Raw genomic sequence first — 48,535 nt, 5'->3', positions numbered from 1 at the left:
GGGGCTGACGCTTCGGCAGGATCGAGGTTGCGATGCTGTCGCTGCGTGAGGTGTCGGTGGCGTACGACGGGAAGGCCGCCGTCGAGGACGTCAGCCTGGAGCTGGCGGACGGGGAGGTGCTGGCGCTGCTGGGACCGTCGGGGTCGGGGAAGTCGACGCTGCTGCGGGCCGTGGCGGGGCTGGAGCCGGCGACGGGGGAGATCAGCTGGGACGGGCGGTCGCTGCGCGGGGTGCCGACGCACAAGCGCGGGTTCGCGCTGATGTTCCAGGACGGCCAGCTGTTCCCGCACCTCAGCGTCGCGAACAACGTCGCCTACTCGATGCGGCTGCGCCGCATCCCCGCCGCCGGCCGCGCGGAAAGGGTCGCCGACCTGCTGGAGCTGGTCGGTCTGGGCGGGTATCAGGACCGCCTTCCGGGCACGCTGAGCGGTGGCGAGCGGCAGCGGGTCGCGCTCGCGCGGGCGCTCGCGGTCGAGCCGCGGCTGCTGCTCCTCGACGAGCCGCTCTCCGCGCTCGACGCGGGGCTGCGGGAACGGCTCGCCGGCGACCTGCGACGGATCCTGCACGAGGCGGGCACCACCGCGCTGATGGTCACCCACGACCAGGAGGAGGCGTTCGCGGTCGCCGACCGGATCGCGCTCCTGCGCGACGGTCACCTGGTGCAGGAGGGGACCCTTCGCGAGGTGTGGGCGCACCCGACGGATGCCTGGGCCGCCCTGTTCCTGGGCTATGCCCGCGTGCTCGAGGGGACGGCGGCGTACCCGGTGCTGAAGGCCGCCGGGATGGACCCCGCCGATGCTGTCGCCCTCCGCCGCTCCGCCTTCGTCGCGGATCCGAAAGGCCCGCTCACCGGCACCGTGATCTCGGCCAGGGCCACTCCGGAGCAGCACCGTCTCGTCGTACGTCTCGACGACGTCGGCGAGGTCGACGCGGTCGCCGACTCCGCGCCGGCGCCGGGGGAGTCCGTCCGTCTGAGGGTCGAGCCGAACCGGCTGGCCATCCCCGGGCCGTACGCCCGCGAATCGGTGGAGTAACCACCGGCCGCTTAGAATCAGCGGCTATGTATCGCCGCGCTCAGATCTTCCTCGTCAGCAGCGCGCTGATCTTCGGTCTGATCGCAGTCGTGACCGCGCAGATCGTCGACAAGCGCATGCTCGACCCGGAGGGCTTCCTCGGACCGTCCTGGCTCCGGCTTCCCCTCCTCGTCGGAGCAGCGCTCCTGGTCGACCTCGTGCCGCGAACCCTGTGGAAGTCCAAGTTCAAGTGGGCGGACATGGGGCCGATCTTCAAGGAGCGGGTCCGCACCCACTGGACCCGCGAGCGGCTGACGCTCGTGGCGATGGGCATCGTCTGCTTCTACCTGGTCTACGTCTGCTACCGGAACCTCAAGTCGTTCCTGCCGTTCGTGGTGCCGGAGACCTACGAGTTCGACCACGAGCTGCACCTGATCGACAAGGCGGTGCTCTTCGGCTCCGACCCGGCGATCCTGCTCCACGACCTCCTCGGCACCGGCTGGGTGGCCTGGTTCCTCTCCTACATCTACATGTGGTTCCTGCCGCTGGTGCCGTTCGCCGTCGCCGGCTGGCTGGTGTGGTCGCGCAACCTCGCCTACGGCTACTGGTTCGTGAGCTCGCAGTGCATCGCCTGGATCCTCGGCACGGTCTCCTACTACTGCCTGCCGACCGTCGGCCCCGGCCTGAACTACCCCTACCTCTACGCCGACCTGCCGGACACGCCCGCGAGCAGCCTGATGCAGTCGCTGGTCTTCACCCGACAACACGTCCTCTTCGACGTCGACTCCAACGTGGTGCAGTCGGTCGGCGGCTTCGCCTCGCTCCACTGCGGCATCACCCTGCTGGTGGCGCTGATGATCCAGGCGACGATCAACAACAAGATCGCCCGCTGGGCCGGCTGGATCAACTTCGGCATCACCGTCGTCGCGACCATCTACTTCGGCTGGCACTACCTGGCCGACGACGTCGCCGGCTGCATGATCGCGCTCGTCGCCTATTACTTCGGCGGGCTGGCGGCCAACCAGAAGTTCCAGCGCAAGGGCGTACGCCGACTCGTCGCCGAGTCCGACGAGATCGCCGGACGCGAGGCGAAGGTCGCCCACGAGCTGACCTGATCCGGCCCCGTCGCGGCATAGGGTGGCGGCGTGAACGCCATCGATGCTGCAGCACTGACTTCACTTCTCGACGGTCGGTACGCCGGAGTCCGCCAGGACGTACGCACGGCGCTCGCCGAGCGCGCCGACTTCCTCGACGAGGTCGAGGAGCTGCCCCGGCCCGAGTATCGCGAGCGCGTCCGGGAGGTGCTCCTCGACGTCTCCGCGACCGGTCTGACCGGGCTCGGGTTCCCGAAGGAGTACGGCGGGGGCGGTGACGTCGGCGCCTCCATCGCCGCCTTCGAGGAGCTGGCCGGCGGTGACCTGTCGCTGCTGGTGAAGTCCGGCGTGCAGTTCGGGCTCTTCGGTGGCGCCATCCTCCAGCTCGGGACCGCCCGCCACCACGACCGCTACCTCGCCGACATCGTCTCCGGGCGCCTGCTCGGCTGCTTCGCGATGACCGAGCACGGCCACGGCTCCAACGTGGCCGCGGTGGCGACCGTGGCCACCTACGATCCCGCCACGGACGAGTTCGTCATCGAGACGACCCGCGAGGATGCGTACAAGGACTACATCGGCAACGCCGCGTGTCACGGTGAGCTGGCGGTCGTCTTCGCTCAGCTGGTCGTCGGGGGCGAGGAGCGTGGCGTCCACGCGCTCGTGGTGCCGATCCGGGTCTCCGGCGCGCCTGCTCCGGGGGTGCGGATCGCGGACGACGGGCCCAAGATGGGGCTCAACGGCGTCGACAACGGACGGCTGTGGTTCTCGGGCGTGCGGGTGCCGCGTACGTCTTTGCTGAACCGCTTCGCGGACGTCACCGAGTCGGGCGAGTACGTGTCCGAGATCGAGTCGTCCGGGCGGCGCTTCTTCACCATGCTCGGCACGCTCGTGCAGGGCCGGGTCTCGGTCGGTGGTGCCGGCATCCGGGCCTCGGAGGTCGCGCTGACGATCGCGGTCCGCTATGCCCTGCGCCGGCGCCAGTTCGAGGCGTCGTCGGACGCTGAGGAGTCGCTGCTCCTGGACTACGGCCAGCACCAGCGGCGGCTGCTCCCGCTGGTCGCGCGCACCTATGCGCTGCGCTTCGCGCAGGAGGTCGTACGCGACGACCTGCACGACGTCTTCTCCGGTGTCTCGACCTCGGAGCACGCCCGGCGCGAGCTCGAGACGCGAGCCGCCGGCACCAAGGCCCTGGCGACCTGGCACGCCACCCGCACCATCCAGGAGTGCCGCGAGGCGTGCGGTGGCGCGGGCTACCTCGCCGTCAACCGGTTCGCTGCTCTGAAGGCCGACACGGATGTCTTCACGACCTTCGAGGGCGACAACACCGTGCTGCTGCAGCTGGTCGCCAAGGGGCTGCTCACCGGCTACTCGAGCGAGTTCGAGGAGATGGACCAGCTCGACCTGGTCCGCTTCGTCGCCGGTCTCGCCGTCGAGACCGTCCTGGAGCGGACAGCCGTGCACAAGCTGCTCGAACGCGTCCGCGACGTCGTCCCGATCGCCGGCGAGCGGGAGCCGGACATCCTCGACGCCGACTACCACCTCGCCATGCTGCGCTTCCGGGAGGAGCACATGCTCGCCGGCGTCGCCCGGCGCCTGCAGTCGGGGGTGAAGGCCGGGCGCGAGCCCGGCGAGGTCTTCTCGACCGTGCAGGACCACGTCATCGGCGTAGCTCACGCGCACGTGGAGCGGCTGATCCACGAGGCGTTCCGGGAGAAGATCCGCGGGCTGCCCTCGGGGGCGGTGCGGGACCTGATGGACACCCTCTGCGACCTCAGCGCACTCTCGGTCATCGAGGCCGACCGGGCGTGGTTCATGGAGCACGGCCGGCTCTCCTCCGAGCGCTCCAAGGCCATCACCGCCGAGGTCAACCGCCTCTGCCGCGAGCTCCGTCCTCACGCTCGACTGCTCGTCGACGGCTTCGGGGTGCCCGACGAGCTGCTGCGGGCGAAGGATCTGATCGGCTGAGGGTGGGCCGGATGCTCACCGAGGTAACTCGGTTGGGTGTCATCTGGGATGACCTCTACAGCCCGCACCGCACGTTGGGTCGGTTCAAGTCCCGGATGCGGATCGCCGGCTGAAACCCCAGCGGGTGGTTGACTGACCACGTGGCCAGGCTGATCCTCATCAACGGAATGCCCGGAGTGGGAAAGTCGACGCTCGCCAGGCGTCTCGCGGCCGACCACCCCGGCACGCTGGTCTGTGACATCGACCTGCTCCGCACCTACATCAGCGGGTGGCGAGACGACTTCATCGGCGCCGGCGCACGGATCAGGCCGGCAGCGCTGGGGCTGATCCGGGGTTATCTCAGCCAGTCCGGCGACGTGGTCCTTCCCCAGCTGTTCGCCAGAATCAGCGAGCTCGAACGCTTCGAGCGGGCAGCGCACGACGTCGGCGCCGAGTTCGTGGAAGTCATGCTCGAGGCGGTCGATGACGACGCGCTACGCCGCTTCCACGGACGCGATGACGGCAGCGATCCCTGGCATCCGATCGTGAGAGAGATCGTGGCGGAGTCCGGTGGCGACGAGCACCTCCGTGCGTACGCAGCCAAGCTCGCCGAGCTGGTGGCGCGACGCCCCGCGACGAAGCTCGTCCCGAGCGTCGCGGGTGAGGTGGACGCGACGTACGACTCCTTGCGCGCCGCGCTGGGTGAATGCTGACCGAGTTACCTCGGTAAACAGACACTGCCCTCGTGGAACTCCACGAAGGCAGTGCGACCCAACCGAGTTACCTCGGTGAACATCCGCGCCGCGACCGAGCCCCCCGGCCGCAGGGCGGACTCAGTGAGCCGTGTTCTTGAACCGGTCGATGGAGGCGGCGATCTCCGACTCCGCAGCAGCCTTGCCGACCCAGTCGGAGCCCTTGACGGTCTTGCCGGGCTCGAGGTCCTTGTAGTGCTCGAAGAAGTGCTTGATCTCGTTGAGCGTCCACTCGTCGACGTCCGCGAGGTCCTGGATGTGGTCAAAGCGGGGGTCACAGGGAACGCAGAGGACCTTCTCGTCCTGGCCCTTCTCGTCCTCCATGACGTACATCGCGACCGGACGGGCCTCGACCAGCACACCCGGGAACAAGGGATACGGGGTCAGGACCAGCGCGTCGAGCGGGTCGCCATCCCCACCGAGGGTGTCTTCGATGTAGCCGTAGTCTGCGGGGTACATCATGGAGGTGAACAGCACGCGGTCGAGTCGAAGCCGGTTCGACTCGTGGTCCACCTCGTACTTGTTGCGGGATCCCTTGGGGACCTCGATCAGTACGTCGAACTCCTGCGTCACTTCTCTGCCTCCAGACAAACCCAAAAACGGAATGCCGGACAGTCTGACACCGATCGGCGTCAGACCCGGCATCGAGGAGGATATCCGTGGAGCCTGACACCCCGCCGAAGTGGCCGTCAGAGGAGACGGACGAGGCCCGCGGGAAGCTGGCGATCGTGCTGCCGCTGGTGCTCGCGCTCCTGGTCGGGGCGGCGGCAGGGGCGTACGCCCTGGGCTGGGTGCGCTACGCCCAGGGCAACGTTGCGCCGACCCCTCCGCCGGCCCCGCTGAACATCGCGGCCGTCAGTCCCGCGGCGGTCGCCGGCGAGCAGACGAGGACCCCCGGAAAACCCGATCAGGCCGCGCTGGAGCAGGTGATGCGGCGGATGGTCGCCGACAAGCGGCTGGGCAGGCACCTCAAGGCGGCGATCGCGCCGCTCGAGGGCGCGCCGCTGGTCACCCACGGCACCGGGTCCGCGACGCCGGCGAGCGTCACGAAGCTGCTGACGAGCGTGGCGGTGCTGGAGGCGTACGGCCCGGAGCGGCGGTTCGAGACCAGCACCACGCTCCAGGGCAGCACCGTCACCCTCGTCGGGGGAGGTGACGCATCTCTCACCACCAGCGACCTCGACACCCTCGCCGCGGAGACCGCTCGGGAGCTCGGCGCCACCAAGACGGTGACCCTGGCCTACGACGACAGCCTCTTCGCCGGCCCGATGATCAGCCCCGCCTGGCGACGTACCTATCTGGGGGGCGAGGTCGGTGGGATCACCGCGCTCTCGGTCGACCACGGCGGCTCCCAGGCAGCGGGCTACAGCCGGGACCCGTCCAGGCAGGCGGCCGAGCAGTTCAGGAAGTCCCTGGTCAAGCACGGGATCAAGGTCTCCGGCAAGCCCGTGCGCGGCACGAAGGCCGGCACCCAGCTCGCCGTACGCCACGGCGACACCCTGCGCGAGATCGTCGAATACACGCTGCAGCACAGCGACAACCAGCTCGCCGAGATCCTGGCCCGCCACGTCGGCGTCGCCGCGGGATCCCCGACGTTCGACGGCTCGACCGCGGCGATCACGGCCACGCTGAAGGAGCTCGGCATCGACACCACCGGGCTGGTCCTGCGTGACGGCTCCGGCCTGTCCCGGCAGGACCGGATCCCGCCGACGCTGCTGGTGAGCACGCTCCAGACCGCCGCCAGCGCCAAACGGCCCGAGCTCGCGCCCGCACTGACCGGCCTTCCGGTCGCCGGCTGGGTCGGCTCGCTCTCGCGCCGGTTCAACTTCGACGCCGAGCCGGGTCGCGGCCGTGTCCGGGCGAAGACCGGCACCCTCACCGGCGTCTCCGGGCTCTCCGGCATCGCGGTCGACTCCCGCGGAACGCCGTTCGTCGTCGTACTCATGGCCGACGGGTTCAAGCCCGAGGAGACGCTGGACGTACGCGACGCCCTCGATGACGCGATGACGTCGGTCGCGACGTGTCGATGCTCGACATAAGGACGGTTTGCGTAGGTCGGGTCGGCTACGGTCGTAGGCATGACCCATCGTGCTGAGGATCCCAGGCCGTCCGGAGCGACCATGGTCGACTGGGACCTGGCCGTACGCCTCGGCGCGAAGGTCGCCGGAGACGGCCCGATCGTCTCGCGTGACGAGGCCCAGCAAGCCGTCGAGGAGCTGCGCGCGGACGCGGCCAAGGCGACCGAGTTCGTCCGCGCCTTCACCGGTCTCGACGCGCCCCGCGACACCGCTCCGGTCCTGGTCGTCGACCGCCGGGGCTGGATCCAGGCCAACGCCGACACCTTCGCCAACGTGATCTCGCCGGTGGTCGACCGGATCACCGCGAAGCGCGCCCCCGGGGCCCTCTCCCTGGCGGTCGGTTCCAAGATCAGCGCCGCGGAGGTCGGCGGCCTGCTCGGCTTCATGTCCTCGAAGATCCTCGGCCAGTTCGACCCGTTCTACGGACCGTCGGGCCGGCTGCTCCTGGTCGCGCCCAACGCCGTCCACGTCGAGCGCGAGCTCGGCCTCGACCCGACCGACTTCCGGCTGTGGGTCTGCCTCCACGAGGAGACCCACCGGGTCCAGTTCACCGCGAGCCCGTGGATGCGCGACCACCTCTTCGCCCAGATCGAGGGCCTCTCCGAGGCGATGGACCCGGCCTCGATCTTCGACGGCGGGCTGCAGCGCGTCACCGAGGCGCTCAAGGGCAACGGCAGCATCGTGGACGCGTTCGCCAAGCCCGAGCAGAAGGAGATCATCGACCGGGTCACCGGGATGATGTCGCTGCTCGAGGGCCACGCCGACGTGGTCATGGACGACGTCGGCCCCGGCGTGATCCCCAGCGTCACCGCGATCCGCAAGGCGTTCAACAAGCGCCGCCAGGGCATCGGAGTGCTCGACCGCCTGCTGCGCCGCCTGCTCGGGCTGGAGGCGAAGATGGCGCAGTACCGCGACGGCGCGAAGTTCGTACGCCACGTGGTCGACCGCGTCGGCATGGAGGAGTTCAACGCCGTCTTCGCCGGCCCCGAGAACCTCCCGTCGAAGGCCGAGATCGTCGACCCGGACACCTGGGTCACCCGGGTCCTGTGAGCCTCCACCCCTCCGTAGCAGCCGTACGCCGCCCCGTCCGCGCCACGCTCGAGCGGCTCGAGCCGGGGGAGAAGGTGATCGTGGCCTGTTCCGGCGGAGCCGACTCGCTGGCGCTCGCCTCCGCGGCGGTCTTCGAGGGCCACAAGCTGGGCCTGCACATCATCGGCGCGACGGTCGACCACGGGCTGCAGGACGGCAGTCAGGAGCAGGCCGCGAAGGTCGTCGCCCAGCTCGGCGAGATCGGTGTCGACGAGACCGTCACCGCGACGATCGAGGTCAAGGCCGACGGTGAGGGGCCCGAGGCGGCCGCACGACAGGCCCGTTATGCGGTCCTGGACCAGCTCGCCGAGCGCCTCGGCGCGAGCGTGATCCTGCTCGGTCACACCCGCGACGACCAGGCCGAGACCGTGCTGCTGGGGCTGACCAGGGGCTCGGGCGCGCGCAGCCTCTCCGGGATGCGCGCCGCCTTCGACCGCTATCGCCGTCCGCTCCTCCAGACCGCCCGGATCGACACCGAGACCGCCTGCCAGGTCGAGGGGCTCGACGTCTGGCAGGACCCGCACAACCGCGACTTCGCCTACACCCGCGCGCGCATCCGCCACCGGGTCCTGCCCACGCTCGAGGAGGACCTCGGCCCCGGGGTCGCCGACGCGCTGGCCCGCACCGCCGAGCAGCTCCGCGAGGACGCCGACTTCATCGACGACATCGCCGAGGCGATGCACCGCGAGCTCGGCGGGACCCTCCCGGTCGAGACACTGGCGCAGTACCCGGCCGCCGTCCGCACCCGGGTCCTCCGGATCGCCGCCCTCGAGGCCGGCAGCCCGCCCGCGGAGCTCACCCGCGAGCACGTCAAGGCCGTCGAGGAGCTGGTCACCGGCTGGCGCGGCCAGCGCTGGATCGACCTGCCCGGACACCTGCGGGCGCGGCGTACGAACTCGTCGATCGTCTTCGAATCGGGACCGTTCACCACCAGCAATTAGAGTGACGCTCATGGACACCGAGTACGTCGGCGACGACCTCGTGAAGACCCTGTTCACCCACGACGAGATCCAGGCGAAGGTCGAAGAGCTGGCCCGCCGGATCGAGAAGGACTACGAGGGCGAGGAGCTCCTGATCGTCGGCGTCCTGCGTGGCGCGGTGATGATCATGGCCGACCTCGCGCGCGCCCTGAACCGCCACGTCGAGATGGACTGGATGGCGGTGTCCTCCTACGGCTCCGGCACGAAGTCGTCCGGCGTGGTGCGGATCCTGAAGGACCTCGACACCGACGTCACCGGCAAGCACGTGCTCGTCGTCGACGAGATCATCGACTCCGGCCTGACCCTGACCTGGCTGACCTCCAACCTCAACAGCCGTGGCCCGGCGAGCCTCGAGATCGTCACCCTGCTCCGCAAGCCCGAGGCGGTCAGCATGCCGGTCGACGTGAAGTACGTCGGCTGGGACATCCCCGACGAGTTCGTGGTCGGCTACGGCCTCGACTACAACGAGAAGTACCGCAACCTGCGCGACATCTCGACGCTCGCGCCGCACATCTACAGCTGAGCGGGGCCGATCGGTCCGTCAGCGCGCGGGCCGGATGCTGGCGATCACTCTCGCCAGGGTCGCGTCGCTGTCGGCGCCGTCGACATCACGGTCGGCGACCATCACGAAGAGCGCGGTCTTCCCGGCTGCCCGCGGCACCGATACCACGGTGACCTCGAGGGTCGGCACCGCGCACTCCGGGTCCACCGGGGTCGTCGTGGCGGTCACGGCCGTCGCGGTGGTCCTGCCGTCGTCGAGCTCGACCGGTCGGGGATCGCCCAGCGATCCGGTCGGGGTCTTGCCGTCCTCGCTCTGACCTGCCGAGACGGCCCAGTGGGTCGCGGTGGCCTCGATGGTCCCCTTGTCGGACCTCGACCCCGGCGTGACGAAGCCGACCAGCGTGTGCGAGCTGCCCGGACCGCACCAGTCGTCCCCGCCGAAGGCGACCCCGTGCATGATCGCCTGCACCTCGCCCTCGCTCGACTCGAACCCGGCGAGCGTCTCGGGGCCCGGCCTCCAGCTGCCGGGGACGTCGTACGCCATCGCGTCCTTGGCCGAGGTCACCGACTGCCACGGACCGGTGGGCTGGGCCATGCTCGGGGTGCCCGAGGGACCGGCGGGACTCGGCGTAGCGGCCGCGGAGGTGGCCGGCGCCGCCGACGTGCTGGGCGCCGTCGCCGGCGGTACGTCGCCTGCCGACTGCGCCACGAGCCGCCAGGCGACCACGCCGGCGGCCGCCACGAGGACGACCAGCAGCACGAGCAGAGCCACGACGATGACCACGGCGAGACGGCTCCCGGAGCCGCTGGTGGAGCCCGGCGCCGGGGCTTTACTTTCGACCATGTCGACACCCTAGGGCGGTTTCCGTCGGGTGCCTCGTCGGATCGCCGCTTTCGCCGACAGCGGAACGCACAGATGGGATCGGGCACGATTTGGCGTGTACCGTCGTTCTAAATGATGAGCACGCTGCCCTGCGTGCGTGTCTGACCCCGTAACGGTTGAAAGAAGCCTGTGAAGCGCATATTCAAAGGTCCCTGGCTGTGGATCATCCTGGCAGTGCTCGGTGTGATCCTGGCGCTGCAGTACCTGGCCCCTCGCAGCGGCGGCGACGAGATCACCACCAGCGAGCTGACTGAATACATTCAGAACGACCAGGTCAAGGAGATCACGTTCGTCGACGGCGACCAGGAGATCAAGGCGACCCTGACCAAGGATGCACGCAAGGGCAGCGCCGAGGTCACCACGTCGTGGGTCGACGGCGACCAGGAAGCGCTCATCGAGATGGTGCGCAAGACCGAGGCCGAGGGGGACAACCTCAAGGAGTTCAACTCCGAGGTCGCCAAGCCCTCCGTGCTCGGCTCGATCCTGAGCTTCCTGCTTCCGTTCGTGCTGATCATCGTGCTGTTCCTGTTCCTGATGAACTCGGTCCAGGGCGGTGGCGGTCGCGGGGTCATGCAGTTCGCCAAGTCCAAGGCGAAGCTGATCACCAAGGACATGCCGAAGACGACGTTCGCCGACGTCGCCGGTGCTGACGAGGCCGTCGAGGAGCTCCAGGAGATCAAGGAGTTCCTGCAGGAGCCGGCGAAGTTCCAGGCCGTCGGCGCCAAGATCCCCAAGGGCGTGCTGCTCTACGGCCAGCCGGGCACCGGTAAGACCCTGCTCGCGCGTGCCGTCGCGGGCGAGGCTGGCGTGCCGTTCTACTCGATCTCCGGTTCGGACTTCGTCGAGATGTTCGTCGGTGTCGGTGCGAGCCGTGTCCGCGACCTGTTCGAGCAGGCCAAGGAGAACGCTCCCGCCATCGTCTTCATCGACGAGATCGACGCGGTCGGTCGTCACCGTGGCGCCGGCATGGGCGGCGGCCACGACGAGCGCGAGCAGACGCTCAACCAGCTCCTCGTGGAGATGGACGGCTTCGACGTACGCGGCGGGGTCATCCTGATTGCGGCCACCAACCGTCCCGACGTGCTCGACCCGGCGCTGCTGCGCCCGGGCCGCTTCGACCGCCAGATCCAGGTGGACGCTCCCGACCTCGCCGGTCGCGAGAAGATCCTGCAGGTCCACGCCCGCGGCAAGCCGCTGGCCGGCGACATCGACCTCGACTCGGTCGCCCGACGGACCCCGGGGTTCTCCGGTGCCGACCTGGCCAACGTGCTCAACGAGGCTGCGCTGCTGACCGCTCGCAGCGACCAGAAGCTGATCACCAACAAGGCGCTCGACGAGGCCATCGACCGTGTGATCGCGGGCCCGCAGAAGCGTACGCGTCTGATGAGCGAGCAGGAGAAGCTCATCACCGCCTACCACGAGGGTGGCCACGCGCTGGTCGCCGCTGCCCTGCCAGGCCCGGACGTGGTCCAGAAGATCACGATCCTGCCGCGCGGCAAGGCGCTGGGCTACAACCTGGTGATGCCCGACGACGACCAATACAGCCAGACCCGCTCGTCGATGCTCAACAAGCTCTCCTACATGCTCGGCGGCCGTGCCGCGGAGGAGCTCATCTTCCACGACCCGACCACGGGTGCCGGCAACGACATCGAGAAGGCGACGAACCTCGCCCGCGCGATGGTCACCCAGTTCGGCATGACCGAGCGCCTGGGTGCGATCAAGCTGGGTGAGTCCAACGGTGAGCCGTTCCTGGGTCGCGACATCGGCCACCAGCGCAACTACTCCGAGGAGGTCGCGGCCATCGTCGATGACGAGACCAAGAAGCTCCTCGCCACCGCGCACCAGGAGGCGTTCGACATCCTCGAGGAGAACCGGGACGTCCTCGACAACCTGGTCCTGCAGCTCCTCGAGAAGGAGACGCTCTCCAAGCAGGAGGTCGCCGAGATCTTCGAGCCGCTGCGCCGCCGCGACCCGCGTCCGGCCTGGACCGGTTCCGACACCCGCCGCCCCTCCGACCGTCCTGCGGTCGAGATCCCGCAGTGGATCGTCGAGCGTGACAAGGCCGCGGTCGCCAAGGCGATCCGTTCTGCCGCCCAGAAGCCCGCCAACGGGGTCGACGTCACCAAGCCGACCGACGCCGGCTCGCCCGAGGCCACCCCGCCTGCCTGATCGACGGAACACATGTCTGACACCTTTGATGATGTAGCGCCCGTCCACGTCCCCGAGCGGGACGTGGCGGACGTTCCCGTGTTCGACCAGAAGCGGGCCGAGGCGGCCGTACGCGAGCTGCTCTACGCGATCGGGGAGGACCCCGACCGCGAAGGGCTGCTCGAGACTCCCGCCCGGGTCGCCCGTGCCTACCAAGAGGTGACCCGAGGGCTGCACCAGACGCCCGAGGAAGTGCTCACCACGACGTTCGACCTCGGCCACGACGAGATGGTCCTGGTCCGTGACATCGAGCTGTGGTCCATGTGCGAGCACCACCTGGTGCCGTTCACCGGCGTCGCCCATGTCGGCTACATCCCGGCCGAGTCCGGCAAGATCACCGGCCTGTCCAAGCTGGCCCGGCTGGTTGACGTCTACGCCAAGCGACCGCAGGTGCAGGAGCGGCTCACCACCCAGGTGGCCGACGCGCTCACCGAGATCCTCGAAGCGCGGGGCGTCATCGTGGTGATCGAGGCCGAGCACCTCTGCATGACCATGCGCGGCGTCAAGAAGGCCGGCGCCCGCACGATCACCAGTGCCGTACGCGGCTCGATGCGCTCCAACGCCACCACCCGGGCCGAGGCGATGGCGCTGATCAGGGGCGGGACCCGCTAGGCCGTGTCTCTCAAAGACACGGCGGCCGCGAGCGGCGTTTCGGGCCGATCTGGCAAAGGCCACTCCGTTCAGACCTCCGGAGGGAAGGCATCCTTGAGGCTGTCGAGCGGCGGCAACGCAGCCAGATCGGATGCGAAACGTCGCGCAGCGGGCGTGGATTTGGGAGACACGGCCTAGCGACCCAGCCGGCGGCGCACTCGTCGGACCATGCCGCGCAGACCTGCTCGTTCCTGGTGACGAGCGAGGTCTGCGCGCAGCTGTTTGATCAAGGCTCGCTGGCGGCCGAGGCGGCGGGCCTGCCGTTCGATCCGGGTCTGCTGCTTGCGCGTGGTCGCCTCCAGCGCGGCGATCCGCTTGCCGTGGCTCTTCAGTGACGCGGCGAGCGTCTTCTCCAGCTCCTTCTCGCGCCGCTTGGCGGCGGTGTCGGCGTGCTCGGAGGCGGTCTTGAGGGCGTGGATCCGATCCTCGATGCGTCGCAGGGCGTCGTCGCCGGACCCGCGGAGCGTGACGACAGGAGCCGCCGGCTCGAGCGCGGCGAGCTCGGCGTCGTACGCCGCAGCCGACCGACCGGGCTGTGCGACGTTCTCCAGGCCGGCGTCGTCGAGGAACGCGGTCAGCCGCTTCCAGCCCTCGCTGAGGCGGTTGTGGAAGGCGGTGTAGTCGGCTGCCTGGAACAGCTCGTCGACCGTGGTCCCGGCCCTGAACGAGTCGAGCATCGTGTAGGGGAGACCGTGGTAGTCGCACAGCTCCAGCACGCGGGAGTCATGGGCGATGACCATGGCCGGGGTGCCGGCCAGCACCGCGGCGACGTTGCCGTGGATGCGGGTGCCGAAGGCGAACCGCTGGGTCGCCAGGAACCGCATCCAGGACCCGGCGTCGAGGAACATCCGGGTCCGGTCCTCGGCATAGAGCCGGTGGTCGCGGTCGAACCCCATCTCGGGCTGACGGTGCCGGCCCCACTGGAGCATGGCGAAGTCGTGGTGGGTCTGACCGACGTACGTCATGTGCGGGTGGCGATCGGCGAAGGCATCGACGTACGTCTCGAACCAGGGCGAGGTGAGCGGGCTCATCGAGACGGCCACCGGGTCGTCGTCGGCGATGGGGGCGGAGCGCTCGTCGCGGACGGTGAGCTCGGGGCCGTTGAGGTAGATCGACGGGCAGCCGATGATCTCGACGTGCTCGTCGCCGTAGCCGAGCCGCCGCAGGTACTCGGCGGTGATCTCGCCGCGTACGCCGACCTTCGAGGAGCGTTCGAGCACGCTGTTCATGAACCGCCGATGCAGCGCCGCGAGCTCGTCGTCGGGACGGGTGTCGAGCTCCTCGAGCGAGAGCTGCGCACCGATGCCGACGATGGTGGTCGGGATGGAGATCTGCTCGATGAACGCGGTCAGGCGGGTCAACGGGCGGGTGAACTCCGGGCGCAGGGCGTTGGCCAGCGGCACCACGAAGTGGTCGTACTCGTCGTCGGTCGCGGCGACCTCGTCGGCGGTGAACGCGCGTCGCTCGTGGGCGAACCGGTTCGCGACGATCTCGGTGCCGGGCACGCTGAGCAGCCGGTGGGTGGAGTCGGCGAAGAGGAGGTTGCCGACGTTCGTGCCGTAGAAGCCGATGCCCCACGCGCGCGGGTCGTCCGCCTCGATCACGTCGAACGGGTCCCTCGCCGAGCGAAGCAGGATCTTGGCCACGATGTCTCCCGAGTCGGCCGCCATGGTCAGGTCTCACCCTCCGAGGCGGCCGGATAGGGTCGGAGTGTGCAGGTCATGGGGATCGTCAACGTTACGCCCGACTCGTTCAGCGACGGCGGGCGGTTCCTGGCGACCGATGACGCGGTCGCTCATGGCCATACTCTCCTGGACCAGGGCGCGGACCTGCTCGACATCGGCGGCGAGTCGACCCGGCCGGGGGCGACGAGGCCGCTGGTGGCCGACGAGCTCGCCCGGGTGGTGCCGGTCATCGAGACGCTGGCCCAGGAAGGGGCGACGCTCTCGGTCGACACGATGCGTCCCGAGGTCGCCGAGGCGGCGCTGAAGGCCGGGGCCAAGATCGTCAACGACGTCTCGGGCGGTCTGGCCGACCCGGGGATCCTGAAGGTCGCCGCCGATCATGGCGCGACGTACGTCATCATGCACTGGCGCGGGCACTCGACCGAGATGCAGAGCCAGGACCATCTCGTCTACGCCCACGGTGTGGTCGCCACGGTCAAGGAGGAGCTGGAGCAGCGGATCGAGGCGGCGCGAGCTGCGGGGATCTACGACGACAAGATCGTGATCGACCCGGGGCTCGGCTTCTCGAAGACGGCCGACGACAACTGGCGCCTGCTGGCGGGGGTGGAGGAGTTCCACAAGCTCGGCTTCCCGGTGCTCATCGGGGCCAGCCGCAAGACCTTCCTCGGCCGTCTGCTGGCGGCGCCCGACGGCACGCTGCGTCCGGTGACCGAGCGGGAGAACGCCCACGACGCGATCACCGTCTTTCTCGCGCAACGTGGTGTCTGGGCCACACGTGTACATGACGTCCGTGCCGCCAAGGACGCCCTCGCGGCGGCCATGAAATTGGAGACGATTCGGTGAACATCGCAGAACCTGCGGACGAAATTCAGATTCTCGGCCTGGAGTGCTTCGGCCACCACGGAGTGTTCGACTTCGAGCGCCGTGAGGGGCAGAAGTTCATCATCGACCTCGTCATCGGCACCGATTCCCGCAAGGCTGCGGCGACGGACGACTTGCAAGACACCGTGGATTACGGAAGTCTCGCGATGGCGGTCAAAACCAATGTTGAGCGCGACCCGGTGGACCTCATCGAAACGCTTGCCCAGCGGATCGCGGACATTTGCCTTGCAGACATCCGCGCACTTTGGGTACGTGTTACGGTTCACAAACCGGGGGCGCCTATCGAAGCGACGTTCAAAGACGTCACCCTGACGATCACCCGGAGGCAGAGCACGTGACAGAAGTACCCAACCCGCACATCATCGACGCCGACACGCTCACCGGGGAGATGCGGCCGATCCGGCGGGCGGTGCTGTCTCTGGGCTCCAATCTCGGGGACCGGTTGGCAAATCTGCAGGACGCGTTGAACACCCTCGCCGAGACCCCGGACGTCTGGGTGACCACGATCTCGCCGGTCTACGAGACCGAGCCGGTCGACTCTCCGGAGGATGCCGAGCTCTACCTCAACGCGATCGTCCTCGCCGACACCACCCTCACCCCGACGCGCCTGCTCGACCGTGCGCTCACCATCGAGGACGCCTACGGCCGCTCGCGCAGCGGCATCTTCAACGAGCCGCGCACGCTCGACATCGACGTCATCTCGATCGGCGACAAGATCATCGAGGAGGAGTCGCTGACGCTGCCGCACCCGCGGGCGCACCAGCGGGCCTTCGTGCTCAAGCCGTGGCTCGACCTGGAGCCGAGCGCGGACCTCCCGGGCGTCGGGCCGATCTCCGAGCTGCTGGAGAAGGCGGACCAGACCGGCATCACCCGTCGCGACGACCTCGTCCTCGAGCTCTGAGCCGGATCTGAGCACAGCACCCGAGGACCCCGACGAGGGTCCTGAGAAGGATCGCGCCGACGACGAGCGCCGGCTCCGCCCGATGTCGGGTGGAGCGATCACGGCGTGGGCCGTCATCGGGATCGTCGGCGGCTGGCTGGCCCACCCGGTGCTGGAGCGCTGGCGAGGGGTGGCTCCGGTGATCACCTGGGCACAGCCGCTGGTGCTGCTGCTGATCGCCGGGGCGCTGGGCGTCACCGCCTGGATCACCCACCGTCAACTGCAGGTACGCCGCGAGCGCATCGAGGCTCATCAGGCGGTCAACCGGCTGGTGCTCGCCCGTGCCTGCACCCTGGTCGGCGCCCTCCTCGCCGGCGGCTATCTGGGCTACGCGGTGAGCTGGCTGGGCTACGACGCCAACACCGCTGCGGGTGAGCGCATGGTGCGTTCGGCCCTGGCGGCCGTCGCCGGGATCGCGATCGTCATCGCCGCGCGACTCCTCGAACACGCGTGCCGGGTCCGCAAACCGGATGAAAACTAGCCGTACCGTGGAAGCATGCCTTCCCCATCCGCAACTTCAGTCACACGCAGGCGTCAGCGCAGCACACGCCTGACGGTTGCTGTAGCCCTGCTGGCGCTGGCCGCTCTCACGATCACCGCTGCGGTGGCCTCCGGGTCCTGGCTGGTGGTCGTGCTCGCTGCCGTTCTCGGGCTCGCCCTCGGCGCTGCCGCTACCAAGATCACCCACTCCGAGCTCCTCCAGACCCGCCGCGACTGGGCGCGTGACCGCGCCGAGCAGGCCCAGGCCTTCCGCGTCGAGTCCGAGAAGCGGGCCGAGGAGAACGCCGAGTTCCGCGAGCACATGGATGCCAAGCTCGCCGACCGCGTCCAGGCCGTCCAGGAGCTCGAAGCGGCCCTGGCCGCGGCTCACCAGCGCGCCGCCGATGCCGTCCGCCGCCGTGGCGAGGAGGCCCGCCGGGCCGCCCAGGCCGAGCTCCGCGGCGAGCAGCTCGAGGCGAAGCTGCAGGCGGTCGAGGCCGACGCCGCCGAGGCGGCCATCCGGGTCGCCGAGTTGGAGTCCGAGCTGGACGCCGTGCGTGCCGAGCTGGAGGCCGAGCGGACGAGCTGGACCGGGGCCCAGTCCGCCTGACCGGGGCACGACCCACAGATGTACGGATGGTGACGAAGCGCCAACATCATCACCGCCACGAGCGTCCCCACGCGTGAAAGCGCGTCGCAACGGCCAAATCGATACTCGGGCGGGTAACTGTTGGGCGGCTGGCTCGTTATGATTTTTCCGAACGGGTAACGCGACCGTCGCGCCTCCGCGCTCAGCGGCTACGCCGTGACAAGGGTCGCAGGAAAGGGGAAGCCGGTGACGTTGATCGCCGAACGGGCAGTCACGATCACTGAAGGCCTTGCCTACCTACGCGACCTGATGGCCACGTACGCGAAGAGGACGCCGATGACCTCGGTCGCCGTCCTCGGAAATGCGCCTCTGGGGCCCAGCGACGACCGGGCAGAGGCGATCGACGACTCCGATCTGGTCATCCGGGTCAACAGCTTCGTGCTGGACGTGCCCGGTGAACCGCGCTGCCAGGGGTCGCGGGCCGACGTCGTGATCTGGAACCGGATCACCCGCCCGACCCGGTTCACCTTCGACCGCTACCGCGAGCGCCTCTACCTCCTCGCCGAGCCGATGCGCTTCCACGGCCGTCCTGAGGTGTGGCCGATGTCCTGGCCGCCCGACCTGGGGTTCGTGCCCCTCCCCAACGCGGAGGTGCTCCCTCGTATCGGCGACGAGCTCGACATCCCCTGGCGGACCGAGAAGCTGGCGCCGACCACCGGCTTCACTGCCGCGTGGCTGGCCTTTCACCTGTTCCCGGAGTGCGAGATCCGGCTCTCCGGGTTCTCGTTCATCGACAATCCCGGCCAGACCGAGTGGGTCTACCAGGTCGGTGGTTCGTCGCCGGTGGCACCGGAGCACCGGATCGAGGCCGAGGCACGTGTGATGACTGACTGGCTCAAGGAGGAACGGGTGTCTCTATGGCGCTGAAGCGACTGCGCGGTGAGGTCATCAAGAAGGTCCGGTCCGCGGCCGACGCGGAGGAGTCGCGGGCGATCATCGAGGAGCTGCGCGCGATCACCGATCGGCAGCGGGTCCGTATCGCAGACCTCGAGCGCGAGCTCGCTCGGGTCAGCCCGCAGGTCGCCGCGCTCGAGGCGCGTCTGGAGACGCTGCGCGACACCGTCGAGCGGGGCAACATCGCGACGACCGCCGCGGCGGGAGGAGACGTCGACACCGCCGCGATCTGGGCCGAGATCCAGCGTCAGCAGGAGCAGGTGCGCGCCCGTATCACCGCCGCCACGCGTTTCGAGGAACGGCTGCGCCGGCTCGAGGACGGCAATCGTGTCGGCTGAGGGCGCGTCACGGGCTGCGCTGAGCATCGTCATCCCGTTCCACAACGTGGAGCCGTTCCTCCAGACGTGCCTGGAGTCGCTCCGTGCCCAGACCTTCTCGGACTTCGAGGTCGTCATGGTCGACGACGCGTCGACCGACGGGTCCGCACGGGTCGCCGACCGGTTCGCGTCGAGCGATCCGCGGTTCCGCGTGGTCACCACCGAGAAGGTCGGGGTCGGCGAGGCTCGCAACATCGGCATCCGAGAGAGCACGGGTGACCTGCTCGCGTTCGTCGACGCCGACGACTACGTCCCGGAGTACGCCTACCAGCTGATGACGGACACGCTGGAGCGATCGGGCTCCGACTTCGTGGCCGGCAACGCCCGCCGTTTCGACTCGGTGTCGGTCTGGCAGTCGTGGTCCCACCGGCGGCCGTTCGTCACCACCCGGATCGCGACGCACTGCAGCCGGACCCACATCCTCGGCATCGACCGCTACATCTGGAACAAGGTCTACCGGCGTGACTTCTGGGACTCCGCCGGCCTCAGCTACCCCGACATGCTGTACGAGGACTACCCGGTCGCTCTGGCCGCGCACATCCGCGCCCGGCAGGTCGACATCCTCGCCGACCCGGTCTACTACTGGCGGCAGCGCGACGGTGGCGAGGCCTCGATCACGCAGAGCCACTGGAACCTCGACAACCTCGGTGACCGCGTACGTTCGGCCGAGATGCTCTTCGAGATGGTCGACGAGAACGCGCCCTACCTGGCCGACCTGGTGAAGTCGCATCTGACGGCGACCGACGTCCAGGTGCTCGCCCGGTCGATCGAGGACCACCCGGCCGAGGAGTCCGGACGCATCTTCGACCTCGCCGAGCGCTACCTGGCGCACATCGACGAGGCGATCCTCAACCGGCAGGGACCGTTCGAGCGCCTGGTGTTCGACCTGCTGAAACGTCGGCAGCGCGATGCGCTGACGTCGTTGACCCGCTATCGGGCCGAGAACGGGACCCTGGCGCCGCTGGCTCGTCGCAAGGACGGTTGGTACGCGAAGCTCCCCTCCTTCGAGGACGCCACGGTCGGCGTCCCGGACTCGGTGTTCCGCCTGGCCCCGGCCTACATGAAGGCCAAGGCGGTCGCGACCGAGGCCTGGTGGAGCGGCTCCCGGGTCGTGGTCCGGGTGAACATCGGCGTCAACACCCTCCCGTTCGCGCCGCGGACCCGCTTCAAGGTGTGGTTGGAGAGTCCTGCCGGTGCCCGGGTGCCGGTGGACCACGTCACCCGGCCGCGGGCGATCCCGTTCGGGCAGGTGGACAGGTCCACGCTCGAGCTGAACATCGATCCCTCGCGACTGACGGGTGACCGGCAGTGGCGCCTGATGATCAGCATCCGCAACCGCGATGTCCGCGACGTGATCCAGGTGACCACCTCCGGGGACGGACGTGAACGCTGGCAGGGCTGGCGGCGCATCGGCAACCGCTGGTGCCGCCCCGGACGCCTGCCCGGAGGATTCGGGGTCACCGTTCGTGACCTTCCGGACGCATGGGTCGACCACACCACCGACCTCGGCGACGAGATCGAGATCCGGGGCGCGTTCCGAGGTGCTGCTCCCGAGCACGCCGAGCTGACGCTCACCGACCGCAGCGGTTCGGTGGTGACCCACCCGCTGACGATCGGCGAACGGGGCGACCGCGGCATCACCCCGTGGCGGCTCACGGTGCCCGTCGAGGCGGTGCTCGAGAAGTCCGGGCTGGACATGCCCATGGAGGAGATCGTGCCGACCCGGGTGAAGCTGGTCCGGAAGGGACGTACGTCTCAGCTACCGGTGCATCCGGACTTCCTCGGCTCCCGATCCCTGATGAAGGGACGCGCGGTCAACGCCACCCGCGACCCGAACGGTTCCTTCGTGATCACCGCGACCCCCGACCGTCCCGTCGTCCATGACGCCTGGTGGCAGGGTGAGGAGCTGGTCCTGCGCGGCCCCGACGGGCCTCGGCTGGAGGGCACCGGCGCGGTGCTGCGGACCTGGCCGACCCCGGAGAAGCCTCTCGACGTGCCCCTGACCGTGACCGACCGGGACGGGGTCTTCCTGATCACCGTGCCGACGGGTGCGTTGCGGACCGCCGTGATCGGGCACGGTGCCTGTGAGACGTCGCGGTGGTCGCTGCTGGACGGCCGCGAGCACAAGCCGATCGTCGTGGCCCGTGAGCTGTCCGAACGCGTTCCTCAGCCCCTCGCCGCCGAGGCGGCGAAGCTCGAGTTCGGGTGGTCGGACGAGATCCACCTGCGGCTCACGCCGGCCCCGCCTGCGGACGCGTGACCGGCTGAGGGCCGCTACCGCCTGGCCACCCGCCGGATCGCGCGCCGGACCTTCCTGAGCAGGCGGGCCGTACGCCGGGCCCCGGGGACGCGTCCGAGGCGGGTGCGCGCCCGTGCGGGGACGGCCGAGGCGCGCGTGGCGACCCGGTTGACGGGTGTGGCCCGCAGGGCGTCGAGCTGCTCCTCCAGCTCCTTGACGCGAGTGTTCAGCGCCGCGACGTCGCGTCGGGCCGCCGTGCGGACCTCGTGGGTCATCGTCTGACGCTGGCGCATCTGGTTCTTGAACCAGGTCACCTGACCGCGCAGCGCCTCGTTCTCGTCCATCAGCTTCCGCAGCTCGCTGGGATCGGCGTCCTGCGGCTCCTGCCGGCCTGCGACCACGGGGGTCATGCCGGTCGCCGCGAGCGCGGACTCCCGCTGCCGGCGCATGTGGCGTACGTCCGTGGGCGTCACCGCCATGTCGACGGTCGCCGCGAGCAGGACGGTGAGCTCGTCCCGGCCGCGACCGGCGGGCCAGGGGTGGCGCCACCCCGTGACGCACAGGTACGCAGCAAGCTCGTCCAGCAGCCCCAGGAGGATCTCGTCGGCCGACTCGCCGAGCTTCACCGCGGACTCGTGGACCGGCACGACCTGGCCGGCGTCGATGCCGATCTCGTCGACCTGGAGACCGCACCATCGCTCGGGAGCACCGACCACCGCGTCGCGCAGCTGGTGTACGTGGCGGCGGAGGCCCGACGCGTCCCGGCCCGCCGAGTCGCGCAAGGCTTCGATCAGCCAGGAGCGGTCGGCAGCGGTCCAGGAGGTCTCCTCGCCGGTCCGGTCGACACCGACGACGGACGCGATCGGCTGGAGGCCACGCGTGACCAGCCAACCGCCCGCGGCCGCCGAGGCCCCCACCGTGTCCAGCGCGTGGCCCAGCGCAGGCTGGACCTCGCGCAGCGTCGGGGTGTCGGCGGGCCGGCCGTGGGCGATGGCGAGCGCCGTCGAGCAGGCCTCGGGAGCCGCGGCCAAGGTGGGAGCACCGATGTCGGGCCACAGGGTGTAGCCGAGACCCCCGAACCGTGCGCCGGCGTCCGCGAGGCTTCGCGGGTTCGCCCGGTCGTGGACCGGGAACGACCAGTCGGCGTCCTCGTCGGATGCCTCCGAGGTGACGGTCCGCAGCTGTGCGAGCGGCGATCCCGGGTTGGGGACGACCAGCGCCAGCCGGGAGTCGCGGGTCGCGAGGCCGGTGAGGTGCGCGGAGATCGCGTGCCAGTCGGCGGGGGTGGCATCGATCGTCGCGACCCGTCCGAACCCGCCCAGCGCGAGCACCGCGTCGACCGGACGGTCGGGGGTCCAGGCGCGCAGGTCGCCGCAGACGACGTCGACAGACCTGCCGGCGTAGCGCTCGGAGACGAGCTCCGCGTCGGGATGCGTACGGAGCACGACGGTCGTCGTCGTGGCTCGGTCGACGACCGCGTCGAGCAGGTCGAGGTCGTGCGGGCCGACGACGAGCAGATGCGAGGCGCTGGTCGCGGTCGCCACGGCGAACCGGGTCAGGACCGGTCCGCGGGGGAGCGGCCGCGCCCCGGCCATGTCGGACCAGTCGTACATGTCGCCCGAGACGACGCTGTAGGCGGCGGTCTTCGAGGGCGTGTCGATGTCGGTCATGCAGTGATCTCCCATCCGAAGAGCGCGCGCAGCTCAGCAGGCGACGCCATGGCATCCAGCCCGAGCTCGCGCACGGTCGTGGCGCGTACTTCCTCTGCGTCGGTCTCGACCCCGTGGAACTCGGGGAAGAGCCGCTTGGCCTGCTCGTTGCCGTCCCGGACGCTGGCGTCCCGGACGTCGGCGAAGGTCATCGGGTCGCCGTAGACCGCGACCTCGGCACCGACCGACGCGCCGTAGAAGATCGCCGTGGTCAGGCGGTTCGAGGCGACCCGGCGGTGGCGGATCTGCTCCGCGTACTGCTTGTGCAGGAAGCGGATGTCCGTGCCCTGACGCAGCGTGCCGCGCTTGCCGTGGCAGATGACCCGGAAGCCGGCGTCCTCGTAGCGGCTGCGGATCTCCGGCATGTCGTACTCGATCCAGTAGAGGCAGACGGTCACCGGGCCGTCCTCGGTGTCCTTGATCTCCGCGATCAGCCGGTCGTGGTCGCCGCTGACCTGGCCGTGGTCCCAGGTGTGGAACGGGTAGAAGATGGTGCCCTCGCGCTCGGCGGCCGGGGGAACCGGCTCGACGTCCTTCTTGAGGTCGAGCAGGTAGTTCCACGGAGCGCCGATCACGGCGTAGTCGCGCCAGCCGACCGCCTGGCCGCGGCGCAGGTTCGCGTGGGACCAGACGAACTTGGGGAAGCCATAGGGCGGCTCGTGGCCCGGGCCGAACCCGTGCAGCAGGTTCCAGCCGTGCTGGAGCACGCCCCAGATCGGACGCGGCTCCTCGAAGGGCAGGCCGCAGTACTCCGAGAGGATGTGGGCGTGTCCGTACCAGTGATTGCTCGTGTCCAAGTCTCAGTCTCCGAGATCTAGCGAACCGTTTCGGGCGGCTCAGGCCGCATGCCGAGGCATGTCAGAGTGTATGCGCGCTTCTCGCTGTTCCTTGACCGCGACGAGCAGGACCGAAGACCCGAATGGCAGGTCGAGCCGGGGCAGCAGCCGCTCGTCGATGCGGGTGGCGCCGAGCAGCACCTTCTCGATCGCGGGCGAGACCTCGGGGAGCGGTGCGACGCCGCCGTCGGCAAGCTGCTGGGCACCGGCCCGAGCGCGCTCCTTGAACCGCGTGACCAGGCGCTGGGCGGCGAACATGGGGAACGTGCCCGCGAAGCCGTACGTCGCCCGCACGGGCGACAGCCCGGCTGCCGTGACCGCTTCGACCGCCCGTTGCCGGGTGTAGCGCCGGTGGTGGTGGTTGTGGTCGTCGTGGCTGGTCCAGGCCCAGGTGTAGGCCGGCACGGACATCAGCAGGCGGCCGCCGGGGGCGAGCACCCGCTCGATCTCGGCGAGGGCGGTGGCCTCGGGCTCGCAGTGCTCGATGACGTCGAAGGCCGCGACCACGTCGAAGGAGCCGTCGGCGAAGGGCAGCCCGGTCGCGGAGCCGCACACGCCGCCGTCGGCCAGGCCACGCGGGTCGACGTCGAGCGAGACGTGGTGCTCGGCGGTGCCCCGGAGCCAGGTCACGCTCGGTCCGTCGGCGCTGCCGACGTCGAGGAGGCGGCGGGGGGTGCCGACGTACGGCTTCATGACGGTCTCGAGGATGCGGGTCCGCGCCCGGTACCACCAGTAGTCGCTCTGCGCGATCGAGGGAGAGCCGCCGGACCTGGTGCCCAGCAGCATGCCCGTTTCGGTCATCGGATGGAGACCTCGCTCACGTGGGTCGACTGATGTTGGTGGCCGGGGGCGGAGGTACCAGCAGCGTAGGCCAGCGCGATCTCATCGGCGGTGCGACGCACGCCGACGGAGAAGGGTGTGTGCGTCCGTCGATCGAGCTCGCCCCAGACGACGCTGCGGACGCGCAGGTCGCGCACCTGGCCGGGCGAGCCCGCCCCCGGGACACGCAACCTCGCCCGTCGTCGGAAGACCCGGTTGGTCTCGCCGATGACGGCCGAGAGCGTCACGCCGGTGCCGGTGGCCAAGATCTTCACCACGGCGTTCGATCCGGCGCTCCGGACCTGCTCGTGGAGCCCGTCGAGAGCGTCGACGACCATCTCGGCGCAGTCGCCGACGTAGAGATAGTCGCGGATGGTGTCGAAGGAGACCCAGACGGGCAGCGGCGTGCCCCGCAGCTGCGCCAGACACAGCTGCGAGACGAGCCCCTGGGGCTTGGAGAGCTTCTGGCCCGGCCCGTAGAGGTTGGTGATCCGGCCGATGAGCGCCACCGACCCGGTCTCGGCACAGAACGCGGTCAGGGCCTCCTCCATGGCCAGCTTGGCCCGGCCGTACGCCACCAGCGGGCGCGGCTCGGAGCGCTCGGTGAACGGGGGATCGGCCGAGCCGGCGTAGACGCCTCCGGCGGAGGACGCGAAGAAGAACGCGAGCCGGGTGGTGGGCCGTAGCACGGCGCGCAGGTCGGTGAGCACGTCGCGGAAGAGCGACACCTCGGTGTCGAGCTCGTCGGCCGGGGTGGCCACGAAGCCCGCCCCGGCGCACCAGGCGATGTCGACCCGGCCGTCCGGGGACGAGTCGATGACGGAGACGAGAGCGGACCTCAGGGCGGCGCGGGCGGCGACCGGGTCGTGCCAGGGCACGCTCGGCGTGTGCACAGGCGACCCGGAGCGCTCGAACGCGCTGCGTACGTGGCGGCCGAGCAGACCGCCGCCACCGACGACGAGCGTGGGCGGCCTGGATGGATCCGGGGCGCTGGTCACTCGCGGGGACCGGGTCCCTCGCGAAGCGGACCGTTCGCGGGGTCGCTGACGATGACGTAGAGCGGCTTGCCCATGGCCATGTTGACCGAGACGCCGAGGTATTCGGCGATCACGCCGAGCGTGAGCATGATGGCGCCGGAGCAGACCAGGACGGCCGCCATCAGCGAGGTCCAGCCCTGGACCGGGACCCCGCCGGCGAGACGGGCGACGACCAGGGCGACCGCGAGCACGATGCCCGTAGCCGCCAGCAGGGCGCCGCAGACGCTGACCGTACGCAGCAGCCGGGTGCCGCCGGTGAGCACCATCCGCCAGAAGTGGGACATCAGGGAGCGGTAGTTGTAGCCGGAGGGCCGCTCGCCCTCCTCGCGCAGCTCGACCGGGCAGGTCGCCACGTCCGAGATCACCCAGCTCAGCGCGACGTCGAGGTAGACGCCGTTGGCGGCGTAGGCGGACACGCTGCGGCCGTACTCGCCCAGGATCAGGCGGAAGCTGTTGAACTGCCGGGCGCTGCCACCGGGCATGAGGCGGTCGATGACGACCTTCGCGCCGCGCGAGGTCAGGTTGCGCAGCGGACCGTGGGGCGCCGCGTTGGTGGGGCGGGCGTAGACGAGGGCGGCCCGCTCCCGGAGCGCGGTGTCGAGCATCGGCCGGATGTAGGCCGGGTCGTGCTGGCCGTCCTCGTCCATCGTGACGATCCAGTCGGACCCCGACGAGGCCAGCCCGGCGAGGGTCGCGGCGTGCTGCCCGAAGTTGCGGCTCAGCCAGATCGGCCGAACGATGTCGTACTTCTCGGCGAGCTGGCGCATCGCGAGATCGGAGGCGTCCGGGCCGTGGTCGTGGACCAGGAGGATCTCGGTGACACGTCCCTGGTGCCCGTCCGGGGTCACGAACGGTTCGGCGAGATCGGCGATCTCGCTCACCACGTCCGGAAGCGTCTCGGCGCCCCGGTAGACCGGGATGACGACGGAGACGGTGTGGGTGAGGGACATCGCTAGGAAAATAGCGTATCCCGAGGGGCTTCGGTGTACTCCACGTAGGAGTTTTGTTGGCATGATCGCCCGCGTGACTGCAGACCCGGCAACCGTGGGCGTCGCACCCGACGCGAAGCCTTCCTCGGAACGCCCGTTCTCGGGCCGAGACTGGTCGGGACTCCTCCCGGGCACGCTGATGGTGGGCGCGACGCTCGTGCTCGCGATCCTCGTCGCCGGCGTCGACCCCGGCGACGCCCTGCTCTTCACCGGGTACGTCCTGGCGTTCCTGACCTTCCCGGGAACCGTGGTGTGGCGGGCGGTCGCCAAGCCGGGACCGAGCCTCGGCAACGACCTGGTGCTCGGCACCATCCTCGGGCTCGTCCTCGAGGCTCCGCTCTACGTGCTGCTGCGGCTCGTCGACCTCACCCAGCTGATCTACGCCTACCCGGTCGTGGTGCTCGTCGTCGTGGTGGCCGTCCTCCGGCGCCGCCGGCGGGTCGGACCCGTCGTGGTCGGCAAGGCGCACCTGTGGTCGTGGGCCGGTGCGGCGGTGGCGGGCGTCCAGGTCCTGCTGGTCGCCAAGTACGTGTGGTCGCCGCAGCCGCTCGACGCGTTGCGCGCGCCGTACGTCGACGAGCCCTTCCACCTGGCGATCGCCGGCGACCTGCTGCACCACTTTCCCGCCCAGATGCCGTGGGTGGAGGGCACCCCGCTCTTCTACCACTGGCTGGTCTACGTGCACCTCGCGTCGGCCGCGACGGTCACCCACATCGAGCTCATCGTGCTCCTGCGCGGCCTGTCGATGGCGCTGCTCGTCCTGCTCACCGTCGGCGGAGCGTACGCAGCGGCGACCCGCCTCACCGGACGAAGCTGGACGGGGTTCGTGGCTGCCCTCGTCCTCGCCATGGGAGCGACCCCGGACTTCTTCGGCTGGACGAGCCTGGTCAGCCCTGCCCAGCTGGCCTTCGACTCCGTCATGCGTGCCTTCGACAGCCCGACGCACGCGCTGGTGATGCCGCTCCAGATGGTCCTGATGGTGCTGGTCGTCGAGATGATCCGGCGGGACCGGTGGCGATGGGGGCCGTGCCTGCTGACGGTGGCCGTCATGGTCGCCGTGGCCGGCGCGAAGTCGTCCGCGCTGCCGACCGTCATCGCCGCCCTGCTGCTCGCGCTCGTGGTCGCAGCCGTGCTTCGGCGCTGGCAGACGGTCCGCACGCTCGCCGTCCTCTTCGGCTCGGCAGTCGTCGTCTTCCTGGCCGCGCAGCAGCTCTTCTACGGCGGTGGCACCCGAGCCACCGGCATCGATCTCAACGGCAGCACCGTCCAGCGGCTGGGCATCCTGATGCTGCCGGAGGGGGAGACCCTCCCGGCGTCCGCGCCGGTGTCGATCTGGATCTGCTTCACCGTCGGGTTCGTCCTCGTCGGCGTGCCGGTGATCGTCGGGTTGCTGCGGGGCGGCTGGCGACGGCCCGACTTCGTGTTCCTGGCCGGGCCCTTTGCCGCCGGTGCCGGCGCCTTCATGGTTCTGAGCCATCCGGCGCTGAGCCAGGCGTACTTCCTCCTGGGCGCCGCCGGCTTCTTCGCCGTGGCGACGGCTGTCTCCCTGGCGGACATCCTCCCCGAGAACGTATCCCTGCGCGACGGCGTCCGGATCCTCGGCTGTGCCGCTCTCGGCTGGCTCGCGGTCGTGGCGGCAAGGCTGGTGGTGGGCGGCGACATGCCGGCAGACGGCTCGGTCTTCACGCCGACGCTGCTGACCCAGCTCGTCATCGGGCTGCTGGTGCTCGCGGTGGCCGTCGGCGCCGTCCTCGTCTACGCGAGGCGCTCGACGATCGCGGCGGTCCCGGCCGTCGTGGCGCTGATGCTGGGGGTCGTGCTCGCCGGGGCCCCGCAGACCGTCGCCCTCGCGACGGTCGGGCCCGCGGTTCCCCGGGAGCCCGACAGCGACATCATCGGCCCCGGCGGGGTCGCCGCCGCACGGTTCGTCCGCGCGCACTCGCAGCCGGACGAGCTGATCGCGACCAACGCCCACTGCATCGGGCTGCCCGTGCCCGACTGCGACCGCCGGAACTTCTGGATCGCGGGGTACGCCGAGCGCCGGGTGCTGGTGGAGGGATGGGCCTACATCGACCCGCTCGTCGTCGGGCTGCCGTCCACCGACCTCAACAACTCGGCCTACCTGCCCTTCTGGGACCCGGCGCTGCTCGCGGCCAACGACGCGGCGATCACGCACCCGTCACCGGCGACGATCGGCACGCTGCGCGACGAGTACGGCGTCGACTGGCTCGTCGTGGACCGTCGCTACCAGGCCGACCTCCCCGGCATCCGCCGCGAGCTCGGCCAGCCGCGCTTCAAGGGCGGGCTCTACTCCGTGTTCGACCTGCGCTGACCGGCCCGTCCCGGTCAGCGGCGCAGGAGGCGACGGAGCCGTCCCTGTCGTCGGGCCTCCGCTTCCCGGCGACGGGCGCGGGCTTCCTCGACCTCCTGCTGGATCTCCTCCGGGATCGTGTGCAGACCTTGCATGACCAGCTTGACGACCTGCATGACCTCGTCACCCGGGATCTCGGCGTAGTCGCCGATGTTGTAGTCGGGGAAGGTGCTGTTCTCGATCATGTCGGTGAAGGAGAAGCCGCCGAGCTTGCCGATGAGCAGGTTGTCCTCGCGATAGTCGTCGAGGAGCTCCCGGCGGAACTCGGGGGTCATGTAGACCGCGCTGACGTCGTTCCAGCCGAGCTGGGTGGCCCGGGTGACGAACTCGCCCCGGAGGATCTGGATCCACCGCAGCCGGGTGGCCTTCCAGGAGTCGACCCCTCGGAGCCGGCCACGCATCGGAGCCGCGGCCACGATCGGAGCCAGGTGGCGCGCGGTCTCGACCGTGCGCCAGCCGGATCCGACGTTGCTCGAGCCGGCGCCGCTGCCCTGGATCGGGAGCTCGCACGTGCTGAGGAAGTCGGCCACGGCGTTGCCATCGCGGAGCTCCTTGCGGATGAAGGGGCGCAGCCGGAGGTCGACGTCCGGGATCGCGCTGGTGATGGTGTCGGCGAACTGCCCGTAGTGGAGGAAGCTCATGTCGAGCGGTGACCACTCGCGGAACTCCTCGAAGGGGAGGTCGACCAGCTCGGCGTGCTCGGGTCGCATCACCATCAGCCGCTCGACGTAGAAGGCGTTGTAGAAGGTGGCCTGGTCGCGGACGTAGTGGACCCAACGGACCTTCGCGCCCGCCTGGCGCGCGTAGTCGCCGATCGCACTGATGTGCTCGGGCTTGAGCAGCGAGAACGACTCGCACGAGATCACCGTGGTCTCGGCACTGCCGGAGGCGATCGACTCGACGAGCTGCTCCCAGGTGCCGAGGGCGGGGGTGAAGAGCACCTCGCCGAGGAGCTGGGAGTAGAGGTTCTGGTGCTGGACGCTGTGGGTGCCCCGGCCGATCGTGGGGTAGGCCACCTCGGGAGGGAGCTTGCCCTCACGGTCTGCGCGGGCAAGGAAGGTCTGGATCGCCGTGCTTCCGGTCTTGAAGGTGCCGGAGTGGACGATCAGAGTCTTCTGCATGTAGCTCTCCAAATGTCGCTGCTGGGATGGAGAGCGGCGCGACGACCCGCAGGTCTCGGATTCTACTGGCCGAGGCTCACTGGCCGAGCTTCTTCTGCTCGATCTGGGCGTTGATGGCGACCAGCTCGGGACGCTCGTCCAGCAGGGCGACGAGACCGCGGGTGTCGAGCCGGTGGGCGTCGTGGTCCTCGATGAGGATCCGCAGGAGCCGGAGGTCCTCCGGGGTGTCCAGCGTGATCCGGTACGCCGAGGCATCCCGCTCCCACGGCAGGTTGAGCTTCGCCCGGGTGCTGTCGGTGTAGAGCCACGGGGTGACGTGCTCGCGGTGGGGCGTCTCGGTCGCGAGCCGGTCGGCCTCCAGCAGCGCCTCCGCGGAGAAGACCTCGAAGTCGAGGCCTCGCGGGTAGGTGCGCTCCAGGGCGTTGCTGGCATAGAGCGCGGGGTCGCCGGCGGCGACCCAGGCGTCGATGCCGCGGCGTACGACCTCGCCGTCGATCAACGGGCAGTCGCTGGTCACCCGGACCACGACATCGGGCTCGAACTCCCGCACCGCCAGCGCAAAGCGCGACAGCACGTCGTGCTCGCTGCCGCGGACCACGCCGGCGCCGAGCTTGTCGGCCAGGACGGCGACCGGGTCGTCGTCGACGTTGGTGGTCGTCGCCACGATCACCGGGAGTCCGGCGGCGGTGAGCCGGGTGAGGTGGTGCTCGAGCATGGCGACGCCCGCCGCCTCGAGAAGCACCTTGCCCGGGAGGCGGGTGCTGGTCATCCGCGCCTGGGTGATGACTGCGGTCTTCACAGGACCCCGATCAGCGTCTCGACGACCTGGTCGACCTGGTCGTCGGTCAGGTCGGGGAAGAGCGGCAGGGAGAGCTCCTCGGCGTAGAACGCCTCGGCGTTCGGGCACATCCCGCGCCGGTAGCCCAGGTCGGCATAGACCGGGTGCCAGTAGACCGGGATGTAGTTCACCTGTACGCCGATGCCTCCTGCCCGCATCTTCTCGAAGACCTCGCGGCGCCGGTCCTCGAGGATCCGCACCGGGTAGAGGTGCCATGCCGGGTCGACGCCCGCGCGCTGCACCGGCAGCCGCAGCCCGTCGACGCCGGCGAGTGCGCTGTTGTAGCGGGCGGTGATCTCTGCGCGCCGCTGCTTGAACCCGGCCAGCCGCTTCAGCTGGGAGAGGCCGAAGGCGCACTGCAGGTCGGTGAGCCGGTAGTTGAGCCCGAACTCGTGGACCTCCTGGTGCCACGGCCCCTCGTCGGTGATCCGGAAACGGTCCGGGTCACGCATCAGCCCCACGAAGTGGAACTCGTGGGCGCGCTGGGCCACCACCGCGTCCTTCGCGACGACCGCGCCGCCCTCACCGGTGGTGAGGTTCTTGGTCGGGAAGAACGACAGCGTGGTCAGATCGGCCAGGTCACCGACCGGACGGCCGCCGGCGAAGCCGCCGATCGAGTGGGCCGCGTCGGCGAGGGTCAGCGCGCCGACCCGGTCGGCGATCGGCTGCAGCGCGGCGTAGTCGGCCGGCTGGCCCGCGTAGTCGACGGCGGCGACGACCTTGGTGCGGTCGGTGACGAGAGCGTCGACGGCTGCCGGGTCGATCAGCGCTGTGTCCGGATCGACGTCGGCGAAGACGACCTTCGCGCCGAGCAGCGAGGCGCCCGAGGCGGTCGCGACGAACGTCATCGGCGTAGTGACGACCTCGTCACCGGCACCCACGCCGGCGGCGGCGTAGGCGATGTGGAGGGCAGCGGTGCCGGAGGTGCACGAGACCGCGCGGTGCCCGCCGACCAGGTCGGAGAGCGCCCGCTCGAACGCCTCGACCGTCGGCCCGGTGGTGAGCCAGTCGCCGCGCAGGATCGCGGTGACTGCCTCGACGTCGTCCTCGGAGACCGACTGGCGGCCGTAGGGCAGCACTAGATCCCCGACTCCAGGACCGCGCGGAGGTCGTCGGCGTCGTACCAGATGTCGTTCTTGTCCGAGGCGCAGTGGAAGCCGTCGGGGACGGGCACCGCGTCCATGATCGGTTTGTAGCCCCACTGGGGGTTCTCCGGCTCGATCACGTAGTACTTCCCGTCGCGGATGCTGACCGCGCGGCGGCCCTCCTCCGGGCTGATCATCTCCTCGTGGAGCTTCTCGCCGGGGCGCAGCCCGATGTCGACGAAGCTGGCGTCGGGGGCGACCGCCTTCGCCAGGTCGACGACCTTGTGGGACGGGATGTGCGGGACGAGCAGCTCGCCACCCTGCATGAGCTCGAAGGTGTCGAGCACCATCTGCACCGCCTGCGGCAGCGTGATCAGGAACCGGGTGCACCGCATGTCGGTGATCCCGAGCGGCTCGCCGCGCTCGGCCATCGCCTTCCACTTCGGGATGATCGATCCGCGGGAGCCGGTCACGTTGCCGTAGCGGACGACGGAGAACCGGGTGTCGTAGGAGGCGGCGTAGTTGTTGCCGAGGATGAAGATCTTGTCGGCGGTCAGCTTGGTCGCGCCGTAGAGGTTGATCGGCGAGGAGGCCTTGTCCGTGGAGAGGGCGACGACCTTCTTGACGCCCGCGTCGATCGAGGCCTCGACGACGTTCTGCGATCCCAGGACGTTGGTCTTGATGAACTCGAAGGGGTTGTACTCCCCGGTGTCGACCTGCTTGAGGGCGGCGGCGTGGACGACGTAGTCGACGTCGTGGAGCGCCCGGTGCAGCCGGTCGCGATCGCGGATGTCTCCGATGAACCAGCGCAGCCTCGGGTCGTCGCCGAAGAGCTGGCGGCACTCGTACTGCTTCAGCTCGTCGCGCGAGAAGACGATCACGCGCCGCGGGTTGAGGTTGTCGAGGACGTGGCGGATGAATGCCTTCCCGAACGATCCGGTCCCGCCGGTGACCAGGACGCTTGCGCCATCGAGAGGGTGGTTGATCGGTTCGGCTGACTCTCGGACTTCCGAATTCGGCACGGTCACAGGGATGCTCTCTAGTCTGGGCCTCATCTGGTGCGCCAACGATACGGCGCGCAAAAGGTGACACGTGCCGTTCGCCATAAACGGCCGGATCCGGGAGGTTGCGCAGTCATGTCCATGGGATCGCCCGAGGACGACCGTCATCGGGTGGTGATGGTGTGCGACGCCGGTCCCGATGTCGGGATCGGCCATGTCATGCGCTGCCTCGCACTGGGGGAGGAGCTGGTCGCCCGCGGGGTGCGGGTGGTGATGGTCGCGGACCTGGACCGGGTGCCCTGGGCGGCCGAGCAGGTGCGGCGCCGGGGGATCGAGATCGCGCCGCCGGGACCGGACGATGTCTGCGGCGTACTCGCCCGCCTCGAGCCGTCGTCGGTGGTCGTGGACTCCTACCTCCTCCCGGCTTCTGTCTATGCCGACCTGCGCGACCGCTGGCCGCTGCTGGCGCTCACCGACGGCGACCCGCGCGGACGGGTGGCCGACCTCTACCTGGACCAGAACCTCGGCGCCGAGACCTCCGCCTGGACCCTCCCGGAGGGATCCCGGCATCTCGGCGGCCTCGCCTACGCCCAGCAGCGGCGCGACATCGTCCGGCAGCGGCCGGGGGCGCCCAAGGTCGCTGCCGACGAGCACAGGCCCCTGCGCGTGCTGGCGTTCTTCGGCGGAACCGACGCCTTCGGGGTCTCGCCAAGGGTCGTGCGTCTGGTCGCGGGCACGGGGATCGCCGTGGAGCTGACCGTCATCGCGGCCACTTCGGAGCTCGCCGAGGAGATCGCCGAGATCGCGCCGGCGCCCGGGCAGGCCGTCCACGTGATCGGGCCGACCGACACCCTCGCCGAGCTCGTCGCCGACGCGGACGTGGTGCTCAGCGCCGCCGGCACCTCGGCCTGGGAGCTCTTCTGCCTCGGTGCGGCGGTCGGGTTCGTCTGCGTCGCCGACAACCAGCACGAGGCGTACGTCCGGATGGACCGGGACGGGCTGGCCGTCGGGATCGCCACCCTGGCCGAGCTCGACGGCGACACCGAGGGCGCCGTCGAGCGGATGCGGCGGCTGCTGGGTGACGTACGTCTGCGGGAGAGGTTGCGGGCCGCCTGCTGGGCCACGGTCGACGGCCGAGGGCCGGCACGCGTCGCCGACGCGCTCCTGGCCCTCGACCGCGATCCTGTCTAGACCAGATCCCAGCTCAGCGGTGTCCCGGCCGGGACGTCCTGGGTGAAGGTGCGGCCGAAGACGATGTCGACGTCGGCTGGCGGCAGCCCGTCGGCGGGGCGTACGGAGCGGACGTTGTCCGGCCCGACCTTCTCCCCGGCGCGTACGTCACGGGTGACGAAGAGCGAGCGACGGAAGCGCAGGCCCTCGCGCTCGGCCGACTTCGGGCCGATCCGCGCCTCGCCGAGCGCCTGCCAGGCGATCCGGGTCTCGCTGACCAGCGAGGCGAACTCGTCCGGCTCCAGGGAGAAGTCGGAGTCGACGGCACCGTCCGCGCGCGAGAGCGTGATGTGCTTCTCGATCACGCAGGCGCCGAGGGCGACGGCCGCGATCGAGGCGCCGATGCCGAGGGTGTGGTCGGAGAGACCGACCGCGACGTCGAGCCCGTCGCGCAGCACCGGGATCGCGCGGAGGTTGGAGGCCTCCGGGGGAGCCGGGTAGGACGCGGTGCAGGCCAGCACGACGAGGTCCTCGTTGCCGGTCGCCCGTGCCGTACGCACCGCCGCGTCGATCTCGGCGAGCGTCGCCGTGCCGGTGGAGATGATCGTCGGCAACCCGGTCTCGGCGATCGCCCGGACCAGCGGCAGGTCGGTGATCTCGGAGGAGGCCGACTTCAGCATCGGGACGCCCAGCTTGACCAGGAAGTCGACCGCGGTCGGGTCGAACGCGGCGCTGAACGGCACCATCCCGAGCTCGCTCGCCAGCGCGAAGATCGGCTCGTGCCACTCCCACGGCGTGTGCGCCTCCTCGTAGAGCTCGTGGAGGCGGCGGTTGGGCCACAGCGGGTGGTCCGCGGAGAGCCGGAAGGCGGGGGTGTCGACGTCCAGGGTGATGGTGTCGGCGGTGTAGGTCTGGATCTTGAGCGCGTGCGCGCCGGCCTCGCCCGCGGCCCGGACGATGTCGAGCGCCCGCTCCAGGTCGCCGCCGTGGTTGCCGGACATCTCCGCGATCACGAACGGCTCGTGGCCGGGGCCGATCAGCCGGTCGCCGACCGCAATCTCGTGGATAGTGGTCATCACTGCTCCTTGCCGGAACGTCGGGTGGGTCGGTCGTCGCGGTGCAGACGGACCGGGATCGCGGTCACGGAGCCGCCGTCAACGGTCTGCTCGTAGGGCTCGCCCTCGGTGAACCCGAGCCGGCGGTTCATGGTGCGGACGGCTTCGTTGTGGGGGAGCACCTCGCCCTCGAGGAGGTCGACGTCGAGCCCGTCCGGCTCGGGGGCGAAGGCGTACGCCACAGCCTCACGCATGATCTTGGTCCACGCCAGCAGCGCGGTGCCGTCGGCGGTCGTGCCGTCGTGGTCGAGATAGAAGCCCCAGGAGGCGGACCTGGCGGCGGGGTCGTGGTCGAAGAAGGTCACCACGCCGAGGGGGCGGGCGGCGTACTCGAACATCAGCACCCGGCGCGACGGGTCCTGGGCGACCCGGGACCACCAGGCGGCGTGCTCCTCGGCGGTGATCAGATGCTGGGTGATGCTCACCGAACGGTTCGCGTCCTGGTTGCGCCAGGCGAGCATGCTCGGCAGGTCGTCGGCGGTCGCCCGTCGTAACATCGGTCTCCTCAGACGTCATGGGATGCGCGCTCACGTTATATGGTCCGAGGCCATGGAGACTCTTGACCGACCGGCGGTCCGCAAGCTCATGGCCGAGGTGGTGGCCGTGCAGGGGAAGACCCTTCCGGACGACGACACCGCGAAGCTGGCGGACATCGGTTTCCGCTCGCTCGACTTCTCCGAGCTCGCGCTCCGCGTCGAGGACGAGATCGGGGACGAGCTCAACTTCGAGGCGGCCGGGCTCCGCTCGATCGAGACGATCGGCGACGTGCTCGACCTGCTCGTGGAGATCCAGGGTCAGTGATCGCCGACAACCTCGTCGTCGACGCCCGCACGGGGCGGCGTACGACCTGGGGTGAGCTCGTCCAGCGGGCCGTGCCACGGCCCACGCCGACGGCGCACGTCGTCGAGCGCAGCGTCGACGCCCTGCCGGCGGTCGCCGCGCTGAAGGACGGCGGCGAGCTGCTGGTCGTCGCCGCCGGACGGCTCGACGAGGCGCTGGCCGAGGAGCTGCGTACGGCCGGGTTCGACCTGGTCGCCGGCGACGAGGTCCGCGCGGCCACGAGTCCCCGCGCGGCCGAGGACGGCCGGGTCTGGCTGCTCACCTCCGGCTCGACCGGCCGGCCCAAGCGGGTCGGTCACACCCTGGGGTCGCTCTCGACGGTGACGGGCGAGCTGGCGCCGCGCACCTGGCTGTGCCCCTACTCGCCCGGCACCTACGCCTGGTGGCAGGTGATCACGCTCGGGCTGGGCGTGCCCGGCCAGGACCTGGTGCTCGTCGACCCGGCCGACCTGGACGACTGGCTGACGCCCGCGCTCGAGCACGGCGTCACCGCCGTGTCCGGGACCCCGACGTTCTGGCGGCGTACGTTGATGCGCCACGGCGCCGAGCTGCAGAAGCTTCCGCTCGAGCAGGTCACGCTCGGCGGCGAACCGGTCGACCAGGCCGTGCTGACGCAGCTCACCGAGGCCTTCCCGGACGCGCGCGTGTCCTGGATCTACGCCTCCTCCGAGGTGGGCGCCTCCATCGTCGTCCACGACGGCCGCGCCGGGTTCCCGGTGGAGTGGCTGGACCGCGACGTACCCGGCCGCCCGCGGCTCTCGGTGGTCGACGGTGAGCTGGTGATCACCTCGCCGCACCACGGCACCGACGCCTCGGGCGCCGAGATGACCGGCGCCGTACGCACCGGCGACGCCGCCCGCGTCGAGGACGGCCGGGTGCTGGTCACCGGCCGCCTGGACCGCGACGAGCTCAACGTAGGCGGCTCCAAGGTGTCCGTCGGCGCCGTCCGCGACCTGCTGCAGTCCCACCCCGAGGTCGCCTGGGCGGCCGTGCGCGGCCGGAAGGCGCCGCTGGTCGGCACCATGGTCGTCGCCGACGTGGTCGCCGGCCCCGGGTCCGACGTGAACGCCGACGACCTGACCCGCTGGGCGGCCGAGCGGCTGCCCGAGTACGCCGTCCCGCGGCGCATCAAGATGCTCGCCGAGATCCCGGCCAAGGAGACGCTGAAGAGCGATGTCTGACTTCGAACCCATCCCGCCCGCCTCCGTGGTGCTGGTCTCCGGCGCCTCGCGCGGCCTCGGTCTCGCCATCGTCACCGACCTGCTCGAGCGCGGCGTCAAGGTCGCGGCCTTCGCGCGCACGGTGACCCCCGAGCTCGAGGCGCTCGCCTCGAAGTACCCCGACGACACCCACGTCGGCTCGGTCGACGTGACCGACGAGAAGGCGGCCCAGGCGTTCGTCAAGGAGGTCGAGGCGAAGCTCGGCGTCATCGACGGGCTGGTCAACAACGCCGCGATCGGGCAGGACTCGCTGCACGTGCACACCTCCTCCGACCGGATCGCGCAGATCATCGAGACCAACCTGACCGCGCCCCTGGTGCTGACCCGGTTCGTGCTGCGACGGCTGATCGGCAAGGGGCTGAGGGGCCGGGTCGTCAACGTGACCTCGATCTGTGGCCAGCGTGGCTATCAGGGCCTGGTGGCCTACTCGGCCACCAAGGGAGGTCTCGACGCGGCGACCCGTTCGCTGGCCCGTGAGCTCGGCGGCCGGGTGCTGGCCAACGCGGTCGCGCCCGGGTTCTTCGCCTCGGAGATGTCGGCGGTGCTCGGCGCGAACCAGCTCGAGTCGATCGCGCGGCGTACGCCCTCGGGTGCGATGACCACGCCCGAGGACGTCGTGCCGACCGTGCGGATGCTGCTGCTCGAGCAGACCAACATCAACGGCCAGTCGATCGTCATCGACGGCGGCGGCTCGATCTGATGATCGCCGGCCGGCTCCGCGTCGGCGGCGACGCCGAGCTCGCCGGACATCGCGCCCGCAGCCACCTCCACGACGGCCGGGTGGTCGCCTGGACGGGCTCCTACGACGTCCCGGTGGCGATCGATGGCGAGGTGGAGCGTACGGTCCCGGCGGCTCTCGCGAGACGGTTCGGCGCCGAGGGGTTCTGGGAGCGATGGACCCGGGCGGAGTGCGTCGCGAAGCTCACCGGCCGCGGTGTCCTCGACCTGGTGGACCTGATGGCCGGCGCGGACGACCGGCCCGGCACGGGAGTGCACCTGAGCACCGTACGGCTGCCGGGCGGCATCGTTGTGACGGTCGGCACACTCGAGCGGTCAGGGTTCCCCGAGGGGTATCGGCCGGAGTGCGGGAGACTGTTCGTTCGCCTGTAACCTCTGGATTCGATCAGATTCGCGGGTGCGTCATCCGGGTCGCCCCCCGAACCGAGAGGGAATGTGCATGGGTCAGGGAATCGTCGACGTCCTGCGTCGCGCCGAACGAAGGATGCCGCAGGGCGTCCGTCGACTGGCTCGTGACGCCGGCCATCGCGTTCTCGGCCATGAGCGCGGCCCGCTCGTCTCGGTCGTGGTGACCGTAACCGACCAGGACAAGCAGTATCTCGCCGAGTCGCTCCTCTCCGTGCGCGAGCAGACCCATACGACGCTCGAGATCCTCATCGCGCCCTACGGCCAGGCCAGCGTGGTGAGCGACCAGATCCTCGCCGACCTCCCCGACGACTACCGCCTGCGGCTGCTGGACAGCTCCGCGACGCAGGCCGAGGCCCGAGACCGGGGCGGTCGCGCGGCCCGGGGCACCTACGTCTGCTTCCTGCTCGCTGCCGACCTCCTCACCCCGAACGCGATGCGTACGCTGGTCACCTCGCTGGAGGCCAGCGGCTCCGACCTCGCGGTCGGTCGCATCGAGAGCCGCCAGCGGCTCTCCCCGCCGGTGGTGCCGGCCTACGACCTCGTGCACGCGGAGAACCGCTCCGGTCTGACCCTGGACGAGTTCCCGGTGGCGCTGAGCGATGTCGGCGTGAGCAACCGGCTCTTCCGCACCTCGTTCTGGCGCCGGCAGGGCTTCAGCTTCGGTGGCCGTGGCGGCGCCGACGCGGTCGGCTTCGACGGCTACCTGAAGGCCAGCCGCTTCGACGTGGTCACCGCGCCGGTGTGCGTCGACATGGACCGCGCCGACGGCACCCCGGTCGAGCAGCTCCACGACCAGACCCTCGGGATGGAGGAGTGGATCGAGCAGACCCGGTCGACGTGGGTCGCGATCGGCGAGCTGGGCTCCGGCCTGCGCGACCACTGGGCGCTCGGCGGCCTCGCCGGCCGCGCCAACACCATCCTCGGTGACGTCGAGCGGATGAGCCCCGAGCAGTGGACCAGCCTGCGCGAGCTCGTCGTCGAGATCGAGCACGACGTCTCCCCGGAGGTGTGGCTCAAGCTCCCGGTCGAGGTCCGTGCCCGGTTGACCTACCTCCTCGCCGACCAGCGCGAGGAGCTCACCGCGTTCGTCGCGTCCCGCTGGTTCGAGCGGGGCAACCTGCGCACCCGGATCGAGGACGGCCAGGTGCACGGGATCTTCCCCGACACCGACCTCCCCGAGGCCGTGACCACGCTCAACGAGCACGAGACGCCGGCTCGGGTGCTGGTGCGGGACGTACGCCCCCTCGACTCCGACCGGGTCGTGGTCGACCTGGTGGCGCGGATCGAGCTCGTCGACCTCGCCGAGAAGACCCCGGTCTTCAGCGCACGCCTGGTGCCGGACCTGGTCGACATGGACGACGAGGACGGCTTCGCGAGCGACCCCGACACGGTGCTCCCCGACCCGATCGAGCTGACTGTGACGCCGCGCTACGACGCGCAGGCCAACATGACCATCGGCCACAAGTACCAGGACTACCGCCCGGGTGGCTGCCGCACCGAGGTCGACCTCTCCCAGCTCACCTCCGGCCGCTGGCACCTCGAGGTCACCGTCGACGTCGACGGCGTCGTCCGCACCACCAGCGAGGTCCAGGTCGACACCCGCGGCCCCGCAGGCAACCTGGCGACGCGCTACCGGCCCCGGGTCCACACCTCCTCCGGTCTGTCGGTGGCCTGCGACCGCTACCTCGACCAGCTCAGCTTCCGCGCCGTCCCGACGCCGGCCACCTCGCTGGAGCAGGTGCAGGTCGAGGGCCGCACCGTCTCCCTGACGCTCGCCGGTGAGCTTCCGCAGGCCGTGCGGGCGATCGGTGGCGGCGTACGCGTCGAGGCGCCGGTCCACGACGGCACGGTCACGCTCACCCTCCCCGCCCACGGTGCCGTCGAGCCGGGAGCGCCCGCCGCCTGGCGGCTGGAGACGCTCGAGGACGGGACCTCGGGCCGGATCGTCTGGACCGACCCGCTCGGCGAGCCGTGGACCGGCGAACGCGGTGGCAGCGTGCTGGCCTCGCGCGACGGCCGCGGCTATGCCCAGATCATCGAGGTCGCCGACACCGTCGCGGTCGACCGTGTCGAGCTCGGCGAGGGCCGCATCACCGTCCGCGGCCACTGGCTCAGCTCGATCCCGAAGCACGCCCGCCTGACCCTCTCCGGCTCGCGGCACAGCGAGACCGTCAAGATCGACACCGGTGCCGCCGAGTTCGAGGTCGTCTTCTCGCTCCGCTGGGACGAGTGGGGCCTGGGCGAGTCCGTCCTGCCCAGCGGCGTCTACCAGTTCCAGCTCACCTGCGGCGCCAAGCGCCCGGGCAACGTACGCCACACCAACGCGTTCCTCGAGCACCAGGCCGAGTTCCAGACCAGTGACGAGGTCCGGCTGCGCCCGGTCAACGGCAGCGGCCCCGGGATCACCCTGCAGCCGCCGATCCCCGTCGACCACGCCGGCAGCTACGCCCACAACCTCGCCCGCGAGCGCGTCCTGGCGGCCGAGGAGCCGATCGACGAGTCCGCGGTGTACCTCTCGACCTACGCCGGCTCGACGGCCACCGACTCCCAGCTCGCGATCCACGAGCACCTGCGTCGCACCCGGCCCGACCTGACCCTCTACTGGGGCGTCGCCGACCACGCGTCCCGGGTGCCCGAGGGCGGTGTCCCGGTCGTGCTGCAGAGCCCGGACTGGTATCGGGTCATCGGCACCGCGAAATACCTCGTCCAGAACATCGACTTCGACCGTTGGTGGCACAAGCGGGAGGGTCAGCGGTTCCTGCAGACCTTCCACGGCTACCCGGCCAAGTCGATGGGCCTGCGGATGTGGCGCGCCAAGATGTTCTCGCCGCTGCGCTGCGAGGCCGAGCTCGACCGCACGACCGCCGGGTGGGACCTGATCCTCACCCCGACGCCGGAGATGGACCGCTACTACCGCGAGGAGTACGCCTACGACGGCCCGATCCACAGCGAGGGCTACCCGCGCGACGACGCGCTCGTGCTCCCGTCGGCGGAGGAGGCCCGCGAGCGTACGCGCAACCTGCTCGGCATCGGCTCCCACCAGAAGGTGGTCCTCTACGCCCCGACCTGGCGCGACCACCTGGCGCTCAACTACCGCTCGGCGAAGATGGTCGAGCACCTCGACGTGGTCGCGGCCAGTGAGGCGCTGGGCGACGAGTACGTCATCCTGCTGCGCGGCCACCGGTTCAACTCCAAGGGGAGCGAGCGCAGCGAGCGCACCGCCCGGATCATCGACGTCACCGACTACCCGGAGATCAACGACCTGATCCTGGCCTCCGACGCCGCGGTGCTCGACTACTCCAGCCTGCGCTTCGACTTCGCCCTCACCGGCCGGCCGATGGTGTTCCTGGTGCCCGACCTGTCCGACTACACCGGCGGCATCCGCGGCTTCCTCTACGACTACGCCGACACCGCCCCCGGGCCGATGCTCGACACCGCCGAGGAGGTCGTCGCGGCGCTCTCCGACCTGGACCGGCTCGAGGCCGACTACCGCGACCGGATCGCGGCGTTCAACGCGAAGTACCAGTACACCCAGGACGGCAAGGCGACCGAGCGGGTCGTCGAGGCCTTCTTCGACAAGCCCTGAGGTCCCGAAAACGACGATGGCGCGTCCCCCGCGAGGGGGACGCGCCATCGGTGCTGGTGGGCTCAGCCCAGGATCACGGCAGCCGGGCCAGAGCCGGCTTGTTCACCGAGGTCTTGCCGGGGATCGCGTTCCAGCGCTCCGGCAGGACCGTACGGTGCGGGCCGACCTCGAGGAGGACCACGTTGCGGTAGGTCATCCCGTAGGTCTCGACGTAGGGCGCCAGCGAGGCGAGCAGGCCCTTGTCGCGCCACTGCTTGGCGTCGAGCACGAGCACCTCGATGTCGAAGGCGTCGAAGTCGAAGGCGTGCCGCTGGTGGCCGTCACGACGCAGCTCGGCCGCCTCGGTGGTGCGCTCGGCCTGCTTGTTGGCGGCGGCGTGGATCTGCTGGAAGCCGCTGACCCCGCGGGTGCCGACGACGTCGGTGGCAGCCAGCAGGTTGCCCTCGAGGTCGGTGTCGGCCAGGCCGGCGATGTCCTCGGTGAGCACCGCGGAGACCGGCAGGATCACGAGCTTGTCCACGTCGGGGAGCAGGTCGGCGACCACGAGCCGCTCGAGCTGGCCGATCGGCAGCAGGCTGCCGTCGGGCTGCTTGATGCCGTCGAAGCCGGAGACGTCCAGCGCGCTGAGCGTGATGCCCGGCCGGGCGAGCTCGTCGAGCCGCAGGTCGGTGCCGCCGGTGTGGACCCACAGGTGGACCGGACGGGACGAGTACGCCGCGATCGACTTGATCAGCCGGCGCAGCTTCGGGCGCTGCTTCGGGCGGGCCGAGACGGCGACGTGGATGGCGTCGGCCGGGACCTGCTCCGGGGTCCTGACCGGGTTGCTGCGTACGTCCTCGGCGATCGAGCTGACCAGCTCGCCGACCTTGCGGGCGCCGGCGCGGCGCTCACGGGCGATCTCGACCTCGGCGGCGTTCATCTCGCGCCACAGCGTGTAGACGTCCTCGACGCTCGCGCCGGAGAAGATCTTGGTGAGGATCTTCTCGAGCCGGTCGTTCATGCTCTCCCGGATGCCGTCGAACTCGTCCGGCGTGAGCGGGTTGAGGCCGGCGAAGCGGGGGTCGGAGAGGTTCTTCGGACGGAAGTCGATGTCGATGCCGATGCTGCGACCGGGCAGGTAGCAGTGCAGGCGGCTGGTGACCAGCTTGCGGTGGTCGCGGCGGTAGCCCTCGAGCATCGTGATCGCGTCGTCGATGTTCTGCACGAACGGACGGAACCGGACCTCGTCGAGGCCACCCTGGGCGTAGGTCGGGGCACCCTCGGGGATGGAGCCGTCGAAGACGTCGACGTAGCCGACGGGAGCGTCCGGGCCGGGGAGCTCGGTGGCGTCGGGGAAGACCGTCGAGACCGTGGTGGTGAGGCAGCCGGAGAAGAAGGCGGGCACGCCGACGGAGAGCAGGATGTCGACGGTCGTCCAGTCGCGGCAGCCGATCGGGGCGTACTGCTTCAGGTAGTCGATCGTCTCGTCGGTCATCATGGCGCGGGTGCTGCAGTGGAACGAGACGAAGATCGGGCGCAGGTTCTTGTGGAACGGCATCCCGTAGCGCATCTCGAAGATGGGGTGCATGTACCACCCGAAGCCGAGCATCCAGGTGTCCTTCGGGACCGGCTGGTACATCGACGCGTCGCGCTGGAGGGTCATCAGCTGGACCTTGGCCGAGAGGCCCTCGCGTACGCGCTCGGGACGGACCCGGTCGCGCAGCCGCTCGGCGAGGTCGTCGAGCTCGGACTCGCCGGTGAACTCCAGGTCCTTGTGGCGCACCACGTGACCGAGGGAGGCGAGGGTCTGGACGTGGTCGCCGATGTTGGCCGAGGCACGGGAGCGGCCGGGGTGGCCGTAGTCGACGACGGCGTAGGAGACGGTGCCCTCCGGCGCGGCCGGGGCCTCGGGCTCGTCGTTGTCGGCGGCGACCCACGAGCGCAGCCAGTCACGGCTCTCGACGACCCACTTGGTGTCGCCCTTGGTGCCGTCGCCGACGGCCTCGTCGAGCCGGGCGTAGAGGCTGCGGGCCAGCTCCTGGTCGCCGAAGCCGAAGACGCGGCTGGTCATCGCGAGCCACGCGCGGCCCGGGACGTACGCAGCGCCGGACTCGGCGAGGTCGCGCAGGGTCGCGCGGGTGGCGTCGGGGTCGACGTGGAGGCCGGACATGACGTACTCGTCGGCGGCCTTCGCGGCCCACTGCTCCACCGGGATGCCCTGGAAGAGGGCCCAGGCGCGCTCGTAGAAGCCCCCGCCGGCCGCGTTGACCGCACCCTCGAGGTCAGCGGCGACGACGAGCGGCTCGACCTCGATCGAGATCGGTGCCGGCTTCGCGGGCTGCGGTGCGCCCTCCGAGATGGACGGGACCCGGGCGGTCAGGCTCTGACGCAGGCGCTCGGGAAGCAGCTGGCGAGCGAGTCGTCGAGCTGGGCTGGCCATGGGACTCCTTCATTGATGGTTCGACGCATTGTCGTTGGGCGGAGCCGCGTTGTTCGCGGTCCGTTCACACGGTCCCCCCTATGATCCAGACCGGATATCCTGCCCGAAGAATCGGCAATCCCCAAAGACGCCGACTAACCTCTGCGCATGCCGATCCCCAACCCCCGCGAGCAGGTCGCGCTCCCTGAGGGCCGCTACCTCACGATGTGCAACGAGATCGCGACGAAGTTCGGTGGGCAGACCCGGGCGATGATCATGCGCAACCGGCTGATCACGCAGCACACCGGGATCCCGACCACGCTGCTGACCACCGAGTCGAAGCCCGTCTACGACGAGGTGCGCCAGGTGCTGCGCGACTCGGGCCAGCTGATCGAGGGCATGGAACTGCTCAACCTCTACGAGTGGTATCGCCAGCACACCCCCACCGACGAGCCCGACGAGTCCGTCGCCGCGCTCGGTGGGCGACTGGCCGAGGTGCCCGGCACGACCACCTCGGACGTGCTCCACCCGGACGGCACCGTCTACTACACCGCTCACTCCCAGTCGGGGAAGGACCTGGCGCGCGACTACCGTCGCGCCGACGGGTCGATCTACCTGCGCGCGCCCGGTCCGGGTGCCCCCGCCGCGTCCCGGGTGCCCTACATCCTGACCGACGCCGAGGGGCTTCCGATCCGGTCCTGGGAGACCGTCGGCGGCTGGCTGTGGCACTGGTTCGAGATCCTCGCCGGCGACGCCGAGCGGGTCTTCTTCGTGACCGACTCCCGGTTCGCGCTGCGTGACGTCATGCCCCGCCAGGACGACCGCTTCTACTTCCTCCACCTCATGCACAACAACCATGTGGTGAAGGAGCGGCGCTGGAACTCCCAGCTCTCGGGCAAGTACGCGCCGCTGCTCGACAACATCCACGAGTACGACGCCCTCGTGAACCTGACCCACCGCCAGTCCGAGCACATCGCGATGCGCTACGGCTCGACCTCGCACCGGTTCGTCGTGCCCAACCCGGTCGAGCTGCCGGAGCTGCCCGAGACCATGCCCGAGCGCGAGCCGGCGACCTTCGTCACCGTCGCCCGCCTCGAGCCGCAGAAGCGCCTCGAGCACGCCATCAAGGCCTTCGCGAAGGTGATCGAGAAGCGGCCCGAGGCCAAGTTCCAGATCTACGGCGACGGCAAGCTCTACAAGCCGCTCGCGGACCTGATCGAGACCCTCGACGTCGGCAAGAACGTCCAGCTCATGGGCCACGACCCGCGGGCCAAGGAAGCGCTGCTGCACGCCACCGGCTTCATCATGACCAGCGTCAACGAGGGCTACCCCCTGGCGACGCTCGAGTCGCTCTCCTTCGGCTGCCCGGTGATCAGCTACGACATCAACTACGGTCCGCGCGAGCAGATCAGCGACGGTGTCGACGGCTTCATCGTCGAGGCCGAGGACATCGACGCCGTCGCCGAGCGCTGCATCCGGATGATCGACGCCCCCGAGATGGTGGCCGAGATGTCCCGCAAGGCGCTGGAGAAGGCGAGCAAGCACACCTGGCGCGCCTTCCTCGAGGACTGGCGGGTCGCCTTCGAGGGCGCGGTCGCGCAGCGGCCCGGCCGGATCGAGAAGGCACGTGCCCGCCTCGACGTCCACGCCCTCGGCTGGGCGCGGCCGATGCCCGAGGGTGTCGCGACCCGGCTCCCCGGTCCGGCCAGCCGGCTGGGGCGCACCCAGGCGAGCTCGGCGGCCTTCCGCGACTCCCGTACGCTCCGTTTCGACGCCACGCTCCACGTGATCGGCGAGTGGCCCAAGGGCGTGATGGCCGACCGGATCGTCACCCTCGACGCCGTCTGCAACGAGACCGGCGAGGTCGCCTCGCTGCCGCTCGAGGTCTCGCCCGAGGGCCGGGGCGCCTTCCGGCTCTCCTCCCGGTTCGACCTCGCCGAGGTCTTCGAGGAGTTCTCCGCCGACTCCCGCAACCTGGACCTGCGGCTCCGGTTCACCGTCCACAACTGGAACTGGCAGACCAGGCTCGGCCGGCCGCGTGACGTACGGCCGAACTTCGAGGTGTCGTTCGGTCCGAACGACGTGCTGCACCTGCAGCGACGCTGATCCGGGTGTAGGAATACCCGGTTAACCGGGTATTCCTACAGGCCTTTTTCGCCTACACGGACCACGTGGAGTTTCATCCGCCGCTCCAGCCGGAACCCGGGCCGGCCCTGGAAGTACTCGTCGACCGCGTCGCGGCACCCGCTGTAGTGGAAGTAGTCGTCCAGGACGATCCGGCCGCCCACGACGAGGTGCGGGACGATCCGCTCCAGGCAGGTCATCGTCGACTCGTACCAGTCGCCGTCGAGGTGGGCGAAGGCCACCGGCTCGTCGATCCGCAGCGTGTCCTGGAACAGGCCCTGCACCAGCTCGACGTTGTGCTCGGCCGGGTCGATCCCGTGGCGGGCGAACGAGGCGCTGACCTCGTCGTAGAGGTTGTCGCGGTAGCCGTAGTAGGTCTCCCCGCCGATCCCCTTCGAGGCACCGCTGACGATGGTGCGGTAGCGCTGGTGCACGTCCTCGCCGTCGCGCTCGGACGGCTCCGGGATCATCCCGAACACGTCGTAGACCTTCATCGGCCGCTTCGGGTCCTTCGCCGCCGCCATCACGATCGCGGAGCCGCCGAGCGCGGCCCCGGTCTCGATGATCAGCCCCGGCCGGTCCTGGAGGTCGGCGTCCAGCACCTGGCGCGCGAGCACCTCGAGGTTCTCGGGCTTGAGGTAGGTGAGGTGCTCGGCTCGGACGCCGTCGAGGACGGTGCGGACCTCGGCGGGCAGCGGGAGGTCGGCCAGGGGGTCGCGTACGGACTCCCGGGTGCGGATGGTCTCCGCCCTCAGCCGCTCGACCTCGGCCTCGAGGTCGGCGGTGGTCCGGGCGACCTTCTTCTCGGTCTCCGGCCGCGCCGATGCGGTGGGCGTCTCCGTGAGCGGCTTGCGCGCGACCACGACGTAGTTCTTCGGCATCCCGCGCTCGAAGCGTCGGCCGGAGACCTCGAGCCTGGCGTAGAGGCGGCTGAGGTGGACGGCGAGCTTCCGGTTGAGGAGCACGATCGGGGCGACGTAGGCGAGCTTCCAGCGCAGTCCCCGCCCGCGGAGCTCGTCGACGCTCTCGGGGAGGTTCTTCGCCATCAGCTGGTAGCTGTAGGCGACCGTCCCGAAGTAGCCCTCGAGCCAGTTCATCCGGGCGATCTCGAAGCCTGTCTCCTCGAACATCTTCCGTAGCGAGAACTGCGTGTAGCGGAAGAAGTCGTAGGGCTTCTGGTGCTCGGCGAAGAAGAGCGGCGCGGAGAGGAAGATCCGGCCGCCGGGCTTGAGCACCCGGTAGAGCTCGGCGACGGCCTTCTCCGGCTCGGGCACGTGCTCGAGGACCTGGTTGCAGATCACCCGGTCGAAGTGGCCGTCGTCGACCGGGATGTCGGTGATGTCGCAGACGTAGTCCAGGGGTGCGTACGCCGAGCTGAGCTGAGCGAAGTCAGCGGCCTCGTAGTGGGCGTGCTTGAACAGCCCCCGATAGGGCGAACGTCCGGCCCCGGCGTCGAGCACACGCATGCCACGCTTGGTGCCTTTGGCGAAGCGCGCCATCTCCTGGCGCAGGCGTACACGGGATGGATTGACGTGCCGGGGCCGCATGGAGCGACACTAGGGCATGTCTGGCGAATCCACGCCCGCTACGCGACGTTTCGCATCCGATCTGGCTGCGTTGCCGCCGCTCGACAGCCTCCAGGATGCCTTCGCAGCGGACGCCTTGCCAGATCGGCCCGAAACGCCGCTCGCGGCCGCCGTGTCTTCACCAGACATGCCCTAGCGCTGCTTCAGCGGCGTCTCTCGTAAACCGCGCAAGACGGCGTCGCGCACCGGATCGTGCAGGCGGCGC

At 70.1% G+C, this 48,535-nt stretch carries 43 protein-coding genes (1 of these 43 running past the window's edge); 26 read left to right on the top strand and 17 right to left on the bottom strand.

Translation table 11 applies throughout. From position 1 onward, the window contains the following. The first annotated feature begins 32 nt into the window (after positions 1 to 32). The 4 genes from UG56_RS02330 to UG56_RS02315 all read left to right on the top strand — a co-directional run bounded on the left by UG56_RS02330 (position 33) and on the right by UG56_RS02315 (position 4,764). A complete protein-coding gene (locus UG56_RS02330) occupies positions 33 to 1,034 on the top strand; it encodes an ABC transporter ATP-binding protein (RefSeq protein ID WP_045549280.1) in 1,002 nt (333 codons plus the stop codon). A 26-nt stretch (positions 1,035 to 1,060) separates the two neighbouring features. After that, positions 1,061 to 2,128 carry a phosphatase PAP2 family protein gene (locus tag UG56_RS02325; protein ID WP_045549279.1) on the top strand — a complete coding sequence of 356 codons (1,068 nt, stop codon included), beginning with the start codon at positions 1,061 to 1,063 and terminating at the stop codon, positions 2,126 to 2,128. Between the two features lie 30 nt (positions 2,129 to 2,158). Continuing rightward, the gene (locus UG56_RS02320) at positions 2,159 to 4,072 is read left to right on the top strand and encodes an acyl-CoA dehydrogenase family protein (RefSeq protein WP_045549278.1); all 1,914 of its coding nucleotides are present in this window, start codon (positions 2,159 to 2,161) and stop codon (positions 4,070 to 4,072) included. 140 nt (positions 4,073 to 4,212) lie between these two features. Next, the gene (locus UG56_RS02315; RefSeq protein ID WP_045549277.1) at positions 4,213 to 4,764 is read left to right on the top strand and encodes an AAA family ATPase; all 552 of its coding nucleotides are present in this window, start codon (positions 4,213 to 4,215) and stop codon (positions 4,762 to 4,764) included. 120 nt (positions 4,765 to 4,884) lie between these two features. On the opposite strand, the gene UG56_RS02310 is transcribed toward UG56_RS02315, so the two are convergent. Then, complete coding sequence (locus UG56_RS02310) at positions 4,885 to 5,376, bottom strand: inorganic diphosphatase (RefSeq protein WP_045549276.1); 492 nt, start codon at positions 5,374 to 5,376, stop codon at positions 4,885 to 4,887. A gap of 86 nt (positions 5,377 to 5,462) precedes the next feature. Between UG56_RS02310 and dacB the strand changes: the two genes are divergently transcribed. From dacB to hpt, 4 genes are read left to right on the top strand one after another with little or no spacing between them, the layout of a single operon-like run. Next, positions 5,463 to 6,842: a D-alanyl-D-alanine carboxypeptidase/D-alanyl-D-alanine endopeptidase gene (dacB, locus tag UG56_RS02305; protein ID WP_052693627.1), complete on the top strand. Its 1,380-nt coding sequence runs from the start codon at positions 5,463 to 5,465 to the stop codon at positions 6,840 to 6,842. A gap of 39 nt (positions 6,843 to 6,881) precedes the next feature. Further along, positions 6,882 to 7,931: a zinc-dependent metalloprotease gene (locus UG56_RS02300; RefSeq protein ID WP_256206394.1), complete on the top strand. Its 1,050-nt coding sequence runs from the start codon at positions 6,882 to 6,884 to the stop codon at positions 7,929 to 7,931. Then, on the top strand, positions 7,928 to 8,911 hold the full coding sequence (tilS, locus tag UG56_RS02295) for a tRNA lysidine(34) synthetase TilS (RefSeq protein WP_045549274.1): 984 nt from the start codon (positions 7,928 to 7,930) through the stop codon (positions 8,909 to 8,911). Before UG56_RS02300 ends, tilS begins: the two co-directional genes overlap by 4 nt. Before the next feature lie 10 nt (positions 8,912 to 8,921). After that, the gene (gene hpt / locus UG56_RS02290) at positions 8,922 to 9,473 is read left to right on the top strand and encodes a hypoxanthine phosphoribosyltransferase (protein ID WP_045549297.1); all 552 of its coding nucleotides are present in this window, start codon (positions 8,922 to 8,924) and stop codon (positions 9,471 to 9,473) included. 18 nt (positions 9,474 to 9,491) lie between these two features. On the opposite strand, the gene UG56_RS02285 is transcribed toward hpt, so the two are convergent. Beyond that, positions 9,492 to 10,295 carry a hypothetical protein gene (locus tag UG56_RS02285; protein WP_177191405.1) on the bottom strand — a complete coding sequence of 268 codons (804 nt, stop codon included), beginning with the start codon at positions 10,293 to 10,295 and terminating at the stop codon, positions 9,492 to 9,494. Positions 10,296 to 10,463: 168 nt separating this feature from the next. Between UG56_RS02285 and ftsH the strand changes: the two genes are divergently transcribed. Together ftsH and folE are read left to right on the top strand one after the other, a co-directional pair. Then, positions 10,464 to 12,503: an ATP-dependent zinc metalloprotease FtsH gene (ftsH, locus tag UG56_RS02280; RefSeq protein ID WP_084100345.1), complete on the top strand. Its 2,040-nt coding sequence runs from the start codon at positions 10,464 to 10,466 to the stop codon at positions 12,501 to 12,503. A 12-nt stretch (positions 12,504 to 12,515) separates the two neighbouring features. Beyond that, entirely contained in the window at positions 12,516 to 13,154 is a 639-nt protein-coding gene (gene folE, locus UG56_RS02275; protein ID WP_045551554.1) for a GTP cyclohydrolase I FolE, read from the top strand. 173 nt (positions 13,155 to 13,327) lie between these two features. Here the strand turns inward: folE and UG56_RS02270 are convergent, their stop codons facing one another. Continuing rightward, positions 13,328 to 14,863, bottom strand: coding sequence for a polysaccharide pyruvyl transferase family protein (locus UG56_RS02270; RefSeq protein WP_052694173.1), 1,536 nt, complete (start codon positions 14,861 to 14,863; stop codon positions 13,328 to 13,330). Between the two features lie 51 nt (positions 14,864 to 14,914). On the opposite strand from UG56_RS02270, the gene folP reads away from it, so the two are divergent. The 8 genes from folP (at position 14,915) to UG56_RS02230 (ending at position 21,360) form a co-directional block, all read left to right on the top strand. Further along, a complete protein-coding gene (gene folP / locus UG56_RS02265; RefSeq protein ID WP_045551555.1) occupies positions 14,915 to 15,721 on the top strand; it encodes a dihydropteroate synthase in 807 nt (268 codons plus the stop codon). Next, a complete protein-coding gene (gene folB / locus UG56_RS02260; RefSeq protein WP_084100342.1) occupies positions 15,718 to 16,098 on the top strand; it encodes a dihydroneopterin aldolase in 381 nt (126 codons plus the stop codon). Before folP ends, folB begins: the two co-directional genes overlap by 4 nt. Further along, positions 16,095 to 16,661, top strand: a complete 567-nt coding sequence (folK, locus tag UG56_RS02255; RefSeq protein WP_045551556.1) for a 2-amino-4-hydroxy-6-hydroxymethyldihydropteridine diphosphokinase — start codon at positions 16,095 to 16,097, stop codon at positions 16,659 to 16,661. The genes folB and folK overlap by 4 nt, the downstream gene beginning before the upstream one ends. An 82-nt stretch (positions 16,662 to 16,743) precedes the next feature. Beyond that, the gene (locus tag UG56_RS02250) at positions 16,744 to 17,181 is read left to right on the top strand and encodes a DUF3180 domain-containing protein (protein WP_052694175.1); all 438 of its coding nucleotides are present in this window, start codon (positions 16,744 to 16,746) and stop codon (positions 17,179 to 17,181) included. Between the two features lie 15 nt (positions 17,182 to 17,196). Next, positions 17,197 to 17,790, top strand: coding sequence for a hypothetical protein (locus UG56_RS02245; RefSeq protein ID WP_071326829.1), 594 nt, complete (start codon positions 17,197 to 17,199; stop codon positions 17,788 to 17,790). A gap of 225 nt (positions 17,791 to 18,015) precedes the next feature. Then, positions 18,016 to 18,696, top strand: coding sequence for a hypothetical protein (locus UG56_RS02240; protein ID WP_218145106.1), 681 nt, complete (start codon positions 18,016 to 18,018; stop codon positions 18,694 to 18,696). Then, positions 18,687 to 19,061, top strand: a complete 375-nt coding sequence (locus tag UG56_RS28170; RefSeq protein ID WP_052693152.1) for a hypothetical protein — start codon at positions 18,687 to 18,689, stop codon at positions 19,059 to 19,061. The genes UG56_RS02240 and UG56_RS28170 overlap by 10 nt, the downstream gene beginning before the upstream one ends. Beyond that, complete coding sequence (locus UG56_RS02230; RefSeq protein WP_045547101.1) at positions 19,051 to 21,360, top strand: glycosyltransferase family 2 protein; 2,310 nt, start codon at positions 19,051 to 19,053, stop codon at positions 21,358 to 21,360. The genes UG56_RS28170 and UG56_RS02230 overlap by 11 nt, the downstream gene beginning before the upstream one ends. Positions 21,361 to 21,374: 14 nt before the next feature. On the opposite strand, the gene UG56_RS02225 is transcribed toward UG56_RS02230, so the two are convergent. The 5 genes from UG56_RS02225 to UG56_RS02205 are packed head-to-tail and all read right to left on the bottom strand — an operon-like array spanning position 21,375 to position 26,690. Continuing rightward, positions 21,375 to 23,009, bottom strand: coding sequence for a hypothetical protein (locus tag UG56_RS02225; protein WP_045547102.1), 1,635 nt, complete (start codon positions 23,007 to 23,009; stop codon positions 21,375 to 21,377). Then, positions 23,006 to 23,845, bottom strand: coding sequence for a hypothetical protein (locus UG56_RS02220; RefSeq protein ID WP_045547103.1), 840 nt, complete (start codon positions 23,843 to 23,845; stop codon positions 23,006 to 23,008). The genes UG56_RS02225 and UG56_RS02220 overlap by 4 nt, the downstream gene beginning before the upstream one ends. Positions 23,846 to 23,884: 39 nt before the next feature. Then, positions 23,885 to 24,685 carry a class I SAM-dependent methyltransferase gene (locus tag UG56_RS02215; RefSeq protein WP_045547104.1) on the bottom strand — a complete coding sequence of 267 codons (801 nt, stop codon included), beginning with the start codon at positions 24,683 to 24,685 and terminating at the stop codon, positions 23,885 to 23,887. Then, positions 24,682 to 25,701, bottom strand: coding sequence for an NAD-dependent epimerase/dehydratase family protein (locus tag UG56_RS02210; protein WP_045547105.1), 1,020 nt, complete (start codon positions 25,699 to 25,701; stop codon positions 24,682 to 24,684). Before UG56_RS02210 ends, UG56_RS02215 begins: the two co-directional genes overlap by 4 nt. Next, positions 25,698 to 26,690, bottom strand: a complete 993-nt coding sequence (locus UG56_RS02205; RefSeq protein WP_045547106.1) for a glycosyltransferase — start codon at positions 26,688 to 26,690, stop codon at positions 25,698 to 25,700. Before UG56_RS02205 ends, UG56_RS02210 begins: the two co-directional genes overlap by 4 nt. Positions 26,691 to 26,763: 73 nt before the next feature. On the opposite strand from UG56_RS02205, the gene UG56_RS02200 reads away from it, so the two are divergent. Beyond that, positions 26,764 to 29,061, top strand: coding sequence for a hypothetical protein (locus UG56_RS02200; protein ID WP_143054872.1), 2,298 nt, complete (start codon positions 26,764 to 26,766; stop codon positions 29,059 to 29,061). 14 nt (positions 29,062 to 29,075) lie between these two features. On the opposite strand, the gene UG56_RS02195 is transcribed toward UG56_RS02200, so the two are convergent. From UG56_RS02195 to pseB, 4 genes are all read right to left on the bottom strand, one after another. Then, positions 29,076 to 30,221: a hypothetical protein gene (locus UG56_RS02195; protein ID WP_045547108.1), complete on the bottom strand. Its 1,146-nt coding sequence runs from the start codon at positions 30,219 to 30,221 to the stop codon at positions 29,076 to 29,078. A 76-nt stretch (positions 30,222 to 30,297) separates the two neighbouring features. Then, positions 30,298 to 31,020 carry a cytidylyltransferase domain-containing protein gene (locus UG56_RS02190; protein WP_052693153.1) on the bottom strand — a complete coding sequence of 241 codons (723 nt, stop codon included), beginning with the start codon at positions 31,018 to 31,020 and terminating at the stop codon, positions 30,298 to 30,300. Next, complete coding sequence (locus UG56_RS02185) at positions 31,017 to 32,138, bottom strand: DegT/DnrJ/EryC1/StrS family aminotransferase (RefSeq protein ID WP_084100336.1); 1,122 nt, start codon at positions 32,136 to 32,138, stop codon at positions 31,017 to 31,019. Before UG56_RS02185 ends, UG56_RS02190 begins: the two co-directional genes overlap by 4 nt. Beyond that, positions 32,138 to 33,166, bottom strand: coding sequence for a UDP-N-acetylglucosamine 4,6-dehydratase (inverting) (gene pseB, locus UG56_RS02180; RefSeq protein ID WP_177191404.1), 1,029 nt, complete (start codon positions 33,164 to 33,166; stop codon positions 32,138 to 32,140). The genes UG56_RS02185 and pseB overlap by 1 nt, the downstream gene beginning before the upstream one ends. Positions 33,167 to 33,280: 114 nt before the next feature. Between pseB and UG56_RS02175 the strand changes: the two genes are divergently transcribed. Beyond that, the gene (locus tag UG56_RS02175; protein ID WP_052693155.1) at positions 33,281 to 34,336 is read left to right on the top strand and encodes a PseG/SpsG family protein; all 1,056 of its coding nucleotides are present in this window, start codon (positions 33,281 to 33,283) and stop codon (positions 34,334 to 34,336) included. Here UG56_RS02175 and pseI read toward each other — a convergent pair. Further along, complete coding sequence (gene pseI, locus UG56_RS02170) at positions 34,333 to 35,391, bottom strand: pseudaminic acid synthase (protein WP_045547109.1); 1,059 nt, start codon at positions 35,389 to 35,391, stop codon at positions 34,333 to 34,335. The two genes, UG56_RS02175 and pseI, sit on opposite strands and share 4 nt — an antisense overlap. Next, complete coding sequence (locus tag UG56_RS02165; protein ID WP_045547110.1) at positions 35,391 to 35,927, bottom strand: GNAT family N-acetyltransferase; 537 nt, start codon at positions 35,925 to 35,927, stop codon at positions 35,391 to 35,393. Before UG56_RS02165 ends, pseI begins: the two co-directional genes overlap by 1 nt. A gap of 52 nt (positions 35,928 to 35,979) precedes the next feature. Between UG56_RS02165 and UG56_RS02160 the strand changes: the two genes are divergently transcribed. The 5 genes from UG56_RS02160 (at position 35,980) to UG56_RS02135 (ending at position 42,222) form a co-directional block, all read left to right on the top strand. Beyond that, positions 35,980 to 36,231 (top strand): phosphopantetheine-binding protein, encoded by a 252-nt coding sequence (locus UG56_RS02160; protein WP_045547111.1) that lies wholly within the window; start codon positions 35,980 to 35,982, stop codon positions 36,229 to 36,231. After that, on the top strand, positions 36,228 to 37,451 hold the full coding sequence (locus tag UG56_RS02155) for an AMP-binding protein (RefSeq protein WP_045547112.1): 1,224 nt from the start codon (positions 36,228 to 36,230) through the stop codon (positions 37,449 to 37,451). The genes UG56_RS02160 and UG56_RS02155 overlap by 4 nt, the downstream gene beginning before the upstream one ends. After that, complete coding sequence (locus UG56_RS02150) at positions 37,444 to 38,190, top strand: SDR family NAD(P)-dependent oxidoreductase (protein WP_045547113.1); 747 nt, start codon at positions 37,444 to 37,446, stop codon at positions 38,188 to 38,190. The genes UG56_RS02155 and UG56_RS02150 overlap by 8 nt, the downstream gene beginning before the upstream one ends. Continuing rightward, positions 38,190 to 38,600 carry a 4-phosphopantetheinyl transferase family protein gene (locus tag UG56_RS02145; RefSeq protein ID WP_052693157.1) on the top strand — a complete coding sequence of 137 codons (411 nt, stop codon included), beginning with the start codon at positions 38,190 to 38,192 and terminating at the stop codon, positions 38,598 to 38,600. Before UG56_RS02150 ends, UG56_RS02145 begins: the two co-directional genes overlap by 1 nt. A gap of 67 nt (positions 38,601 to 38,667) precedes the next feature. Beyond that, entirely contained in the window at positions 38,668 to 42,222 is a 3,555-nt protein-coding gene (locus UG56_RS02135) for a bifunctional glycosyltransferase/CDP-glycerol:glycerophosphate glycerophosphotransferase (RefSeq protein ID WP_177191403.1), read from the top strand. 73 nt (positions 42,223 to 42,295) lie between these two features. On the opposite strand, the gene UG56_RS02130 is transcribed toward UG56_RS02135, so the two are convergent. Then, complete coding sequence (locus tag UG56_RS02130; RefSeq protein WP_045547115.1) at positions 42,296 to 44,641, bottom strand: hypothetical protein; 2,346 nt, start codon at positions 44,639 to 44,641, stop codon at positions 42,296 to 42,298. 147 nt (positions 44,642 to 44,788) lie between these two features. Between UG56_RS02130 and UG56_RS02125 the strand changes: the two genes are divergently transcribed. Next, positions 44,789 to 46,726 (top strand): glycosyltransferase, encoded by a 1,938-nt coding sequence (locus tag UG56_RS02125; RefSeq protein ID WP_045547116.1) that lies wholly within the window; start codon positions 44,789 to 44,791, stop codon positions 46,724 to 46,726. Between the two features lie 35 nt (positions 46,727 to 46,761). On the opposite strand, the gene UG56_RS27405 is transcribed toward UG56_RS02125, so the two are convergent. Both UG56_RS27405 and UG56_RS02115 read right to left on the bottom strand, forming a co-directional pair. Then, on the bottom strand, positions 46,762 to 48,291 hold the full coding sequence (locus UG56_RS27405) for a class I SAM-dependent methyltransferase (RefSeq protein ID WP_084100330.1): 1,530 nt from the start codon (positions 48,289 to 48,291) through the stop codon (positions 46,762 to 46,764). Between the two features lie 171 nt (positions 48,292 to 48,462). Beyond that, positions 48,463 to 48,535 carry the 3' end of an acyltransferase family protein gene (locus tag UG56_RS02115; protein ID WP_045547117.1) on the bottom strand. 1,082 nt of this gene lie beyond the right edge of the window, so only the last 73 of its 1,155 coding nucleotides appear in the window; its start codon lies off the right edge, out of view — the gene reads right to left on this strand; its stop codon occupies positions 48,463 to 48,465.

It is taken from the genome of Nocardioides luteus, assembly GCF_000960475.2.
GTDB classification, from domain to species: domain Bacteria; phylum Actinomycetota; class Actinomycetes; order Propionibacteriales; family Nocardioidaceae; genus Nocardioides; species Nocardioides luteus_A.
Note: the sequence above shows the minus strand (reverse complement) of the source record. Positions and strands in the feature narration are given on the sequence as shown.

What these genes read in the sequence shown, in the direction of transcription:
- UG56_RS02270 (WP_052694173.1), bottom strand. Translation starts at nt 14,863, where the DNA reads ATGGCGGCCGACTCGGGAGACATCGTGGCCAAGATCCTGCTTCGCTCG.
- UG56_RS02225 (WP_045547102.1), bottom strand. Translation starts at nt 23,009, where the DNA reads ATGACCGACATCGACACGCCCTCGAAGACCGCCGCCTACAGCGTCGTC.
- UG56_RS28170 (WP_052693152.1), top strand. Translation starts at nt 18,687, where the DNA reads ATGGCGCTGAAGCGACTGCGCGGTGAGGTCATCAAGAAGGTCCGGTCC.
- UG56_RS02300 (WP_256206394.1), top strand. Translation starts at nt 6,882, where the DNA reads ATGACCCATCGTGCTGAGGATCCCAGGCCGTCCGGAGCGACCATGGTC.
- UG56_RS02130 (WP_045547115.1), bottom strand. Translation starts at nt 44,641, where the DNA reads ATGGCCAGCCCAGCTCGACGACTCGCTCGCCAGCTGCTTCCCGAGCGC.
- UG56_RS02165 (WP_045547110.1), bottom strand. Translation starts at nt 35,927, where the DNA reads ATGTTACGACGGGCGACCGCCGACGACCTGCCGAGCATGCTCGCCTGG.
- UG56_RS02325 (WP_045549279.1), top strand. Translation starts at nt 1,061, where the DNA reads ATGTATCGCCGCGCTCAGATCTTCCTCGTCAGCAGCGCGCTGATCTTC.
- UG56_RS02330 (WP_045549280.1), top strand. Translation starts at nt 33, where the DNA reads ATGCTGTCGCTGCGTGAGGTGTCGGTGGCGTACGACGGGAAGGCCGCC.
- UG56_RS02195 (WP_045547108.1), bottom strand. Translation starts at nt 30,221, where the DNA reads ATGCAGAAGACTCTGATCGTCCACTCCGGCACCTTCAAGACCGGAAGC.
- folE (WP_045551554.1), top strand. Translation starts at nt 12,516, where the DNA reads ATGTCTGACACCTTTGATGATGTAGCGCCCGTCCACGTCCCCGAGCGG.
- folP (WP_045551555.1), top strand. Translation starts at nt 14,915, where the DNA reads ATGGGGATCGTCAACGTTACGCCCGACTCGTTCAGCGACGGCGGGCGG.
- UG56_RS02160 (WP_045547111.1), top strand. Translation starts at nt 35,980, where the DNA reads ATGGAGACTCTTGACCGACCGGCGGTCCGCAAGCTCATGGCCGAGGTG.
- hpt (WP_045549297.1), top strand. Translation starts at nt 8,922, where the DNA reads ATGGACACCGAGTACGTCGGCGACGACCTCGTGAAGACCCTGTTCACC.
- UG56_RS02145 (WP_052693157.1), top strand. Translation starts at nt 38,190, where the DNA reads ATGATCGCCGGCCGGCTCCGCGTCGGCGGCGACGCCGAGCTCGCCGGA.
- UG56_RS02245 (WP_071326829.1), top strand. Translation starts at nt 17,197, where the DNA reads ATGCCTTCCCCATCCGCAACTTCAGTCACACGCAGGCGTCAGCGCAGC.
- UG56_RS02205 (WP_045547106.1), bottom strand. Translation starts at nt 26,690, where the DNA reads ATGTCCCTCACCCACACCGTCTCCGTCGTCATCCCGGTCTACCGGGGC.
- UG56_RS02285 (WP_177191405.1), bottom strand. Translation starts at nt 10,295, where the DNA reads ATGGTCGAAAGTAAAGCCCCGGCGCCGGGCTCCACCAGCGGCTCCGGG.
- UG56_RS02125 (WP_045547116.1), top strand. Translation starts at nt 44,789, where the DNA reads ATGCCGATCCCCAACCCCCGCGAGCAGGTCGCGCTCCCTGAGGGCCGC.
- UG56_RS02150 (WP_045547113.1), top strand. Translation starts at nt 37,444, where the DNA reads ATGTCTGACTTCGAACCCATCCCGCCCGCCTCCGTGGTGCTGGTCTCC.
- UG56_RS02215 (WP_045547104.1), bottom strand. Translation starts at nt 24,685, where the DNA reads ATGACCGAAACGGGCATGCTGCTGGGCACCAGGTCCGGCGGCTCTCCC.
- UG56_RS27405 (WP_084100330.1), bottom strand. Translation starts at nt 48,291, where the DNA reads ATGCGGCCCCGGCACGTCAATCCATCCCGTGTACGCCTGCGCCAGGAG.
- UG56_RS02250 (WP_052694175.1), top strand. Translation starts at nt 16,744, where the DNA reads ATGTCGGGTGGAGCGATCACGGCGTGGGCCGTCATCGGGATCGTCGGC.
- UG56_RS02135 (WP_177191403.1), top strand. Translation starts at nt 38,668, where the DNA reads ATGGGTCAGGGAATCGTCGACGTCCTGCGTCGCGCCGAACGAAGGATG.
- UG56_RS02175 (WP_052693155.1), top strand. Translation starts at nt 33,281, where the DNA reads ATGTCCATGGGATCGCCCGAGGACGACCGTCATCGGGTGGTGATGGTG.
- pseI (WP_045547109.1), bottom strand. Translation starts at nt 35,391, where the DNA reads ATGACCACTATCCACGAGATTGCGGTCGGCGACCGGCTGATCGGCCCC.